Here is a 44563-nt window from a genome sequence, read left to right as displayed (position 1 = left end):
TCCACCAGCCCCTCGATCTGCAGCTGCTTGAGCGCCTCGCGGATGGGGGTGCGGCTGACGCCGAAGGTCTCGGACAGCGCCATCTCCGACAGGCCGGAGCGTGGCGGCAGCTCCCCACTGATGATCATCTGCCGCAGCTCGTCGGCGACCCGTGCCTGCATGCTCGTCCGCTGCAGCCGCTTCCCGCTCTTCCCCGTGGGCTCTTGCATGGCACCAGAGCCTAGCGGGCTCAGCCCGCGTCCGGGCCCGGCCGGTCGGCGCGGGGCCGGACCCGGATGCCGTACTGGGCGATCTTCCGGTAGACCGTCGCCCGGCCCACGCCCAGCCGGGCCGCTGCTCCCGCCACGGTGGCGTCCGGCTCGGTCAGACAGCGCACGATCTCGTCCCGCTCCAGCACCTGGAGCCGGGTCAGCCGGTGGCCGCCGTCGGCCAGCACCTCACCGGGCAGATGCCGCAGGTCGACGGTGTCCGCGCGGGCGGCCGCCGCACGCACCACCCGGCGCAGCTGGCTGACGTTGTCCGGCCAGGGGAACGCGGTGAGCGCGTCCGCGGCGGCGCGCGTGAAACACACCGGACGGCCGCGCCGCTGCCGGGCGAAGTGGTGGGCCAGCGGCAGCACGTCGTCCGGGCGCAGCCGCAGCGGCGGCACCTCCACCACCGTGTCGACCAGCGAGCGGACCGGCTCGGGGATCGCGTCGTACTCCTCGGCGGTGAGGACGAACGGCTGTGCGCCCGTGGTCCCCGCCGCGGCCGCCGTACCGTGGGGCGGGCGGCGCAGCCCGGTGAAGATGTCGGCCAGCTCGGCCGCCGTCCAGGCCGGCAGCGCGTCCACCCGCGAGACGATCACGCAGGTGTGTGCCTTGCCCAGCTCGGCCGTCCACAGCGTCAGCCAGGACTCGACGTCCTGCGCAGCGGGCGGCCGGGCCCGCAGCAGCCGTTCGCGGCTGACCAGGCCCTGCCGGGCGGCCGCCGCCAGCGCCCCCTTGCCGGCGCCCCGCTCGCCGACCACCGCGACCACCCGCCCGGCGGCCAGCGCGGTGCGCGCCTCGGCCACCGCGTCCTGCCAGCCGCGGGAGAGCGGCGGCCCGTCGTCGCCGTCCTCGGCACGGCCCGCCTGGTACACCCGGAAGACCTCACCGCGCGGCTGCGCCGGCACCGTACGGCCCGACGAGCGCGCCAGCATCAGCGCTGCCGTGTTCCCGGCCGCCGCCTGGGCGAGCGCCAGCAGCAGCGCGGGGGAGGACCGGGACCAGGTGGTGAGGTTGACACTGCCCGCCAGCCGCCCGGTCGACGGATCCAGCACGGGGACGGCGGCACAGGTGTAGCACCGCAGCCGGGTGCAGTAGTGCTCCTCGGCCCTGACCAGGGACGGAGCGCGGTCGGCGAGCGCGAGGCCGAGCCCATTGGTGCCCGCGTTGCGTTCGGCGAAGTAGAAGCCCGGGGCGAGGTGCACGCGGTCCAGCGAGCGGGCCATCGCCGTGTCGTCGCAGAGCCGGCTGAGGACCAGGCCCTCGCTGTCGGTGAGCATGAAGCTGACCGGCTCGCCCGCCAAGGTGGTGCTCAGCTGCTGGAGGACCTCCTGCCCGCAGGCGTAGAGCAGCGAGTCGGTCTCCAGCGAGCCCATGTACACCGGCTGCACCTCGTCGGCCGGTACGCCGTACCGCTCGCTGCGCTGCCACGACGCGCGCAACCGAGGGGCGATGGCGGCCGGCGCGCTCCCGGCGGCCGGCGGTGCGGGGCGGAATTCCTCCGGCGGACGCTGCGAGTTTGCCATCTCGACCTCCACACGACGCGGCGCTGCGCCTGACCCGGTTCAGGTTACTGAGCGCGGCGGCCGGAACCGGACCCCGCGGTGTCTCAAAGTGAGACATGCACGGGGTCCTCGGGCCGCACCCCGGTGCCTAGCGTCATTGCCCGAGAGCCGCAGCACCCCATGTGAGGTGGAGGGACCATGTACAGCAAGGACGGCGAGAGCTACTTCATCGTCGACGCGCACGTCGCGCTGTGGGACGCCCGACCGGAGAACCAGCGGAACATCCACGGCAAGCAGTTCATCGACTGCTTCTACGACTACCACCGCAACCTCGGGCCCGAGTCCGAGCACTGGCCGTACGAGGAATTCCTGTACCAGGGCGGCGAGCGCCTGATGAAGGACCTCTTCACCGACGGCTGTGTCGACCACGCCATCTTCCAGCCGGCCCTGCTCAGCGCCTTCTACCGCAACGGTTTCGGACAGACGGAAGAGGCGTTCGCGCTGACGCGGAAGCACCCGGACAAGCTGACGTACAACCACTGCTTCGACCCGCGGTTCGAGCAGCAGGGGCTCGACCAGCTGCGGCGCGACGCCGAACGCTTCCAGCTCAAGGGCGTCAAGCTCTACACCGCCGAGTGGAAGGGCGACTCGCGCGGCTACAAGCTCAGCGACCCGTGGACCTACCGCTACCTGGAAGCCTGCCAGGAGCTGGGCATCAAGAACATCCACATCCACAAGGGCCCGACGATCCGGCCGCTGGACCGGGACGCCTTCGACGTCGCCGACGTCGACGCGGCCGCCAGCGACTTCACCGGCCTCAACTTCGTCGTCGAGCACTGCGGCCTGCCCCGCCTGGAGGACTTCTGCTGGATCGCCACGCAGGAGCCCAACGTGCACGCGGGCCTCGCGGTCGCCATCCCGTTCATCCACACCCGGCCCCGCTACTTCGCGCAGATCATCGGCGAGCTGCTGTACTGGCTGGACGAGGACCGGATCCAGTTCTCCAGCGACTACGCGCTCTGGACGCCGCGCTGGCTCATCGAGCGGTTCGTCGACTTCCAGATCCCCGCCGACATGGACGAGTACCCGCCGCTGACCGTGGCCCAGAAGAAGAAGATCCTCGGTCTCAACGCGGCGGCCATGTACGGCATCGACGTACCGGAAGCGCTGCGCCTGCCCGAGCCCGTGGCGGCCTGACATGACGACCACGGCACTCACCCTGGAGCAGGCGGCGCGCACCGCACTGGACGAGGTGTACGACCCCGAGCTGGACGAACCCATCACCGGCCTCGGCTTCGTCCGCTCCCTGGAAGCGGGCCCCGACGGCCGGCTGACCGTACACCTCCGCCTGCCGACCTCCTTCTGCTCGCCCAACTTCGCCTACCTGATGGCCTCCGACGCCAAGGACGTCCTCGGCCGGCTGCCCGGCGTACGCGAGGTGCACGTCCTGCTCGACGACCACCACGACTCCGACATGATCAACCGCGGACTGGCGGCCGACGCGGGCTACGTCGGCACCTTCGGGCCCGAGGCGCAGGACAGCCTGGACGAACTCCGGCTCACCTTCCGCCGCAAGGCACACACCGCCGCGATGGAACGCGCACTGACCCGGCTGCTGCGCGACCGGCCGGACCTGGCCGAGACCGACCTGTGCCACGTCGTCCTCGCCGACCTGCCCGACGCGCCCGCCACCCACGCCCTCGTACGGCGCCGCGCCGCCCTCGGCCTGAGCACCGCGCCGACGGCACCCGCCCTCGTCGACGACCACGGTGCGCCGTACCCGGCCGAACAGATCCCGGTACGGCTGCGGTTCGCCCGCTCCGTCCGCATCTCGATCGACGGCAACGCGCACTTCTGCCGCGGCCTCCTCCGCACCCGCTACCCCGACGCGGCCGCCGGCCAGGCCCCGCGCACCCCCGACACGACCCGCCCCCGCACCCCGAAGGGACCTACCTCATGAAGGCCGTACAGGTCGTCGGATACGGCGAGAAACTGCAGCTCACCGACGTGCCCGTGCCGGAGGTCACCGGCCCGTACGACGTCGTCGTCAAGATCGGCGGGGCCGGTGTGTGCCGTACCGACCTGCACATCCTCGAAGGACAGTGGGCGCAGAAGTCGGGCGTCACCCTGCCGTACACCATCGGGCACGAGAACGCCGGCTGGGTGCACGCGGTCGGCAGCGCCGTCACCAACGTCTCCGAGGGCGACGCCGTCATCGTCCATCCGCTGATCACCTGCGGGCTGTGCCGCGCCTGCCGGTCCGGCGACGACGTGCACTGTGAGCAGAGCCGCTTCCCCGGCATCGACACCGCCGGCGGCTACGCCGAGTACCTGAAGACCTCGGCCCGCAGCGTCGTCCGCATCGACGACTCGCTGCGCCCCGCTGACGTCGCGGCCCTGGCCGACGCCGGACTGACCGCCTACCACGCCGCGGCCAAGGCGGCCCGCCGGCTGCGCCCCGGCGACCGGTGCGTGGTGATCGGCGCCGGCGGTCTCGGCCACATCGGCGTCCAGGTGCTCAAGGCCCTCACCGCCGCCGAGCTGATCGTCGTCGACCGCAACCCCGAAGCGGTGAAGCTGGCCGAGTCGATCGGCGCCGACCACGGCGTCGTCACCGGCGGCGAGCACGTCACGGAAGTCCTCGACCTGACCGGCGGGCACGGCGCGGAGACCGTCATCGACTTCGTCGGCGAGGGCGGCGCCACCAAGGACGGCGTGGCGATGCTGCGCCGCGCGGGGGACTACCACGTGGTGGGCTACGGCGAGAACATCGACGTCCCCACCATCGACATCATCTCCGCCGAGATCAACCTCATCGGCAACCTCGTCGGTTCCTACACCGACCTGTGCGAACTGATGACCCTCGCGGCACATGGCCGGGTGCGCCTGCACACCACGGCCTATCCGCTCGACCGGTTCCAGGACGCCCTCGACGACCTGGACGCCGGCCGGATCCGCGGCCGGGCGATCCTCGTGCCGTGACCACGGTGCACCGCGTCCGCCGGGCTCCGGCGGACGCGGGCCGCTGAGCGGCGCGCCGGGAACAGCGCAAATGACGCCTGCCCGGCCGGGCGGCCGCGTGCCATGCTGGCAACCATCGTGCGCCTGTACGCGGTACACGGTGCGCGTTCCTGTCCCGTGTGCGTTCCGGGAGGCACGGTCATGTCGTTGCAGCTCCTCTCGGGCCCCCGGCCCGCGCGCCGCCGTCGACGGTTACGCGCCGCCGCGGTGGCCGTCGCCGTGGCACTGGCACTCCCGGCGGCCGGCTGCTCCGGCGGGCACGAGAGAAGGAGCGACGACGACACCTTCGTGTACCTGTCCAGCAGGGGACTGGTCACCGAGTGGGACCCGGCGCGCTCCTACTCCGACGAAGTCGTCGCGCTGTCCAACATGTACGAGACCCTCACCCGGTACAACGCCGTCACCCGCAGGACCGAGGGCGTGCTCGCGACCCGGTGGAAGGCGTCGGCGGACCGCCGGACCTGGACGTTCACCCTGCGGGACCACGTGCGGTTCCACTCCGGGCGGCCGCTCACGGCCCAGTCGGTGAAGGCGGCCGTCGAGCGCACCATGAAGCTCAAGGCCAGCGCCTCCTACGTGTGGGACCCGGTCGAGAAGATCACCCCGGTCGGCACCCGGCAGGTCCGCTTCCAGCTGTCCCGCCCCGCGCCGCTGGACATCATCGCCTCCGCCACCTACGCGGCGTGGATCTACGAGGTCTCCGACGACACCAAGGCCTACCGGGCCACGGCGCGCGGCACGGGCCCGTACACCGTCGCCTCGTGGAACCCGGGCAGCGAGAACGAAGTGGAGCTGACCGCCTTCAAGGACTACTGGGGCGGATGGCGCGGCAACCGCTACACGAAGGTGGTCTACCGGTCGGTGCCGCAGTCGTCCACGGAAGCCCAGCTCATGACCGCGGGCGAGGGCACCTACGTCGGCGGGCTGCCGCCGCAGCTCGTGGACACACTGCGCGGCCGGCCGAACCTCACCGTGTACGAACGGCCCTCGTGGCAGACGCTGATCGGCCTGATGAACACCCAGAAGAAGCCACTGGACGACATCCGGGTGCGCCGGGCCGTCGCGGACGCGCTCGACCACCGGGAACTCATCAAGGCCAGCCGGGGAGCCCTCGTGCCCTCCGACGGGCTCATCCCCAAGGGTATGTTCGGCCACGCCACCACCCTGGACCTGCCGGGCGACCGCACCCGCGCCCGGAAGCTGCTGAAGGAAGCCGGGTACGGGCCGGGCAGCGGCCGGACCATCACACTGGAGATGACGTATCCGGCGGGCGAGGACACCATCCGCACCCTCGGCGACCTGATGAAGTCGCAGCTGCGCCCGTTCGGCATCGACCTCCGGGTCGAGGGGCTCGCCTGGTCGTCGGCGCAGTGGCCGCGCGCCAAGAACAAGAACCCGGCCAAGCGCCAGGACATCTTCGTCATGTGGTGGTGGCCGGACGACCCCGAACCGCTGTCGTACTTCCGCAACGTGTTCCGCACCGAGAAGGAGATCTCCTACAACCTCGCCTACTACTCCAATCCCCGGCTCGACCGGCTCATCGACCGGGTCGGCGCGCTCACGGCAACGGACCCGCGCGAAGCGGTGCGGACCTACCGCAGGATGCAGGAGATCCTCATCAGGGACGCGCCGGTGCTCTTCCTCGGCACCAACACCTACCAGCGGGTGCTGAACAGCAGCGTCAGGGGGTTCGTCGACAACCCGGCCTACGCCAATGTCGTGTTCGTCCACGACCTCACCCACCACTGACCGCCGTCACCCGCCGGGGAGGTGGACATGAAGCGCACCCGGGACGGCCGCGGCCTGCCGGTGCTCCGTTACGCGGCCCGCCGTGCGGCGCTCTCCGCCCTGGTCGCCGTCGGAGTGGTGGTACTGACGTACCTCATCGCACGCGTGGTGCCCAGCGACCCGGCCGGGGTGTGGGCGGGGCCGCGGGCCTCGGCGGCGGAACGGGCACGGGTCCGCGCCCAACTGGGGCTGGACCGCCCGGTCGCCGAGCAGATCCTCACGTACGTGACCGGGATCTGGCGCGGCGACTGGGGCCTGTCCGTCGGCACCCACCGGCCCGTCCTCACCGACCTCCTCACCCTGCTGCCCAACACCCTGCAGATGGTGCTCGCCGGGCTGGTCATCGGGCTGGCGGTGGGCATCCCCGCGGGAGTGGCCGCAGTGCGGTGGTACGGCAAGGCCCCCGACCGGCTGGTGCGGTACGGCGCGCTGCTCAGCGCCTCGATCCCGACCTTCTGGCTGGCACTGCTCCTGCAACTGCTCTTCGCCGGCCGGCTCGGGCTGCTGCCGATCGCCGGCAGCCACGATCGCGGGGTGCTCGCCGCGCACCCGGTGACCACCGTCACCGGTCTGCCGCTGGTCGACGCCGTCCTCACCGGCAACGGCGCGGCGGCCGCCGACCTCTTCGACCACCTGCTCCTGCCGGCCCTCGTCGTGGCCTCCTACCCGGCGGCCGTCGTGGCCCGCATGGTGCGGGCGAGTCTGCTGGACGCGGCCGGCGAGCCGCACATTCAGATGGTGCGTTCCCTGGGCTTCCCGGAGCGTGCGGTCCTCGGCCGGTTCGCACTGCGGCTCGCCTGGAACCCGGTCCTGCAGCTCCTCGCGCTCATCTTCGGATACTCCCTGGTCAACACCTTCCTCGTGGAGGCGGTGTTCGACTATCCGGGGCTCGGCCGGTACGCGGCCGACGCGGTGCAGTCCCTCGACACACCGGCCGTCGTCGGCGTGACGCTCCTGGTCGCACTGCTGTACCTCGCCGCGAACCTGGCCGTCGACCTGGCCCAGGCGGCCCTCGACCCGCGCATCACCCTGCGGTGAGGAGACGGCGATGACACACGGCAACCGGGGCGGCCGCACGCCGCTGGTCCTCGTCACCGTCGGCGTGGCGCTCGTCGTGGCCGTCGTGGTGTTCGCACCGGTGCTGGCCCCGTACCCGGCGGACGCGACCGGCGGCACCGAGACCGGACGGATCCTGCGCCCGCCCTCGGCGGCCCACTGGTTCGGCACCGACGAACTGGGCCGCGACGTGTTCTCCCGGGTGCTCTACGGTGCCCGCGTCGGCCCGTTGGTCGCCGTGGTCGTGGTGGCGGTCTCACTGGTCGTGGGGACCGCGACGGGGCTGGTGGCGGGCTACTTCGGCGGCTGGATCGACGAGGCACTGATGCGTCTCACCGACGTGTTCCTGGCGGTGCCCGCGCTGCTGCTGGCGCTGGCCCTGGCCACGGTGCTGACGCCCGGCCCGGTGGGGCTGACCGTGGCACTCACCGTGACCTGGTGGCCGTGGTACGCGCGGCTGGTGCGCGGCGAGACGGCCTCGGTCGCCGGCCGCCCGTACACCGAGGCCTGCCGCACCCTCGGCCTGGGCCACCGGCGCATCCTGCTCCGCCACGTCCTGCCCAACGCCTCGACGCCCCTGCTGGTCCAGGCGTCGACCGACGTCGGCGGGGTGCTGCTCGTCACCTCCGCGCTGTCCTTCCTCGGCCTGGGACCGCAACCGCCCACCCCCGACTGGGGGCTGATGGTGGAGCAGTCGCAGAACTACTTCACCACCCAGTGGTGGCTCGGCACCTTCCCCGGCCTGGCCATCATGGTCGTCGCGGCCCTCTTCTTCCTGCTCGGTGACGTGCTGCGGGACCGCCTCGACCCGCGGCACACCCCACGGATGCGGCCATGACCCCCGCACGCCTCCTCGAACTGCGCGACGTGCGCGTCTCGTTCGGCCACGAGACGGCCGAACCGGTGCTGCACATCGACGAACTGGCGCTGCACCACGGCGAGTTCCTGGGCCTCGTGGGGGAGAGCGGCGCGGGCAAGACGACGACGGGGCTGACGGTGCTCGGACTGACCCGCCACGCGGGCGCCCGGGTGACCGGCAGCATCCGGCTGGCCGACGAGGAGCTGGTCGGGATGGCGGGACGCCGGCTGCGCCGGCTCCGCGGCTCCGTCATGGCGCTCATCCCGCAGAATCCGGCCGCCGCCTTCAGCCCCGTACTCCCGGTCGGCGTCACCGTGCTGCGCACCCTGCGGCTGCACGGCTGCGGCCGCGCGGAGGCGAGGCGCCGCGCCGTCGCCGGACTGGAACGCGTCGGCCTCCCCGCCGGGCACCTCTCCCGCTACCCCCACCAGCTCTCCGGCGGACAGCTCCAGCGCGTGGCCATCGCCCTGGCCTCGGCCCTCAGGACGCGGCTGCTCATCGCGGACGAGCCGACCAGCGCGCTGGACGTGACGACGCAGGCGCAGATCTGCGCACTGCTGGCCGAACTGCGCGCGGCGCACGGCACGGCCGTGCTGTTCATCAGCCACGACCTCGCGCTGCTCGCCGGACTGTGCGACCGGATCGCGGTGCTGCACCGCGGCCGGGTGATCGAGGACCGCCCCGCAGCCGACCTGGTCGCCACGCCCCACGACCCGCTCACCCGTCGCCTGCTGGCGGCGGCCCCGCGGCTGGGCGGGCTGCCGGTGCGCGGCGAGGAAGGACGTGACGGGAGCGGGGGAGGCGTGGTCGGTGGTGCTTGAAGCGCGCGAGCTGACCGTGGTGTACGACGGCACGGCGGTGGTGGACCGGGTGAGCCTCACGCTGCCCGAAGGGCCGTACGGCCTGGGGCTGATCGGCGAGAGCGGGTCGGGCAAGACGACGGTGGCCCGCTGTCTGCTGGGGCTGGTGACGCCGACGAGCGGCACGGTGTGTTTCCGCGGCGCCGACATCAGGGGGATGCGACGGCCGCACCCGTACCGGCGTGCGGTGCAGATCGTCGTGCAGGACACCGAGGGCGCCCTCGATCCGCGGATGCGGGTGGGCCGGGCGATCGGTGAAGTGCTGCGGGCGCACCGGATGGTGCCGCGCGGCGCCGAGAAGAGCCGGGTCACCGAACTGCTGGCGGACGTGGGTCTGGCCGCCGAGCACGCCGCGCGCTTCCCGCACCAGCTCTCGGGCGGCCAGCGGCAGCGTGCGGCGATCGCCCGCGCGCTCGCCGTACGGCCGCGTTTCCTGGTCCTGGACGAACCCACCAGCGCACTGGACACGACCGTGCAGGCCCGCATCCTCGGCCTCCTCCGCAGGCTCCGTACCGAGCACCGGCTCTCCTGCCTGCTGATCTCGCACGACCTCGCGGTGGTGGAGCAGCTCTGCCCGCACGTGCTCGTCCTGCACCGCGGCCGGGTGGTGGAGGAGGGCGCCCTCACCGACGTACTGCACCGTCCCCAGCACCCGGCCACCCGTACCCTGCGCGATGTCGTACCGCGTCTGGCGCCCGTGTCCCCGCCGTGACTTGACGTGCCACGCCATCGCTGGGAACGTTCTCAATCAACGGTTGAGAACGTTCCCAACCCAAGCCGCACGGGGCGCTCTCCAGCCGGGTCCGGGCCGCAGCAACAAGAAGGAAGGTGGCACATGTCCGCAGGGACCGGGAGGCCGGCCGCACGCGTCGTCGTCGTGGGCGGCGGCATCATCGGCGTCTCCACCGCCGCGCACCTGCAGCGCGACGGCGCGTCCGTGGTGCTGGTGACCGAGGCCGAGCTCGCGAGTGGCGCGTCCGGCCGCTCGCTGTCCTGGCTGAACTCGGCGGGCACCCGCTCGGCCGCGTATCATGCGCTGCGCATGGTCGGCATCGACCGGTACCGCACGCTGTTCGCGGCCGATCCCGGCCGGGAGTGGCTGCGGTTCGACGGCGCGGTGTACTGGGCGCCCGCCGGGCAGCGGGAGAAGGCCGAGCGGCGCCACCGGCACGAGGCGGCACACGGCTACGACTCACGCCTCGTCGAGCCGTCCGCCGTGCCCGAGTACGCCCCCGGAGTGGATCCGGCCGCGGTGCCCGAGGCCGCGGTCGCCAACCGGGGCGAGGGCTGGGTGTCGCTGCCGGAGCTGATCGCGTACCTGGCCGGCGAGTTCACCCGGCACGGCGGCGAGCTGGTCACCCACGCGGGCAAGGCCGACGTCGTGCTGGACGGCGGCGCGGCGCGGGGCGTCACCACGGCCGGGGGACACCGCTTCGACGCCGACGCGGTGGTCCTCGCGTGCGGCGCGGCCACGCCCGCGATGGTCTCGGACCTCGGCGTGCCCCTCCCGGACGGCTCGCCGCTGTCGATGCTGGTCGTCACCGAACCCGTGACGTCCGAGGTCACCGCGGTGCTGAACACCCCGCGCGTCGCGGTGCGGCCGCACCCCGGCAACAGGTACGCGCTCGACCACTCCTGGTACGAACCGCACATCGCCGAGGCCCCGGACGGTACCTGCACGATCGACGAGGCGGTGGTGAAGGAGCTGGTCGCCGAGGCGTCCGCGCTCTTCGCCGGGGACGTCACGCTGACCGCGGCCTCCTGGCGGCTGGGCCGCAAGCCCATCCCGGCCGACGGCGAGCCGGTCTTCGGCGAACTGGCCGAGGTGCCCGGGTGCTTCGTCGGCTTCACCCACTCCGGAGCCACCCTCGGACTCATCGCCGGCGAACTGCTGTCGTACGAGGTCCGCACCGGCACCCGGCACCCGATGCTGGAACCGTTCCGCCCGGAGCGCTTCGGACGCTGACGATCGCCTGGCCTACAGTGGTCCGATGCCGCTCGTCGAAGTCACCCACGCGCCGCACGTCCCGGAAGCGACCCTCCGCGAACTCGGTGCGGTACTGCCGCACTTGGTGTCCCTGGCGGTGGAGTGCCCGGAGGAGCCGTACGACGGTGATCTGCAGCCGGGTGATGTGGAGATCCGGTTCCGGCGGCTGGGACCGCTCGACCGCTGCGGGCTGGACGTGGTGATCGAAGTGCGGTCCAAGTGGTTCGAGAGCCGGGCCGGCAACCGCCAGGAACGCACCGACCGGCTGCACACGGACATCGCCGCCGCGACCGGCCTCCGGGACTTCGGGGTCTATCTGTCCCTGCCGGTGGCCGCGTGGTCGCAGGGGGACTGAAGAGCAGCCGTACGCGAGGACGTGCGGCGCGGGCTGCGGTGCGGGAAGTGCACCGCAGCCCGCGCGTGCGCGGTGCGGGGGCCTTCTCAGGCCGGGCTGTTGCGCAGTTCGGTGAGGGTGTCCGTGGTCAGGGGGAGGGGCGTGCTGTCCGGGTCGACGAGCACCACGGTGCAGGTGGCGGCGCGAGTGAGCGCGCTCGTCAGGCTGCCGTCGGCGAACTGGGTGAGGGGGCCGCGCGGCGAGCGGCCGATGGCGATCGTGCGGGCGTGTACCTCGGCGGCGTGCCGGGCGAGTGCGCGGCCGGCGGCGGCGTGGTCGCCGACGCTGGTCAGGATCTGGCCGGTGGCGGGGACGCCGCTGGCCGCCAGACGGTCGAGGTGGGCGGTGACGGCGGCCCTGGCCTGTTCGGTGGTCTCGATGTCGACGGCCTGCTCCTCGACCACGGCGGTCTGCTGGACGTGCACGACCTCCAGCGGGCTGCCGGTGTCGCGGGCGAGCCGGGCGGCCGCGTCGACGATGGCGGCGGCCCGGTGGTGGGCGCCGACGGCGACGATGACGCGGGGCGCGTCGGTGGCGGCCCGGGCGCCCACCGGGGTGAGCGCGGGGGCCACGGGCTCGTTGTCGCCGGTGTCGGTCTCGGCCTGCCGCAGCAGGCGATGGCCGCTGGCGAGCACGGGGATGGCGAGCAGGAAGGTGGCGGCGCCGAGGTAGAAGGGCACGCCGAGATCGGTGGCGTCGGCGAGCTTCCCTGCGACGTAGGGCGCCAGGCCGCCGCCGATGAAGCGCAGGAAGCCGTACGCCGAGGAGGCCACCGGCCGCTCGACGGGGGAGACGAGCATGACGGCCTGGGTGGTGAGGGTGTTGTTGATGCCGATGAAGGCGCCGCTGACGATGACGGCGACGATCACGACGGTGGGGGTGGTCACGCCAGCGGCGATGACGGCCATCACGATGCCGAGGCCGAGCAGGTTGGCGTACAGCACGGGCGCTGTGCCGTACCGGGCCTGGAGGCGCGGCGCGAAGAACACACTGAACGCCGCCACCAGCAGCCCCCAGCCGGTGAACACCAGCCCCAGCTCGTGGGCTTCCAGCTTCATCGGGTACGGCGCGTAGCCGAGCATCGTGAAGAAGCCCCAGTTGTACAGCAGGGCCATGATGCCCATGGTCAGCAGCCCGCGGTGGCGGAGCGCCCTGAGCGGTGCGACGGGCGAGGTGCGCTGCTTCGGCCTGGGCAGGCTGGGCACGAAGGCGAGGGTCGCGGCGAGGGCGATGGCCATGAGGACGGCGACCCCGAAGAACGGGCCGCGCCAGCTGAGGGCGCCCAGCTCCCCGCCGAGCAGCGGCCCGACGGCGATGCCGAGGCCGAGCGCCGTCTCGTACAGGATGATCGCGCCGGCGAAGCCGCCGCTGGCCGAGGCGACGATGACGGCGAGGGAGGTGGCGATGAACAGCGCGTTGCCCAGCCCCCAGCCGGCCCGGAAGCCCACGATGCCGTTGATGGAGCCGGTGGCGCCGGCCAGCGCCGAGAAGACCACGATGATGGTCAGGCCGATGACCAGGGTGCGCTTGGCGCCGATGCGGCTGGAGACCCAGCCGACGATCAGCATGGCGACCGCGGTGACGATCAGGTAGCTGCTGAACAGCAGCGATACCTGGCTGGGCGTGGCGTGCAGGCTCTCGGCCAGTGCGGGCAGGATCGGGTCGACCAGCCCGATGCCCATGAACGAGATCACGCAGGCGAACGCCACGGCCCAGACGGCCTTGGGCTGCCGGAAGGGACTGGCGGCCTTTCCTTGCGGTGCACTCATGTGCGGTTCACTCCAGCCGATGAGAACAGGTGACGAGGGGACGGTCACTGCACGGGGCGGTTGTCCGGTGGAACCGTCAGCGGCCCTGGCGGTCCTGGATCGCGCGGGCCAGCGCGGGCAGGGCGATCCGTACCGCCTGCTGTTCCGGCTCGCTCAGCTCCTCGATGAGCAGCTGAAGGGCGTGTGTGCGCTCGGCACGCCGCTGCCGGAAGACCTCCAGGCCGGTGTCGGTGACCTCGACCAGGACGCCGCGCGCGTCGCTCGCGTCGGCGGTCCGGCGGACCAGGCCGGCGCGCTCCATGCGGGTCACGAGCTGGGTCATGTTGGGCTGGGAGACGCCCTCGGCCCGGGCCAGTTCGCTGAGCCGGTACGGGCCCTCGCGGCCCAGGCGGCCGAGCGCGGAGGAGGCCGCCGTGCTCAGCCCGCCCGCGTTGGCGCTGTGCCGCACGTGCCGGACCAGCTGCTCGACGGCGATCATCAGGGCCTCGGCCGACACGTCCATGTCCATAACCCGCTTATGCATAGGGTCATGATGCATCTACTTGTACTATGAAACAAGAGTGTGGCGGGAGGTCGCACCGCACGCCGCGGCCGGGACGGTCATGACCGGGTCCGTGGGCCGCCGGCCCGAACGAGCGGTCGTGAAACGGGCACCGCGAGAGCCGAAACGGGCGGACCCGGTCACCGGTACGGCGGCCCGACGTCCTGGCCCCATGGTCCGGCGCGAGGCGAAACGGGCACCGTATCCGCCGCGAAGAGGCTAGTCAGCGCACCAGACGCTTGTTTGAATCACTCCCGATTGCCCGAACGGGCAGGGTGCCGACCTGGACGCAGGAGGAGTGCGATGGACGCCGCGGGACGCCGCAGGGGCATGCTGGAACTGGTCCGGCGTACGGGCTCCGTCGACGTCGTCCGGCTCGCCGAGGACTTCGGGGTCTCGAAGGAAACGGTCCGCCGGGATCTGAACGTACTGGAGGACCAGGGGCTCGTACGCCGTACGCACGGCGGTGTGTACCCCGTGGAGAGCCCGGGCTTCGAGACCACACTGGCCTTCCGTGCGACGCAGCAGGTCCCGGAGAAGTCACGCATCGCGGCCGCCGCCGCCGACCTCCTCGGGGACGCCGAGACCGTCTTCGTCGACGAGGGCTTCACCCCGCAGCTCATCGCCGAGGCGCTGCCGCACGACCGGCAGCTGACGGTGGTGACGGCCTCGCTGGCGGTGGTGAGCGCCCTCGCGCCGCGGCCGAAGACCGCCGTGCTGCTGCTGGGCGGCCGGGTCCGCCACGGCACCATGGCCACCGTCGACCACTGGGCCGTCCGCATGCTCGCCGACTTCGTCATCGACCTGGCGTACATCGGTGCCAACGGCATCTCGCGCGCCCACGGCCTCACCACGCCCGATCCCGTGGTCGGCGCGGTCAAGGAGCAGGCGATGCGGTCGGCCCGGCGGCACGTCTTCGCCGGTGTGCACACCAAGTTCGGCACCGCGAGTTTCTGCCGGTTCGCGAACGTGGCCGACCTGGAAGCGATCGTCACCGGCAGCGGCCTGTCGGCGGCGGAGGCACACCGCTACCAGCTCATGGGGCCCAAGGTCATCCGTGTGTGAGCCGCACCTGCACGCCCCCGGCACCGTCCACCGTCCCCGAGTTCCTGGAGCCCCCATGCGCAGTCAGAACCGCCGGAGGATCTGCGCGACCATAGCGGCCGCCACCGCGAGCGCCCTGCTCGCCGGATGCGCGGGAGCCGGCGGAGCCGGCACCGACAGCGACGCCGTGAACGTCCTCATGGTGAACAACCCGCAGATGATGGACCTGCAGAAGCTCACCGCCAAGTACTTCACCAAGAAGACCGGCATCAAGGTGAACTTCACCGTGCTGCCCGAGAACGACGTCCGCGACAAGCTGAGCCAGGACTTCGCCAACCAGGCGGGCCAGTACGACGTCGCCACCCTCAGCAACTACGAAACACCGATCTACGCCCGCAACGGCTGGCTGCGGAACCTCGACGCCTACGCCCGGCACGACAAGTCGTTCGACCGCGCCGACATCCTCCCCTCGGTGCGCGAGGCCCTCAGCGACGCCAACGGCACGATGTACGCCGAGCCCTTCTACGGCGAGTCCTCGTTCCTGATGTACCGCAAGGACGTCTTCGCCGAGAAGGGCCTGAAGATGCCCGCGCACCCCACCTGGCACCAAGTGGCCGAACTGGCCGCCAAGGTGGACGGCGCCCACAAGGGCATGCGCGGCATCTGCCTGCGCGGGCTGCCCGGCTGGGGCGAGCTGATCGCCCCGCTCACCACCGTGGTGAACACCTACGGCGGCACGTGGTTCGACAGCAAGTGGCGCGCCCGGCTCACCGACCCGGGCTTCACCGAGGCGGTGAAGACCTACGTCGACCTGGTGCGCAAGCACGGCACGGCGGGCGCGGCGCAGTCCGGCTACGCCGAGTGCCTGAACAACATGACCCAGGGCAAGAGCGCCATGTGGTACGACGCCACCGCCGGAGCCGGCTCGCTGGAGGCCGCCGACTCCCCGGTCAAGGGCAAGATCGGCTACGTCGCCGCGCCCACGGAGAAGACCAGGTCGGCCGGCTGGCTGTACTCCTGGGCCTGGGGCCTGCAGTCGGCGTCCAAGAAGCCCGGCAAGGCGTGGAAGTTCATCTCCTGGGCGTCCAGCAAGGAGTACGAGCGGCTGGCCGGCAAGGAGTTCGGCTGGGCCGACGTACCGGCCGGCAAGCGCGCCTCCACCTACCGCAACGCCGAGTACCAGAAGGCCGCCGGGGCGTTCAGCGAGGTCGCCCGCAAGGCGATCGTCGAGGCCGACCCGCGTGACCCCGGCGTCCAGAAGCGCCCGGCGCCCGGCATCCAGTTCGTCGGCATCCCCGAATTCCCCGATCTGGGCACCAAGGTCTCGCAGGAGATCAGCGCGGCCATCGCGGGACGCCAGTCGACCGACGAGGCACTGCACCGCTCGCAGGAGCTGGCCGCCGTCGTCGCCAAGGACTACGAGGGGCGGGACACCCAGTGAGCACCATCGCGACCACCACCACGGCGGCCCGGGGCCGCCCGGCACCGGCGTCCGGCGGCCCGTCCGGCCGGCTGCGCGCCTGGGCGACCCGCGCACCGCTGCTGCCGGCCCTGGTCTTCCTGATCCTGGTCACCCAACTGCCCTTCGTGGCCACGCTGGTGATCTCCTTCTTCAAGTGGAACGCCTACTATCCGAAGGAGCGCAGCTTCGCCGGGTTCGGCAACTACCAGGAAGTGCTGAGCGAACCGGCGCTGCGTGACTCGGTGCTCACCACGATCCTGCTGACCGTGGTCGTCGTCCTGGTCAGCCTCGTGCTCGGGCTCGGCCTCGCACTGCTGCTGGACCGCACGTTCAAGGGCCGTGGCATCGTCCGTACGATGCTGATCGCCCCGTTCCTGGTGGTGCCGATCGCCGCGGCCCTGCTGTGGAAGCACGTGCTGTACAACCCCGAGTACGGCCTCTTCAACGGCCTGCTGCACTGGGTCTTCGGGGACGGCGCTGCGCAGCCCGACTGGATCGCGGAGATGCCGCTCGGCGCGGTCGAGGCGGCGCTGGTGTGGCAGTGGACCCCGTTCATGATGCTGATCCTGCTGGCCGGGCTGCAGAGCCGGCCGGCCGACGCCATCGAGGCGGCTCGCATCGACGGCGCGGGCGCCTGGCAGATCTTCCGCTACCTCACCCTGCCGCACCTGCGCCGCTACCTCGAACTGGGCGCGCTGCTGGGCTCGGTGTACGTCGTGCAGAACTTCGACGCGGTGTACACCATCACCTCGGGCGGCCTGGGCACCGCCAACCTGCCGTACACGATCTACCAGACCTTCTACCAGGGGCACGAGTACGGGCGGGCCTCGGCGTCCGGCGTGCTGGTGGTCATCGGCTCGCTGATCATCGCCACCTTCGCGCTGCGGGTGGTCTCGTCCCTGTTCCGTGAGGAGTCCGCCGCATGAGCGCCACCACCACCGGCGTACGCCGCACCGAGGCCGCGACGCCCCGCGTCCGCCGCCCCCGTACCGCCAACACCCTGCTCGGCCTGCTCGCCTGGCTCCTCGCGATCGCCTTCTTCCTGCCGATCGCCTGGATGGCGCTGACCTCGCTGCACTCCGAGCCGGACGCCGCCACCAACCCGCCCTCGATCGGCGCCCCGCTCACCCTGGACGGCTACCGGGAGTTCTTCGGCGTGGGCGGCGGGGCGAGCCCCTGGCCCGCGCTCGCCAACTCCGTGACGGCCAGTGTGGTCTCCACCCTGCTGGTGCTGGTCCTGGCGCTCCCGGCGGCGTACGCGCTGTCCATCCGGCCGGTGCGCAAGTGGACGGACGTGCTGTTCTTCTTCCTGTCCACGAAGATGCTGCCGGTCGTCGCCGGGCTGCTGCCGATCTACCTCTTCGCCAAGCAGACCGGCTTCCTGGACAACGTGTGGCTGCTGGTCGTCCTGTACGCCTCGATGAACCTGCCGATCGCCGTGTGGATGATGCAGTCCTTCCTGCGGGAGGTGCCGGTCGCGCTGATCGAGGCAGCCCGGGTGGACGGGGCGCGGCTGCCGACGATCCTCGCCCGTGTGGTCGCGCCGATCGCCGCGCCCGGCATCGCCGCGACCGCGCTGATCTGCTTCATCTTCAGCTGGAACGAGCTGCTGTTCGCGCGGGTGCTGACGGGCGTGGTGGCCGAGACCGCGCCGGTGTTCCTGACCGGCTTCATCACCAGTCAGGGCCTGTTCCTCGCCAAGGTGTGCGCCGCCTCGCTGGTCATCTCCCTGCCGGTGCTCGCCGCGGGCTTCGCGGCCCAGGACAAGCTCGTCCAGGGCCTCTCGCTCGGCGCGGTCAAGTAGGGGCCGCGCGCTCAAGTACGGCCGCGCGTCAGGGAGTACCGTGCGAAGGCCGCCCGGCGGACGAGTGCCGGGCGGCCCGTGGCGCTGGTGAAGCGGACTAGCGGATGTTCACGTCGATGCACGCGTAGAAGGCGTTCGAGGTGTCGGCGATGTTCCACACCGCGAGCACCTTGTGCCGGCCGGTGAAGCTGCCGAGGTTGACCTGGTGCGAGACGGTCTGCGGCGGCTGCTGGTTGTGGCCGTCGATGGTGGCGACCTTGGTGCCGTCGACGAAGTACTCGTAGTTCGAGGTGCGGTGCCGGGCGGTGAACGTCCAGGTGAAGGTCTGGGTGCGGCTGACGTCGCTGACCTTCCAGCCCTTGCTGTCGTCGTCCAGCTCGGCGAATCTGGCGTTGCCGCCGCTGCAGCTCTTGAGGCCCTTGGGCCCCTCGACGCTCTGCGGTTCGTACTTGATCGCGCCGCACGGGACGGTGCCCTGGGCGCACTGGGCCTGGCGGCTGGCCGGCCCGTTGACGTACCCGTGGGCGGACGCCGACGCGGCCGGCAGCGTCACGGCGAGGACGGGCGCCAGGGCCGCACCGATCACTGCGGCCAACTTCCGCTTGCTGTCCATGCGTTCTCCTTCATGAGGTGGTGCATGGGATGGGGGGTTTGCGCGAAGTCGTCCGGCGTCCGACGGGTGCGGCAGCCGGATTAGTCTAGACCATAGCGCTTGACCGGCCTCCGTCAAGCGTCCCGTCGCCCCGTCGTCCCGGGCGCCTCCGGCCGGACCCCCGGCCCGGCGTACGTCGTCTGCGCGGCCCGGCTCGCGGGCCCTCGCGGCGGGACGGAGACTGGCCCCGCGCGGTACCGGCGGACGCCTCCGGTGGCTTGCGCGAAGACCACTCGAAGGCGAGCGAGGAGCGGACATGGGGCACGGCGGAGACGTCATCCAGGAGCTGACCACCGATCACCGGGAAGTCGAGGAGATGTTCGCCCGGATCGAGGCGCTGCCGGCCGGCGACCCGCAGCGCAAGGAACTCGCCGACCAGGTGACCATCGAATTGGTACGCCACTCCATCGCCGAGGAGATGCACCTCTACCCGGCGGTGCGCCGCTGCGTGCCGGACGGCGACAGCATCGCCGACAAGGAGATCGAGGACCACACCGCGGCCGAGCGCACCATGAAGGAACTGGAGAGCTGCCGGGCCGACGAGCCGGCGTTCGACCGGCTCACGAGGACGCTCATGAACGAGATCCGCAGCCACGTCGAGGACGAGGAGAACAACCTCTTCCCCGCGCTGCGCCGCGGCGCGAGCGCCGAGGAACTCGCCGAGCTGGGCGAGAAGGTCCGGCAGGCGAAGAAGACGGCGCCCACCCGTTCGCACCCCGCCGCCCCCTCGGGCCCGCCGGCGAACAAGATCCTGGCCCCCGGCGCCGGCCTCGTCGACCGGGCCCGCGACGCCCTCTCGGGCCGCGGGAAGGACCACTGACGCACGACCGGGCCGCGGGCCGGACCACTGGCGCACCGCGGTACGGCACCGCGGGCGATGGCTTTCCCCGTGGCGAAAGCCACCCGTCCGTCGTGATGTGCGCCATTTCCGGGCCGGAAGGGGCGGGGATACCGTTTCCGGGTTCTTCGCCCCCTTCCGTACCCGGACGGCCCAGCAATGCCCGCAGACCTCTCTCCGCTGATCGCGGCGACGGCCCAGTGGCTGACCCGTGCGTACCCGTCGGGCGGTGGCCCCATGAGCGCCGCGCTCGCGGAGGCACAGGCGCGCCAGGCCGTGACGGTCGCGGCGTGGCTGCGGTACCCCACCCCGATGGACGTCGAGCTGGTCATGATGGCCGGGCCGGGCGGATCGGGCCGGCTGGACTGGCTGACGGGCGCGGACGCGTCCGGCCAGGACGGTGCGGACGGCGCGGACGGTGCGGAGGAGGCATGGCGCACCTGGGTGGACGAGGTCGTCGCGAGCTGGGCGGCCGCGCTGCTCGGCGATCCGGAGCTGGCGGCCGCAGCGGTGGACGCCCTCGCCGGCTCCTCGCACCTGCGGCAGGCGCCGGTCGAGTTCCGGCGCCTGACCGCCCCCGACACGGGCGACCACGCGGCCGCGGCGCTGCTGCGCCACCCCGATCTGCTCGCCCCCGTGGCGGAGCTGCACCGTCTCCAGCTCCTCGACCACCTGGGGACGGAACCGGTACCCAACGGCTGACCGCCGCGCGTGCCCCGCGCCCGCGCCGGCGGCAACGGCGCGCAGGCAGGAGGTCTGGTGGAGCTGGACGCGGTGGCCGACGAGCTGTACGGGCTGTCGCCGGGCGAGTTCACCGCCGCCCGCGACGCACGCGCCAAGAAGGCCCGGGAGGCAGGTGACCGTGGGCTGGCGGCCGACATCCGCCGGCTGCGGCGCCCGACGGTGGCGGCGTGGGCCGGGAACCTCCTGGTACGGGAGCGGCCCGACGAGGTCGGCCCGCTGCTGGAGCTGGGGGAGGAGATGCGGCGCGCCCACCGGAACCTGGACGGCGCGCGGCTGCGGGAGCTGTCCGCACGGCAGCGGCAGCTGGTCTCCGCGCTCACCCGGCAGGCGCAGCAGGTGGCAGCGGCGGCCGGGCAGCGCCTCGGCGAGGCGGCGCAGCGCGAGGTGGCCGGCACCCTGCACGCGGTACTCGCCGACCCCGAGGCCGCCCGGCAGTGGGCCGAGGGCCGGCTCACCCGTGCCCTGCCGGCCCCGACCGGCTTCCCCCTGGCCGGCGGAACGGTACCGCCCCCGCCGCCCGCCGACCGCACCGAGGAACCAACGCAGAAGCCAACGCGGAAACCCACGCAGAAGCCGACGAAGAAACCCACGCAGGAAACCACGCAGAAGCCGGGCAAGCAGCCGAAGGAGAAGGCCTCCGGGAAGGCCACGAAGGAACAGGCCGCTGAGGAACCGACCGCTGAGGAACCGGCCGGGAAGGAACCGGCCGGGAGGGCGACGGGGAAGGCGGCCAGGAAGTCGGCCAAGGCGCCCGGCAAGTCCCCAGGCAAGACCCCCGCCAAGTCCCGCGACAGCGCGTCCACCCCCAGCCGCGTGGCCGACCTGGCCGCCGCGCGGGAACGCCGTGCGCGGCGGGAGGAGGCGCGGCGCGCGCGGCAGGAAGCGGAGGAGGCCGAGAGCGCACTCCACTCCCAGGAGGACGCGCTCGGCGCGGCGCGGCGGGAGCGGGCGGAGGCCGAGGACCGGCGGCAGCGGGCCGAGCGGCGGATCGCCGAGCTCAAGGACCTGCTCAAGGACGCCGAGCGCGAGGAGAAGGACGCACGGGCGGCCCGCCGTACGGCCGACGACCGGCTGCGGAAGGCCGAACGGGCGACGCGCGAGGCACGCCGCGCCGCGGACCGCGCGGCCGATCGGGCGGAACGGCTGGCCGACCGTACCGGCCGCTGAACCTCAGCCCGGTGCGACGCCGAGGTGCCGCAGTGCCGACCGCGCCGCGCCCGCACCGCACATGCCGTGCGCGCCGGGTCCCGGGGGAGTGGCGGCCGAGCACAGGAACACCCCGGGCAGCCCCGTGGAGTACGGGTCGGACGTGGGCCGCGCCCCGAAGACGAGGCGGGGGACCGTCTCCGCGCCGGTGAGGATGTCACCGCCGGCGAAGTTGGGGTTGGCGGCGGCGAAGTCGGCGGGCCGGGTGACCCGCATGCCGACGACGCGTTCCCGGGTGCCCGGCGCGAAGCGTTCCAGCTGGCGCAGGACGGCCTCGGTGGCGACACCGTCGTAACCGTGCGGGACGTGCGCGTACGTCCACACGGGGTGCACGTTCCCCGCGGAGCGGGACGGGTCGGCGAGGTACTGCTGGCAGACGAGGACGAAGGGCCGCTCCGGCATCCGCCCGGCCGCCACCTCCCGCTCGGCGCGCGCGATCTCCGGCAGTGTGCCGCCGAGGTGCACCGTACCGGCGCGCCGCGCGTGCGCGTTGGTCCACGGCACGCCGCCCTCGACGGCCAGGTCGACCTTGTACGCGCCGGGGCCGCGGCGGAACCGCCCGTACGCGGCCCGGGTGCGGCCGGGCAGCCGGTCACCGTAGATGCGGGCCACCTGGCCGGGGTCCAGGTCGAGGAGGGTGACGTCGGCGGGCGGCAGCTGCGCCGCGTCGGTGACGCGCACACCGGTGTGCACCTCGCCGCCGTGCGCGCGCAGCACCTTCTCCAGGCTGCGGGCGATGGCCTGCGACCCGCCCTCGGCGACGGCCCAGCCCGCGCGGTGCCCGGCGGTGAGCAGCCCGAGGCCGATGGCCGAGCTGAACGGCTGGGAGAGCGGGCGCAGCGCGTGTGCCGCGACTCCGGCCCACAGGGCCCTGGCCTGCGGGGTGCGGAAGAAGCGGCCGAGGAGGCCGGCGGGCAGCGTGGTGGGCGCGCCGAACCGCGCGAGCAGCAGCGGATGCGAGGGAACCGCCAGCAGCGGGCCCATGACGTCCTCGGCGAGCGCTTCCCACCGCCGGGCCGGGGCCATCAGCGCCCGGTACCGGGCCGCGTCGGCGCCGAGCAGGCGGGCGGTCTCCTCGACGGAACGCAGCAGCACGCCTGCCGAGCCGTCGTCCAGCGGATGGACGCAGTCGACCTCGGGCAGGCGCCAGCGCAGCCCGTGCCGTTCCAGTCCGAGGGAGCGCAGCGCGGGGGACGTGACCGCCATCGGGTGGATCGCCGAGCAGTGGTCGTGCAGCAGTCCCGGCAGCAGGGCCTCGTCGCTGCGGGTGCCGCCGCCGACCTCGTCGGCGGCCTCCAGCAGGGTGACCCGCACCCCGCTCTTCGCCAGCAGCGCGGCGGCGGTGAGGCCGTTGGGCCCGCCGCCGACGACGAGCGCCGACGTCATGAGGCGGCGCCCGAGGCGGCGGCCGGGGTGTCCTGCACCTTCACATGCCCCTTATTGATCATGGACGAAGTGGTGTCTGCATCATAGGGGCACCGCATTCGGCGGGTCAGTCCGGCAGGTCGCCGTCGCTCCGGCCCGTCAGCCGTCCGCCGGTGGCATCGTGGGTGACGGAGCGGGCCACCGGGAAGCTGGTCGCTATCCGGTAGGCCAGCCCGGCCGGTACCCCGAGGAGCCTGGCGGCTTCCTCGTATCCGATGCCGGCTATCAGTAGACGGAGTATCTGTTCCTGTGTCGGCATGCCCGGCACCTCCTCCGTTCCGCACTTCCGCGGGTTGCCGGGCGGGGCGGCGCCAAACCGGGGCTCATCCGAAGGGAGTACGTACGAACATGGCGGGAGACGACGCGGCAGGGGACGGGCCGGTGGACGTGTCCGTGCTGGTCGGGCTGCAGGCGGCGGGGAAGTCGACCTTCTACGCGCAGTGTCTGGCCGGCCGGTACGCGCTGGTCAGCAAGGACCTCTTCCCGCGCTCCGCCCGGAACAAGCAGCGGCGGCAGCTGCGCCAGGTGGCGGAGGCACTGGAGGAGGGCAGGCCGGTGGCGGTCGACAACACCAACCCCGCTCCGGAGGAGTGGGAGCCGCTGGTGGCCGTCGGCCGCGCCCATGGTGCGACGGTGACCGCGTACTGGTTCCCGCCCGACCTCGCGGGCTCCCTGCGGCGCAACGCCGCACGGCAGGGCCGGGACCGGGTCCCGGAGGTCGGCGTCCGTGCCACCGCCGAGCGGCTCCGCGAACCGACCCGCGCCGACGGGTTCGACGCGGTGTACGAGGTGCGCTTCGACGGGCACGGCGGGTTTACGGTACGGCCGGCCGGCCCTGAAGGTGACGATGCGTCGGGGGTGCGGCGGAAGCCGTAGCTGACAAGGCGTCAGCGCTGGTAACTGCCGTCGTCACAGGGGCCGGTGGCGGCGGGACACCGCCTTGCGCAGGCCGTACACCGCGGCGCCGAGCGCCATGACAGCGGCACCCCACAGCACCGAGGTCAACGGCAGGGCGAAGGCCAGGGCCAGGCACCCCGCGGCGCCGACGGCCGGCACGATCCGGGCCGGCCGCCCCTCGTCGGGGCCGAGCGTCCAGGCGGAGGCGTTGGCGACGGCGTAGTACGCCAGCACCCCGAAGGAAGAGAAGCCGATGGCGCCGCGCACGTCCATGGTGGCCGCCAGCACCGCGACCACCGCACCGATCACCAGCTCGGCCCGGTGCGGTACCCGGTAGCGCGGATGGACGGCGGCCAGCACGTGCGGCAGATGCCGGTCGCGGGCCATCGCCAGCGTCGTGCGCGAGACGCCGAGCAACAGCGCCAGCAGCGAGCCCAGCGCCGCGACGGCTGCGCCCGCCCGCACCACCGGGGCCAGGCCCGGCACGCCGGCCGCGCGCACGGCCTCGGAGAGCGGTGCGGCGGCGCCGGCGAGCCGGTCCGGGCCGAGCACCGCGAGGACCGCCACCGCGACGGCCGCGTAGGCCACCAGCGCGATGCCCAGGGCCAGCGGGATCGCGCGCGGGATGGTGCGCCGGGGATCGCGGACCTCCTCGCCGAGGGTGGCGATGCGGGCGTACCCGGCGAACGCGAAGAACAGCAGCCCGGCCGCCTGGAGCACACCGCCCGCCGTGGTGTCGGCGCCGATGGCCAGCCGCGCGGCACCGGCCGTGCCACTGCCCAGGCAGGCGACCACCACCGCCGCGAGCACCGCCAGCACGGCCGCGACGATTCCCCTGGTCAGCCAGGCGGACTTCTGTACGCCGAGGTAGTTCACCGCGGTCAGCGCCACCACCGCGGCGACCGCCACCGCGTGCGCCTGGCCCGGCCACACGTACGAGCCGACCGTCAGGGCCATCGCCGCGCAGGAGGCGGTCTTGCCGACCACGAAGCCCCATCCGGCCAGGTAGCCCCAGAAGTCACCGAGCCGTTCGCGGCCGTAGACGTAGGTACCGCCGGACTGCGGGTAGCGCGCGGCCAGCCGGGCGGAGGAGGTGGCGTTGCAGTACGCCACCACCGCGGCCACCGCCATGGCCGGCAGCAGCCCGGAACCGGCGGCGGCAGCGGCCGGTGCGAGCGCGGCGAAGATGCCGGCGCCGAGCATCGACCCCAGCCCGATCAGCACGGCATCGCGCACGCCCAGCCGGCGCCGCAGCTCCGCCGCTCCCGCGGCCCCCGTCGACGTACCCATCGCTCGCTCCTCCACCACGGACGTACGGCATCACACAACCACCGGGGGCGCAGGATAGGAGGTCAGGACAGGGCGCGGCGAACCAGCGCGTCGAAGGCGCCCGGATCGTCGTGCTCGACCACCGGGTACCCGGACCCCGGGTCGCCCTCCCAGCGCAGGGAGATGCCCGGACTGTGGACGTCGGAGCCGTCGGGCAGGAAGTAGTGCGGGCTGCCCTGCACCTGCTCGCGGTGGGCGCGGTAGTCGCGCATCATCGGGCCGCGGGCGCTGCCCGTGTCGAGGGCCTCGGCGAGCGCGTCGGTGTCGACGGCGGCGCACCCGGCGGCGACGTCCAGGATCTCGTGATGCAGCGCGATGCACCGGCTGTCGCGGAAGAACGCCAGCCGCAGCGCCATGTCCAGCTGCTCGGCCGCCTCGTACGACTGGGCCTTCGCGGCGTGCACGGCCTCGTTCGCGGGGGCGACGGTCACCGGCCAGGCCGACGGGTCCCGCTGCCACATCCGGAACTCCAGCTCCGGGGCGAGCGGCCCGACCACCGGGATCTCCGCGTCCAGGAAGCGCTTGGGGATCGGGAAGCGGTTGACGTCCTCCAGCAGGAAGAGGCGGTGGTCGACGCGGAGCCGGCCCTCGGCACCGGCTCGCTTGCGTGCCGCGTACAGGCGGGCGAGACCCACCGTCGACCACGCGCATGCCACGTCCGTGTAGACGACCACCGTGCCCGGTGCCACCTGGACAGTCACGATCAACTCCTTGCCTCGGCCCGCGCGCCGGCTGCGACGCCACGCGGGGCTCACGGGTGTCCGCCCGTACCAGTGCCCGTGCGGCGGCAGGTCATGACCCGCGCCGGGCCGGACGGGTGACGACCGCCATGTCCCGCACCGCCCTGCTGCCCGTGGACGTCCGGAGGCGGGGAAGGGCTACTTCGCTGCCGGGGCGTCCGCCGTGGCCGTGCGGCCGAGTGTGCGGTCGAACACGGTGAGCAGGAGGTAGAGCACGCCGGCGCCGAGCATCACCCACGCGAGCTGGTGCACACCGCCGGTGTCGGCGCGCTGTCCGAACGACGCGGCGGTCGCCGAGGAGGCCACCATCGAGCCGATGTAGGCGAAGGTGCGCAGCAGCCCGGCGGAGGAGGCGGTGCGCTCCGGATCGGCCTGGAAGTAGACGGAGTTCTGCAGGGCCAGGTTGTTCAGGCCCTGCGGGACGCCGAAGACCAGGGCGACGAGCAGCAGCATCCACAGCGGGCTGCCGCCGGTGAGCGTGAGGATCAGCAGGCAGGCGACGATCTGCCCGGCGGCGCCGAGGAGCAGTTTCCCGCGTACGCTCCTGCGGCGCCCGGAGACGAGGGACACACCGATCGCCACCAGGAACATCGGGATCTGCACCAGCCCGGCGTGGAACGGCGTCAGCCCGTAACCCTCCTCGGTCCACTGACTGAACCCGTACAGGAAGGCGTAGGCCACGACGTAGGCGACCAGCGCGCGGCCGTACGTGGCCAGCAGCGGTGTGTTGCCGCCGAGCACCCGCAGGTCGATGAAGGGGGTGGCGGCCCGCAACTCCCGTACCGTGAAGGCGGCCGCCGCCACCGCGGCGATCACCAGCAGGTACCCGTCGCGCAGATGAAGGTTCATCAGGAACAGCAGCAGCGAGACGAGCATCGCGGCGAACAGGCCCATGCCGGGCAGGTCGAGCCGGGCGGCCGACTGCCCACGCCGCGGGGCCCCGCCGGTGCCGGCCGGCCTGGGCAGCCGCCACAGGCCCAGCAGTACGGCGGCGACGGCCAGCGGCACGTTCAGCGCGAAGGTGGCGCGCCAGCCGCCCGCGGCGATCAGCAGGCCGCCCAGCAGCGGACCGATCACGGCGATGGTCTGGTTGGCGACCGCCAGCGCCGTCAGCACCCCGCCGGGACTGTCCCGGCCGGTGCGCTCGGCCTCGCTGCGCAGCAGTGCCATCGCGGCGGGGTAGCCCGCGCAGGTGCCGAAGCCGAGCAGGACGCGCGCGGCGATCAGTACGCCCAGGTTCGGTGCCAGGGTGCCGACGACACCGGCGACGCCGACGAGGGCCGTGCTGATCAGGAAGAGCCTGCGCGGGCCGAAGATGTCGATCAGCCGGCCCACCACCGGCTGCCCGAGCGAGGTGGCCAGGTACAGCGCGGACACCAGCCACGCGGTCTGCGAGGCCGGGGCGCCCAGTGCCCTGCCGATGGGGACGAGCGCGACGGAGATGATGGTGGAGTTGACCGGGTTCAGGACCGAGCCGAGCAGCATCGGCGGCAGCAGCCGCCGGTCGAAGCCCGGCCGGTCCGTCTTCCGTATCCCCGTCGTCGCGTCAGTCACGGGTCAGCCGCTCCAGTACGGCCATGGCGGCGAGCACCGTCCGGCGTTCTTCCTCCGTGCACCGGTCCTGGAACTGCGCGGCGAGCCATTCCGCGCGGGACCGCCGACCCTCCGCCACCCGGCGGCGGCCCTCGTCGGTCAGCGTGATCAGCATGCGCCGCCTGTCGTGGGGGTCGGGGCTGCGTTCCACCAGCCCCAGCGAGGCGAGCGCGGAGACCGTGGCCGTCATCGACTGGTGCCGCATCCCCTCGGCGGCGGCGAGCTCGCTGGCGGAGACGCCCTCCATGCCGGACAGCCGGGTCAGGACGGTGGCCTGGCTCAGAGTGAGCTCGTGGACCTCGGAGGCGTTCAGGATGCGCCGCCGCAGCCGGCTGATGACCGCACGGACCTGGCGCGATGCCTCGACCGCCGAGGCGGACAGGTTCGGGTTCCCGCTCATACGGCCCACGGTAAAGCGTACAGGCTCAGCTGTACAGCTGAGCCTGTACAACTCGCGTACGAGGTGTCTACAGGAAGCTGACGTTCTGGGCCAGGGCGAGGTGGCTGGAGTAGTTGATGGTGTTGGTGGCCCGGCGCATGTAGGCGCGCCAGGCGTCGGAGCCGGACTCGCGGCCGCCGCCGGTCTCCTTCTCGCCGCCGAAGGCACCTCCGATCTCCGCGCCGGAGGTGCCGATGTTGACGTTGGCGATGCCGCAGTCGGAGCCCTCGGCGGAGAGGAAGCGCTCGGCCTCCTGCTGATCACGGGTGAAGATGCTGGACGAGAGGCCCTGCGGGACGTCGTTGTGCAGCGCGATGGCCTCGTCCAGGGTGTCGTACGTCAGGACGTACAGCACCGGCGCGAACGTCTCCGTGCGGACCACGTCCGACTGCTCGTCCACGCGCACGATGACCGGCTCGGCGTAGGCGGCACCGGGCGCCGCGTCGGCCAGGCGCCGGTTGCCGCCCGCGAGGACCTTGCCGCCCGCCGCCTGTGCCCGGGCAACGGCGTCCTGCATGGCGTCCAGGGCCGCGGGCGAGATGAGCGGCCCGACGAGCGTGGTCTCGTCGAACGGGTCGCCGATGGGCAGCTTCTGATACGCGGCGGTGAGCCGCGCGAGGAGTGTGTCGGCGATGTCGCGGTGGACGATGAGCCGGCGCAGGGTGGTGCAGCGCTGGCCCGCGGTGCCGGCGGCGGCGAAGACGATGCCCTGGACGGCGAGGTCGAGGTCGGCGGAGGGGGCGACGACGGCGGCGTTGTTGCCGCCGAGTTCCAGCAGGCTGCGGCCGAAGCGGGCCGCGACGCGCGGGCCGACCTCGCGGCCCATCCGGGTGGAGCCGGTGGCGCTGACGAGCGCGACGCGCGGGTCGTCCACCAGCCGCTCGCCCACGGCACGGTCGCCGAGGAGCAGCCGGTGCACGTCGCGCGGGGCTCCCACGTCCTCGGCCGCCCGGGCCAGCAGCCGGTCGCAGGCGAGCGAGACCAGCGGGGTGAGCTCGGACGGCTTCCACACCACGGTGTCGCCGCAGACCAGGGCCACGGCGGTGTTCCACGACCAGACGGCGGCGGGGAAGTTGAACGCGGAGATGACACCCACCACGCCGAGCGGGTGCCAGGTCTCCGCGAGGCGGTGCCCGGGGCGCTCGGAGGCGATGGTGCGCCCGTACAGCTGCCGCGACAGACCCACGGCGAAGTCACAGATGTCGATCATCTCCTGGACCTCGCCCAGCGCCTCCGAGCGGATCTTGCCCGCCTCGATGGTGACGAGGTCGGCCAGGTCACCCTTGTGCGTACGCAGCAACTCGCCCAGCCGACGCACGAGTTCGCCGCGCCGGGGCGCAGGCGTGGTGCGCCAGCCGAGGAAGGCCGCGTGGGAGGCGGCGATGGCCTCGTCGGCCTCGTCGGCGGTGGTGGCCCGCAGCCCGAACAGGTCCTCGCCGGTGAGGGGCGTCCGGGCCGCGAAGTCGTCCCCGCCGGGCAGGGCGACGCCGATCCGGTCGATGCTCGTACGGGCGCGTGCGCGCAGGTCGTCGGTGCTGGGCAGGGCGGAGGCGCCGGCAGTGGTCATGATGCTCCTTGGTCGTCGCGTGGTACGGGTACAGGTGCCGGGAGGATCAGCCGGGCGTGCCGTCGAGCCCCAGCTCTCGGGCGACGCGGACGAGGGAGTGCTGCTGCTGCCGCTCGTACAGCGCGAACGGGTCCAGGACCTCCCGGCCGATGGCGCCGGAGAGCCAGTCGCTGTCGTACGCGGCGCCCGCTTGGTCGTTGTCCCGGGAGCCCTCGTCGCTGAGGTTGGACTGGAAGATGCCGGCCGCCGAGCGCGGCAGGAAGTCCTCGTAGACGATCGGTTCGGCCTCGATCCAGCCCTGGTCGAGCAGGCCGGCGAGGGCGGCGGGCGGGCGACCGCCGGTCCGCGGGCGGTCCGCTGGCACCCGGTAGGTGAAGTACCCCAGCCCCTCCGCGGCGAGCGCCCGCTCGGTGTCCGGGAAGTGCTCGGCCCACAGCGCGCGGGCGATCTCGCTCCGGTCGGCGTCCGCCCGGCGTGCGGCCTCCTCGTCGACCAGGCCGAGCAGCCGGTCGTAGCGGGCCCGGCCCTCGCGGGTGAGGGCGATGCCGCGCGCCTCGACCTCGCCGAACCGCACCCGCAGCGCGCCGCTGATCACACTGCCGGCCGGGGTGCGCATGGCCCGGGGTTCGGCCAGCGCCCGGAAGGACGTCTGGCGCAGCAGGACGTCGGGCCCCTTCCAGGCGGGCGGGCCCTGGATGGTGTCGATCATCTCGATGCCGCGCTCGGTCATCCGCCGGTACAGCGCGTCGATGTCGAGGACGCGCGGGGTGAGGTGGTTGATGTGGGTGCTGCGTACGCCGCCGATGTCGGCGGCGACGGCGGAGACCTTCTCCAGCGTCTCGTACCACGTCTTGTCGACCGGCTCGGGGGACAGCTCGAAGGCGCCGACGGCGAGTTCGAGGAACCGCTCGGCGTCCTCGTCGGGTAGCTCCTTCGCGGCCTCGGCCCGGTCGGCCAGCGCGAGCAGTTCGGGCGGGAACAGCTCACGCCCCGCGAGGAAGGTCTCCAGGCGGGAGCGCAGCCCGGCGTCGAAGAACCGCGGGTCGGCGGGGGTGAGCATGGAGGTGAAGACGCGGAACGGGTTGCGGGCCAGCTCCTCGCCGTCCACCGGGCGGAACGCGGTCGACACGACGGGTACCGCGCTGGCGGCCGCCTCCCGCAGGTCGTAGAAGCCGACCGGATGCATGCCGAGCGCGCCGAAGACGCGGGCGACCTGCTGCATCTCCTGCGGTGTGCCGACGCGGACGGCGCCGTGCCGCTCCGCCGTCACCCGGCCGATGGAGCCGAGCCGTTCGGCGTCGGCGCCCCGGTCGCGCAGCACGTCCTCGTTCACCTCGCGCGAGACGTCCACGAGCGTGGTGTACGCGGGGACTTCCCGGCCGTACATGTCCGAGAGGCGGGCGGCGAAGGCGGCGCGCAGCTGCCACTGGCTGATCATCGGTGGGTCTGCCTTTCCATCGGGGACTGCCTCGGGCGGTCGGTCACGGATCACACCACGTGGGCCTCGGGGCGGATGCCGGCCCCGGCCCGGAAGCGGTCGGCGCTGAGGGGAGAGACGTCGACGAACGGCGTGCGGTCCAGGTACAGGTCGCGCACGATCTCGCCGACGGCGGGTGCCTGCAGGAAGCCGTGCCCGGAAAACCCGGTGGCGTACAGGAAGTTGGACAGCTCGCCGGAGCGCCCGATCAATGCGTTGTGGTCCGGGGTGACCTCGTACAGCCCGGCCCAGCCGTCGGCGATCTCCATGTCGGCCAGCGCGGGGGCGCGGCGCCGCGCCGCGCCCCGGAAGAGCGGGAGCCAGTCCGGGGTCCAGGTGGTGTCGAAGCCGTCCCGTTCGCGCGGGTCGGCCAGGCCGAACAGCAGCCCGTCGTCACTGTTGTGGAAGTAGGCGGAGGAGGTGAAGTCGATGGTGAACGGTATGCGGGGCGCCGGGGGAGCGAGCGGCCGGGTGACGGCGAGCTGGCGCCGGACGGGGCGTACCGGCAGGTCGATGCCCGCCATGTCACCGACCTGCCGCGACCAGGCGCCCGCCGTGCAGACGACGGTGGCGCAGGCGATCGAGCCGCGGTCGGTGTGCACGGCCGTGACCCGGTCGCCGGACGTGCCGAGACCGGTCACCGCGGTGTGCGTGGCGAAGACGACGCCGGAGCGGGCCGCGGCGTCGGCGTAGCCGCGTACCACCAGTCCGGGGCGGGCGTGGCCGTCGGTGGGGGAGAAGACGGCGGCCACCAGCCCTTCGGTGGTGACGTACGGGCAGAGCCGGCGGGCCTCTTCGGGCGTGACCATACGGCTGGGCACGCCGAGCCCGTTCTGCGTCCGCACGCTCTCCTCGAAGCCGGCGGCCTGTTCGTCGGTGGTGAGCAGGAAGAGGTAGCCGACCGTGTCGAGGCGGATGTCCGCACCGGGGCGGTGCGGAAAGTCCTGATAGGCGCGCAGGCTCCGGCTGCCGAGCGCGATGTTCAGCGGGTCGGAGAAATGGGCGCGCACCCCGCCGATCGGCTTGCCCGAGCTGCCGCAGCCGAGATCGCCGCGCTCGACCACGACGATGTTGCGGACCCCGGCTTCGGCCAGGTGGAAGGCGGTGCTGGTACCCATGACGCCACCGCCGACGATCACGACGTCGGCGGCCGGCGGAACGGTGGGGCGGGCGGCGCAGACCGAGGAGGAGGACAAGGGCCGATCCCTTCCGTGCATGGCTCGGTGTGGGGCGCAGTGCAGGGCGGAGAGTGCTGATCAGCTGTCTGCCCGACATCGTGGCGCAACCCGACCGTTGACGTCCATGAACAGTTGCTGCACCTGATTCATCAGGATCTCTATATGGTGAGGTGCTCCCCATGGACTGGACGAGTTCCCAACTGCGGTCCCTGGTCGAGCTGACCAGGCGCGGCACCATCACCGCCGTGGCCGAGGCGCTGGGGTACACCCCGGGCGGCGTCTCCCAGCAGATCGCCGCGCTGGAGAAGGCCACGGGCATGGCGCTGCTGCAGCGGGTGGGGCGGCGGGTGGAACTGACCGACGCGGGACGGACCCTGGCCCGCCACGCCGAGCGGATGCTGCTGACCGAGGCGGAGGCGGTCGAGGCGCTGGAGCGCAGCCGCAACGAGATCTCCGGGGTGCTGCGCGTCGGCCTGTTCGCCACCGCGGCCGCCGAGATCCTGCCGCCGGCCCTGCGGCGGGTCCGTACGGCCCACCCGGAACTGGCCGTGCACAGCCGCGACATGGACGTGGACGAGGTGTACGACGCCGTCGCCTCCGGCGGCGTCGACCTGGCGCTCGGCCTGGACTACCCGGACGTGCCCATTCCGCGGGACCCGTCGCTGCGGGTGGTGCCGCTGCACCGGGAGCGGTTCTCGCTCGCGGTCCCGGAGGGGTGGCTGCCCGGCCGTACGCAGGTGTCCCTCACCGAGACCCAGCACCTGGGGTGGATCCTGCCCTCGGCCACCAGCTACTACGGCCGTGCCGTACGCACCGCCTGCCGCCGGGCCGGCGTCGAGCCGGACGTCCAGCACGAGGTGACGGACACCGCGGCCACGCTCGCGCTGGTGGAGGCCGGCATCGGCGTGAGCACGGTGACGGAGTTGATGCTCAGCCTGCGGGCCTCGCGCTTCGCCGTACTGCGCCTGAAAGAGCGGCTCGAACGGCACATCGTCGTGGTGTTCCGCTCCACGGCCGGGCAGCGCCCCGCGGTGCGGGCGCTCGTCGACGTCCTGCGCGCGGTCTCGCCCTAAGCCGGCTCCGCAGAGACCGGCTCCGCCGGCCCTCAGGGCGGCAAGGTGCCGGCCTGGGACGCCTTCTGCCGGTGCGGGGCGTGCGTGAGGGTGTCTCGCCAGTGGTGGCCCACGCCACGACGGTGGCCCGTCGCGCCGGAGACCGCCGGCATCCTCAGCCTGGTCGCCGCCGTCGCCCGGGACCTCGCGGTGCCCGCCGTACTGCTCTCCTTCCTGGTGGCCGGGGCCGCCTCGCTGGTCGTCACCGTGCTTCCAGCAGTTCGGGCGAGGGCCGGAAGCCGGCCCGGCGGTAGAGCGGGGCGCTGCGCTCGGACGGCCAGACGATGAGGACGTCCGTCCCCGCGCGCCGGGCGTGGAGCCGCAGGGCGTCGAGGAGGGCGGTCCCGAGCCCTCGATCGCGCCGGGACGGTACGACGTAGAAGTTCGTCACGTAGCCGACCGGCGTGTTGTCCTCGTACGGCTCGGGCACCCGCTCGACCAGGTGCAGGAAGACGTGGCCGCAGACCTCGCCCCCGCACTCGGCCACCCAGGCCGGCCAGCGGCCGCCGGCGAGCCGTTCCCGTATCCACTCCTCGGCCTCCCGCACCGGCCGGGCAGTGGCCGGCGGCGCGCCGTCGTGGTCCTCCTCCTTGAACGCCCAACGCAGCCGGGCGAGTTCGGGGACATCGGCAGTGCGGGCCCGTCGTACGCGGACGTCTGTGGTCAGCGGCATGTCCGTGGTCATCCGGACAGTCTCACGCACGCCGCCGCAGCGCCGCCCGTGATTTCCGCGGCGCTCCGTGAGGAGGACGCCGCGGTACGGGAGGGCGCACGGCCGAGGGCCGCCGCCCGGCCGGTACGCGGGGGCGGCCCTCGGTGTGCGTCGGGCGGGGTCAGGCCGCTGCGGCTGCCAGGGGCGGCCGGTCGGCGTCGTGCAGCGCCGCCACCAGCGAGGTGCGGGCGCGGGCCACCCGGGAACGCACCGTCCCCACCGGGCAGTTGCTGAGCGCCGCCGCTTCCGCGTACGGCAGCCCCACCAGCTGCGTGAGGACGAACGCCTCGCGGCGCTCGTCGGGCAGTGCGGCCAGCAGGTCGGCGAGCGCGACGCCGTCCTCGAAGCCCGGCAGGCCACGGGCCTGCGCGCGCTCGGCGGCGGACTGCCAGTCGTCGGTGTCCGCGAGACGCGGGCGCGTCGCGGCGTGCCGGAGGCTGTCGACCACCGCGCGCCGCGCGATGGCCAGCAGCCAGGCCCGCGCCGAGGAGCGGCCCTCGAAGCGGTGCAGGCTCTTCAGCGCCCGCAGGAACGTGTCCTGAGTGAGGTCGTCGGCGGCCTGCGGATCGCCGCCGAGGTACGTGACGTACCGGCGCACGTCCCGTTGCAGGGCTCGTACGAACTGTTCGATGGCCTCGGGGTCGCCGGCGCGCGCGTCCAGCGCCCAGGCCGTGATCGCCTCGTCGCGCGCGGCGCGCAGGGCAGGGGTCATCACCTGGTGTCCTCGTGTCCTTCTCGAAAGAACCGGAATCCGGACCGGCACGGGCGGAGCTCCGCGCGGGTGCGAGCGCACCGGGCAGGGGGAACCACCGGCGGGTCCGGTGAAGGGAACGGCCGGGCGCGCGCGGACGCACGGAGGCGAGGGCGCGCGGGCGGCCGGTGCCCGGGCCGGCCGGGCGCTGGGCCCGGTACGGCGTCGGGGAGCCGGCTGTCAGACGACAGCGGTCCCGGCCGGCGGGCCCCGGGTGGTGAGGACGTGGACGAGGAGGAGCCGGCGCGGCGCACGGACCGTCCGGGCGCGGCGCGCGCGGATGCGCGGGCGCCGCGGCGGTACGGGCAGCACGAGCAGCAGCCGCAGCGGGGCGGCGAACCAGCCGGCGAGGGTGCGCAGGATGCGGAAGGCGGCGCGCTCGCCGTACGCGAGCCACAGGCCGCAGAGGACGGCGGCCAGCAGGTGGGCGGCGAACATGCCGGTGGACGACATGCCGGCCATGTCGTGTGCCATGCCATGAGGCATGCCATGACGCATGCTGTGGCTCATGTCGTGGTGCATGGCGTGCGTCGGCGCCGGCGGGCCGTCCGCCGTCTGGGCCAGGGAGAACGCCGTGTGCAGTACCCCTTGCGCGGCCACCGCCACGGAGACGACCAGGGGGAGGCCGCGCTCACGGCCGGCCAGGCACCAGGCCGTGCCGCCGGCCGCCGCGGCTCCGGCGGCAAGTGCCCACCACGGCAGCGGCAGGCCGGACATCAGTACGTGGCCGGCGGCGGCGAGCAGCACGCAGACGGCCGCGAAGACCGCAGCCCGCACCGCGCGACAACACCCACCGGCATCCATGGCGTCTCATCCTCGCATTCGCGTTTCCGGCGCCGCGGGGCGGGAAGCGAGGGAAGCCCACGCATGCGCCGTGACTCTTATTGCACATATATTGCAAGTGCAGCATTGAGGCAAAAGGGCAGAAGGAGTGAGGCATGGGTGCACCGGTGGTCCTGGGCATCGAGTCGTCGTGCGACGAGACCGGCGTGGGCATCGTGCGGGCCGGCAAGCTGCTCGCCCACGTGGTCGCGTCGAGCATGACCGAGCACGCACGGTTCGGCGGCGTCGTCCCGGAGATCGCCGCCCGCGCGCACCTGGAGTCCTTCGGCCCCGCCGTCAGGCGCGCCCTGGACCAGGCGGAACTGCGGCTGAGCCAGATCGACGCGGTCGCCGTCACCACGGGCCCTGGCCTCTCCGGCGCCCTCCAGGTCGGCCTCGCCGGTGCCAAGTCCCTCGCGTACGCCGCAGGGCTGCCCCTCCACGGCGTGCACCACCTGGCCGGCCACGTCGCCGCCGACACCCTGGAGCACGGCCCGCTGCCCGAGCCCTGCGTCGTACTCATCGTCTCCGGCGGCCACACCTCCCTGCTGCTCGTCCGGGACCTGGTGCGCGAGCCGATCCTGCACCTGGGCGACACGCTCGACGACGCGGCGGGCGAGTGCTTCGACAAGGTGGCCCGCATCCTGGGCCTGCCGTACCCGGGCGGCCCCGCCATCGACCGGGCGGCGCGGAACGGCGACCCGCGCGCCGTCGCCTTCCCGCGGCCGCTCACCCGGCCCGGCGACGACCCGTACGCCTTCTCCTTCTCCGGGCTGAAGACGGCCGCGGCGCGCTGGGCAGAGGGCTGTCGGCAGCGCGGCCAGGAGCCGCCGGTCGCCGACGGCGCCGCTGCCCTGCAGGAGGCGGTCGCGGACGTACTGACACGGAAGGCGCTCGCGGCCTGCCGCGCGTACGACGTGCGCACGCTGATCGTGGTGGGCGGCGTGGCCGCCAACTCCCGGGTCCGCGCCCTCGCGGAGGAGCGCTGCGCCGCGGCCGGCGTCGAACTGCGCGTCCCGGCCATGACCCTCTGCACCGACAACGGCGCGATGATCGCCGCCGTCGGCGACCTGCTGGTCCGCTCCGGCGCCGAGCCGGCCCCGCTGGAGCTGTCCGTCGACCCCTCCGCACCGCTGGAGTACGCCGCACTGACACCGCTCGCCCGCACGGCCGCCCCCGCGGCGGCGTGAGGCCGGACGACAGCCCCGCCCGCCCTTCGACCACCGACCGCTCCGGAGCCCGCCTTGCGCACCGCCGACATCCGCCGCCGCTTCCTCGACTTCTTCGCCGCCCGCGGCCACCCGGTCGTGCCCAGCGCGCCGCTGCCCACCCCCGACCCCACCCTGCTCTTCGTCAACGCCGGGATGGTGCCCTTCAAGCCGTACCTGACCGGCGAGCAGCCCGCGCCCTGGCCGCGCGCCACCAGCGTCCAGAAGTGCGTGCGCACCCTGGACATCGACGAGGTCGGCCGAACCACCCGGCACGGCTCGTTCTTCCAGATGTGCGGCAACTTCTCCTTCGGCGACTACTTCAAGGAGGAGGCCGTCGCCCTCGCCTGGGAACTGTCGACCACCCCACAGGACCGGGGCGGCTTCGGCCTGGACCCGGACCGGATCTGGGTCACCGTCCACCACACCGACGCCGAGGCACGCGACCTCTGGCGCCGCATCGCCGGACTGCCCGACGAGCGGATCGTGGGACGCGGCGATGAGGACAACTTCTGGTCCATGGGCGTGCCAGGGCCCTGCGGCCCGTCCTCCGAGCTGTACTACGACCGGGGCCCGGCGTTCGGCCGCGAGGGCGGTCCGGAGGCCGACGAGGACCGCTACATGGAGTTCTGGAACCTCGTCTTCATGCAGTACGAGCGCGGTGAGGGCCCCGGCAAGTCCGGCTACCCGATCCTCGGCGAACTGCCCCGCCGCAACATCGACACCGGTCTCGGCCTGGAGCGGATGGCCACCCTCCTCCAGGGCAGGGACAACCTGTACGAGACGGACGAGACCCGCCCGGTCCTCGACCGCGCCGCCGAACTCGCCGGCGTACGGTACGGCGCCTCGCCCGAGGACGACGTACGCCTGCGCGTCGTCGCCGACCACGTCCGCACCGCGCTGATGCTGCTCGCCGACGGCACCACACCCGGCAACGAAGGACGCGGCTACGTCCTCCGCCGCATCCTGCGCCGCTCCGTCCGCGCCATGCGGCAGCTCGGCTTCGCCGACCCGGCCCTCCCCGAGCTGCTGCCCGTCGCCCGCGACTGCATGGCGCCCGGTTACCCCGAGGTGGCCGAGGGTTTCGCGCGCATCGCCGACCGCGCGCAGGGCGAGGAGGACGCCTTCCGCACCACCCTCAAGCAGGGCACCACCGTCCTGGACACAGCGGTGGCCAAGGTGAAGGCCGAGGGCGGGCGCCTGCTGCCGGGGCAGCAGGCGTTCCTGCTGCACGACACCTACGGCTTCCCCATCGACCTCACCCTGGAGATGGCCGCCGAGCAGGGCGTGGAGGTGGACCGCGAGGGCTTCACCGCGCTGATGACCGAACAGCGCGAGCGTGCCCGCGCCGATGCCCGCGCCCGGAAGTCCGGCGCCGCCGCCGACACCTCCGCACTGCGCACCGTGCTCGACGCGCACGGCCCCACCGACTGGCGCGCCTGGCACACCCTGACCACCGAGTCCCGGGTACTGGCCCTGCTGGGCACCGCGGGCCCCGTACCGGCAGCCCGCGAGGGCGATATCGTCACGCTCGTCCTGGACCGCTCCCCGTTCTACGCCGAGTCCGGCGGCCAGGACAGCGACGCCGGTACGGTCTCCGGCGCCTCGGCCGAGGCCGAAGTCCTCGACGTACAGCGCCCGTTGACCGGACTGATCACCCATCAGGTCCGGATCACCGCGGGCGAGCTCGCCGTGGACGACGCGGTGGTGGCCGCCGTCGACCCCGAATGGCGGCTCGGCGCCCGCCAGGCCCACTCCGGCACCCACGTCCTGCACGCCGCGCTGCGCGAGGTCCTCGGCCCCACCGCGCTGCAGTCCGGCTCCTACAACCGGCCCGGCTACCTGCGTCTGGACTTCCCCTGGCGCGGCGCCCTCGCCCCGGCCGTCCGCGGCGAGATCGAGGAGTGCGCCAACCGCGCCCTCCGCCGCGACCTGCCCGTCGACGTCCGCTGGATGACCCTGCCGCAGGCCAAGGAGCTGGGCGCGCTGACCCTGTTCGACGAGACGTACGGCGAGCAGGTGCGGGTCGTGGAGATCGGCGGCGCCTGGTCGCGCGAGCTGTGCGGCGGCACACACGTGGAGCACGCCTCCCAGATCGGTACGGTCGCGCTGACGGCGGAGTCCTCGGTCGGCGCCGGGATGCGCAGGCTGGAGGCCGCCGTCGGCCTCGAGGGCTTCGGCTACCTGGCCCGCGAGCGCGACCTGGTCACGCGGATCGCCGAGCAGCTGAACGCGCCGCGCGCCGAACTGCCCGACCGCATCGCGGGGTTGCTGGACCGGCTCAAGGCCGCCGACCGCGAGAACGCCCGGCTCAAGGCACGCGCCACGGCGGCCCGCGCGGCCGAACTGGCCGCCGCCGCGACCGGCACCGGCCGCATCGCCCTCGTCACCACGACCGTCGACGGCACACCCGACGAGGCCCGCGCCCTGGCCCGCGCGGTCCGCGACCGCCTCCCCGCGGACCGGCCCGGCGCGGCGGCGGTGGCCACCGCGGACGGCGTCCTCGTCCTGACGCTCAATGAGCGGGCCCGCGAGACCGGCCTGAACGCCTCGGCCCTGGTCAAGCGGCTCCTCGGCGGCCGCGGCGGCGGCACACCGGACACCGCCCAGGGCGGCGGCATCCCGCCCGCCCGCGTCCCGGCCGTACTGGCCGACCTGCCGGGGCTGCTGCATGCCGAGGACGCCTGATCCTGGAGAGCGGGCCGTGCGGTGTGGGGTGTGCGGCGCGTGGCGTGGGGTGTGCGGCGGCGGGCCGGGACGCACCGTGGCCCGCCGCCCGTACCGCCCCGGCTCGGCCGGTCCCGCCTCGCGCCCGTCAGCCGGCCGCCGCGGAAGCGCCCCGGTCGCCCCGCGCGCTTCGGCGTGCGACCGCGCCCAGCGCGATGTCCGCCACCAGGAAGACCACCAGCGGAATGCCCAGCAGCGGCACGAACCAGCCCAGTACGGCGACGGCCGCCGCGAGCGGAAGCCCCAGGCGCAGCGGGACGTTGCGCCACGCGCCGCGGGGCACCGGACGTCCGAAGGCGGTGCCGCGGCCGCGCTGCCACCACATGCGGTACCCCAGGAGGATCAGCACGACCAGCGCGAGCGCCAGCGCCGCGAGCACCACCTGATTGACCAGGCCGAACAGCGTGCCGGTGTGTGCGTCGACGCCCCACCGGGTGAGCTTCGCGAGCACCGGGTAGTCGGCGAACCGCACCACGTCGGTGACCTCGCCGCTGCCCGGATCGACCGCGACCGCGTCCTGCTTCTCCGGCCAGCTGCGCCCGATCTGCTGCACGACGTACGCGGACGAGTCGCCGGCCGGCGGCACGATCTCCACCGGGTCCGACAGCCCCTCGCCGCGCGCGGCCTTCAGCACGGCGTCAAGACCGACGTCGCCACCCGTGCCACCACCATGCATCGGCATGTTCCGCATGTCGTGCCCACCGTGTCCACCGTGTCCGGCGGACATGTCGTGACCCGCGTGCTCCCCGCCCGGCGCCGCGGCCGCCGACACCGCGGGCGTCGCCTGGCCGAGCGCGTCCCGCAGGTCGCTGATGTGCGCGCCCGCATACGCCGACCAGGTCAGACCGGTCGCCGAGAGGAAGAACAGGCCGGCCGCCGCCCAGACGCCCACCGCACCGTGCAGCGACAGGGCCCGGCGACGGCCGGACACACCACGGACCCGGCGCTGTGACCGGCGCCGCCCGCACCACAGCAGCAGTCCGCCGCCCGTGATCACCCACAGCCAGCTCGCCGCGAACTCGCTGTAGAGACGACCCACTCCACCGAGGTGCAGATCGCGGTGGAACTCGTCGATCCAGGTGCGCAGCGGCAGCGCGCCGGTGGATCCGTACTGCTCCAGCGCCCCGCGCACCTCGGCGGTGTACGGGTTCACGAAGACGGCGAGCGTATGGCCGGACGCCACGCCCGGCACTCCGGACAGCAGTACGCGCGTCGTCGCGCCGGGCTCCGGCGACGGCCGGACCGCGCTGACCTTCCCCTCCGGATGGGCCGTGCGGGCAGCGGCCACCTGCCGCGCGACGGGCAGCTCGCTCGTGCCGACGGGAACGCGCAGCTCATGGGCGTACACGACCTTCTCGGCCTGGAAGGAGCAGGCGTACAGCAGGCCGGTCACGGCCGCGACGAGCAGGAACGGCGCGACGCACACCCCCGCGTAGAAATGCAGCCGCAGGACGAGCGGCCGCAGGGCGGAGCGGACGGACCGGCCGGCGGGCGGCCTTCCCGCCGGGTCCTCCTGGTCCTCTCCCGGAGTGCGGGACGCGGTGGTGAGGGGCATGTGCGGATCTCCTGGTCGCGGTGACGGTACGGCCGCCCGGAGGCGAGCCGGTCCAGGAGTCGGCCCGCCCGGCGCAGGAGTTCCGCACCTCCGACGTGACGCGCAGCACACTGCCGACGCTCAGCGCACTGCCGATGCGCAGCGCACTGCCCGGGCCGGTCAGAGCCGCAGCACGCGCCGTACCAGGTCCAGGGCCTGGTCGGCCCAGCCCAGGACGGCCAGGCCCTGGGTCAGGTTGCCCGGTGGGTGGTTGATGAGTGTGTCGTGGCGGATGAGGCGGTCGAAGTCGACGAGCACGGGGTCGGGGCGCGGCGTCTTCTCGTCCGGACGGCGGAACTCGACGTTCGCCAGCCGCATCACGTTGATCGTCTCCTGGGCGAGGATGCCGTAGGCGACGGTGGTCGGATGGATGCCGTCCAGCGAGAACAGGCCCCCGTCGACGCGCCGTTCGCCGTCGCCGGCGAGGAAGTGCGTGTTGGGCGGCGGGGTGAGGGCCTGCAACCGCGGCGGCAGCACGTACGGCTGCCACCACTCGGGGCGGGCGAGCGGATCGTCGGCGTACCGGCGGGCGGCGAGACGGTCCAGGAGGCCGGCCGTGTCGAGGAGGTACCAGTCCTTGCCGTCCTGCCGGGCCTGCCGGACCTCCGCGGTGATCGCGTCGTTGTACCGGTCGATGGCCCGGTCGACGTCCTGGGCCTGCTGCCCCGTGATGTGCGGGTCCTGGCGCGGGTCGAAGTCCCGGTCGCCGATCCAGGGCCGGGTGTAGTACGGGAAGTACGCGGAGCCCGGGCGGGTCTTGCCGCCGACGCCGCGCGCGAGCGGCGCGATCGTCACGTGCGGCACGGTGCACCAGATCACGTGCCGCACCTTGACGGCACGCACCTCCTGGGCAAGCAGCCGCAGTTCGGCCGTGAAGTGCTCGGGCCGCCACACGGTGAACGCTTCCTTGCGCGCCGGGTCGTCGTAGCCGTCACCGCTCCAGACGACGCGCAGCCGGGTGACCACAGGAAGGGCGTTGTTGGCGCCGAGGAATACGATCAGCGTCTCGATGCCGTGCTCCGGGTCGGTCGCACCCACCTCGTCACCGAGCTTCCGCACCGCGCCCAGTTGCGTCAGCGCGCCGGCCTCCGGCGGGAAGGCCGGCAGCACGCGCAACGCGGCACGCTCGGCCGCGTGCTCCACCACCTGGTCGAGCAGGTTGTCGGTGGGGGCGCTGATCGTCCGGCGGCACACGTCGGCGGACTTGGCCAGCGCGTCCCGCAGGTCCCAGCCGAAGGCCGCCAGGTTGTGGTGCACGGCGGTGGTCCGGGGCACCACCGTGCCGGGCCCGCGCTCCCAGTAGTCCTCCACCCGGTCCATGAACCGGTGCGCCCGGAAGAGCGCCGGGGCCGCCTCCCACCAGTCCACCTCCCGCCCGTAGTGCGCCTCGAGGTCGCGCAGGAGCAGCTCGATGTTGAGCGGGAGCCCGCCCAGACCGTGGAAGGACGCCTGCCGGAAGTGCCGGGCCCAGCCCATCTCGTACGCGATGAGCGCGGGGAAGGAGAGCTCCGTGCGGAAGACGGCCCCGCTCTGGAACCCCTGCGCGAGCGAGTCCCCGACGGCGACGAGCCGGTGCCGCGGCTCACCCCGCCACCTGTGCGGCACCTCGATCCCCAGCGTGGCGTCCACGACCGGCGCCCGGCTCTCCTGCTGCTGCGGTTCGACGGCCATGGTTCCCCCGGTGGCGCGATCGCTGTCGCGGCCCGCGCGGCACGGCCCGCGCGCGCCCGATAGAGGTCCTGCACCGAGCGTGCAGCAGCAGGACGGCGGCGTCCAGCGGTCGGACACGCCGTACCGGTGTGCCTGCGCACAATGCGGCGCCCGCCCCCGCTCGGCGGCGGGGGCGGGCGTTCCCGGCTGTCGGGGGGCGCGGTCAGCCGAGGTCGAGCCTGCCGTCGATGCGGCGGGGGATGCGGTACGGGTTGGCGTCCTGGAGGGGCGGGGGGAGGAGGGCGTCGGGGACGTTCTGGTAGGCGACGGGGCGCAGGAAGCGTTCGATGGCCAGGGAGCCCACCGAGGTGGTGCGGGCGTCGGAGGTGGCCGGGTACGGGCCGCCGTGGACCATGGCGTGGCCGACTTCCACGCCGGTGGGCCAGCCGTTGAACAGCACGCGCCCGGCCCGGCGTTCGAGCACCGGCAGCAGTGCGCGCGCGGCGTCGAGATCGGTGTCCGCGGTGTGCACGGTGGCCGTGAGCTGTCCCTCCAGCGCTTCGAGTACCTCGGTGACGTGCTTCAGGTCGCGGCAGCGGATCAGCAGCGAGGCCGCGCCGAACATCTCGCGCTGCAGCTCCGGGTCGGCACGGAAATCGTCACCGTCCACGGCCATGAGCAGGGACCGGCCGGCGCTCGCGGTGTCCGGCTGCGCACCGCGCGCCAGGACCCGGACGCCGGGCCGTGCGCCCACCGCTTCCGTCTCCCGCCGGTAGGACTCCGCGATGCCGGTCGTGAGCATGGTGCCGCCGGCGTTGCCGTCGATGGCGCCGGCAGCACGTGCCGCGAAGGCGTCGAACCCATCGCCCTCGACGGCGAGCACGAGCCCGGGGTTGGTGCAGAACTGGCCCGCGCCCAGCACGAGCGACTCGGCGAACGCGTCGGCCAGTTCCTCCGGGCGTTCGGCGAGCGCGCCGGGCAGGAGCACGACCGGATTGACGCTGCTCATCTCCGCGTACACCGGGATGGGCACGGGACGCTCGGCGGCGGCCCGTACCAGCGCCCGGCCCGCCCTGCGGGAACCGGTGAAGCCGACGGCCTGGATGCGCGGATCGGTCACCAGCCGGGTCCCGGTGTCGTGCCCCGCGCCGACGAGCAGCGAGAAGACGCCCTCGGGCAGGCCGGTGTCGGCGATGGCGGCACGGATGGCGCGGGCGGCCAGCTCGGAGGTGCCGAGGTGTGCCTCGTGCGCCTTGACGACGACGGGGCAGCCGGCGGCCAGGGCCGACGCGGTGTCGCCGCCGAGGACGGAGAAGGCGAGCGGGAAGTTGCTCGCGCCGAACACGGCGACCGGGCCCAGCGGGATGCGGCGCTGCCGGATGTCGACGCGCGGCTGCGGGGCGCGGTCGGGCTGCGCGGGGTCGATACGGGCGCCGTGCCAGCTGCCCTCGCCCAGCACCTCGGCGAACATCCGCAGCTGACCGGTGGTGCGGGCCACCTCTCCGGTCAGCCGGGCGGCGGACAGCCCGGTTTCGAGCCGGGCGCGCTGGACGAGCGCCTCACC

At 73.4% G+C, this 44563-nt stretch carries 41 protein-coding genes; 21 read left to right on the top strand and 20 right to left on the bottom strand.

The window, feature by feature from the left end:
• Both C3486_RS25180 and C3486_RS25175 read right to left on the bottom strand, forming a co-directional pair.
• Window positions 1-209: GntR family transcriptional regulator (locus C3486_RS25180; protein WP_146075055.1), on the bottom strand; the 209-nt coding region annotated here is incomplete at its 3' end.
• A 20-nt stretch (window positions 210-229) separates the two neighbouring features.
• Window positions 230-1774 carry a GAF domain-containing protein gene (locus tag C3486_RS25175; protein ID WP_107501223.1) on the bottom strand — a complete coding sequence of 515 codons (1545 nt, stop codon included), beginning with the start codon at window positions 1772-1774 and terminating at the stop codon, window positions 230-232.
• Window positions 1775-1951: 177 nt separating this feature from the next.
• Here C3486_RS25175 and C3486_RS25170 point away from each other — a divergent pair, with 177 nt between their 5' ends.
• The 10 genes from C3486_RS25170 to C3486_RS25125 all read left to right on the top strand — a co-directional run bounded on the left by C3486_RS25170 (window position 1952) and on the right by C3486_RS25125 (window position 11679).
• A complete protein-coding gene (locus C3486_RS25170) occupies window positions 1952-2950 on the top strand; it encodes an amidohydrolase family protein (RefSeq protein WP_103835047.1) in 999 nt (332 codons plus the stop codon).
• Window position 2951: 1 nt separating this feature from the next.
• Entirely contained in the window at window positions 2952-3713 is a 762-nt protein-coding gene (locus C3486_RS25165) for a metal-sulfur cluster assembly factor (protein WP_103835046.1), read from the top strand.
• Entirely contained in the window at window positions 3710-4735 is a 1026-nt protein-coding gene (locus C3486_RS25160; RefSeq protein ID WP_103835045.1) for an NAD(P)-dependent alcohol dehydrogenase, read from the top strand. Before C3486_RS25165 ends, C3486_RS25160 begins: the two co-directional genes overlap by 4 nt.
• Before the next feature lie 180 nt (window positions 4736-4915).
• Window positions 4916-6523, top strand: coding sequence for an ABC transporter substrate-binding protein (locus C3486_RS25155; protein ID WP_181138683.1), 1608 nt, complete (start codon window positions 4916-4918; stop codon window positions 6521-6523).
• Between the two features lie 27 nt (window positions 6524-6550).
• Window positions 6551-7600 carry an ABC transporter permease gene (locus C3486_RS25150; protein WP_219822245.1) on the top strand — a complete coding sequence of 350 codons (1050 nt, stop codon included), beginning with the start codon at window positions 6551-6553 and terminating at the stop codon, window positions 7598-7600.
• A gap of 10 nt (window positions 7601-7610) precedes the next feature.
• Window positions 7611-8456 (top strand): ABC transporter permease, encoded by an 846-nt coding sequence (locus C3486_RS25145; protein WP_103835043.1) that lies wholly within the window; start codon window positions 7611-7613, stop codon window positions 8454-8456.
• Complete coding sequence (locus tag C3486_RS25140) at window positions 8453-9298, top strand: ABC transporter ATP-binding protein (protein WP_103835042.1); 846 nt, start codon at window positions 8453-8455, stop codon at window positions 9296-9298. Before C3486_RS25145 ends, C3486_RS25140 begins: the two co-directional genes overlap by 4 nt.
• On the top strand, window positions 9288-10049 hold the full coding sequence (locus tag C3486_RS25135) for an ABC transporter ATP-binding protein (protein ID WP_103835041.1): 762 nt from the start codon (window positions 9288-9290) through the stop codon (window positions 10047-10049). The genes C3486_RS25140 and C3486_RS25135 overlap by 11 nt, the downstream gene beginning before the upstream one ends.
• Before the next feature lie 123 nt (window positions 10050-10172).
• A complete protein-coding gene (locus C3486_RS25130) occupies window positions 10173-11303 on the top strand; it encodes an FAD-binding oxidoreductase (protein WP_103835040.1) in 1131 nt (376 codons plus the stop codon).
• 25 nt (window positions 11304-11328) lie between these two features.
• On the top strand, window positions 11329-11679 hold the full coding sequence (locus tag C3486_RS25125; RefSeq protein ID WP_103835039.1) for a hypothetical protein: 351 nt from the start codon (window positions 11329-11331) through the stop codon (window positions 11677-11679).
• Between the two features lie 86 nt (window positions 11680-11765).
• On the opposite strand, the gene C3486_RS25120 is transcribed toward C3486_RS25125, so the two are convergent.
• A complete protein-coding gene (locus C3486_RS25120) occupies window positions 11766-13487 on the bottom strand; it encodes an MFS transporter (protein WP_103835038.1) in 1722 nt (573 codons plus the stop codon).
• A gap of 76 nt (window positions 13488-13563) precedes the next feature.
• Window positions 13564-14010, bottom strand: a complete 447-nt coding sequence (locus C3486_RS25115) for a MarR family winged helix-turn-helix transcriptional regulator (RefSeq protein WP_103835037.1) — start codon at window positions 14008-14010, stop codon at window positions 13564-13566.
• A 321-nt stretch (window positions 14011-14331) separates the two neighbouring features.
• Here C3486_RS25115 and C3486_RS25110 point away from each other — a divergent pair, with 321 nt between their 5' ends.
• The 4 genes from C3486_RS25110 to C3486_RS25095 are packed head-to-tail and all read left to right on the top strand — an operon-like array spanning window position 14332 to window position 18338.
• Window positions 14332-15093: a DeoR/GlpR family DNA-binding transcription regulator gene (locus C3486_RS25110; RefSeq protein ID WP_103835036.1), complete on the top strand. Its 762-nt coding sequence runs from the start codon at window positions 14332-14334 to the stop codon at window positions 15091-15093.
• 55 nt (window positions 15094-15148) lie between these two features.
• Complete coding sequence (locus C3486_RS25105) at window positions 15149-16513, top strand: sugar ABC transporter substrate-binding protein (RefSeq protein ID WP_103835035.1); 1365 nt, start codon at window positions 15149-15151, stop codon at window positions 16511-16513.
• Complete coding sequence (locus tag C3486_RS25100) at window positions 16510-17460, top strand: carbohydrate ABC transporter permease (protein ID WP_374936914.1); 951 nt, start codon at window positions 16510-16512, stop codon at window positions 17458-17460. Before C3486_RS25105 ends, C3486_RS25100 begins: the two co-directional genes overlap by 4 nt.
• On the top strand, window positions 17457-18338 hold the full coding sequence (locus tag C3486_RS25095; protein WP_103835034.1) for a carbohydrate ABC transporter permease: 882 nt from the start codon (window positions 17457-17459) through the stop codon (window positions 18336-18338). Before C3486_RS25100 ends, C3486_RS25095 begins: the two co-directional genes overlap by 4 nt.
• 97 nt (window positions 18339-18435) lie before the next feature.
• Here C3486_RS25095 and C3486_RS25090 read toward each other — a convergent pair whose 3' ends face one another.
• A complete protein-coding gene (locus C3486_RS25090) occupies window positions 18436-18951 on the bottom strand; it encodes a lytic polysaccharide monooxygenase auxiliary activity family 9 protein (protein ID WP_103835033.1) in 516 nt (171 codons plus the stop codon).
• A gap of 295 nt (window positions 18952-19246) precedes the next feature.
• On the opposite strand from C3486_RS25090, the gene C3486_RS25085 reads away from it, so the two are divergent.
• The 3 genes from C3486_RS25085 (at window position 19247) to C3486_RS25075 (ending at window position 21739) form a co-directional block, all read left to right on the top strand.
• Window positions 19247-19810, top strand: coding sequence for a hemerythrin domain-containing protein (locus tag C3486_RS25085; protein ID WP_103835032.1), 564 nt, complete (start codon window positions 19247-19249; stop codon window positions 19808-19810).
• A 177-nt stretch (window positions 19811-19987) separates the two neighbouring features.
• Entirely contained in the window at window positions 19988-20530 is a 543-nt protein-coding gene (locus tag C3486_RS25080) for a hypothetical protein (RefSeq protein ID WP_103835031.1), read from the top strand.
• Window positions 20531-20539: 9 nt separating this feature from the next.
• Window positions 20540-21739 carry a hypothetical protein gene (locus C3486_RS25075; protein WP_146075054.1) on the top strand — a complete coding sequence of 400 codons (1200 nt, stop codon included), beginning with the start codon at window positions 20540-20542 and terminating at the stop codon, window positions 21737-21739.
• A 3-nt stretch (window positions 21740-21742) separates the two neighbouring features.
• On the opposite strand, the gene C3486_RS25070 is transcribed toward C3486_RS25075, so the two are convergent.
• Window positions 21743-23164: an NAD(P)/FAD-dependent oxidoreductase gene (locus C3486_RS25070; RefSeq protein ID WP_103835029.1), complete on the bottom strand. Its 1422-nt coding sequence runs from the start codon at window positions 23162-23164 to the stop codon at window positions 21743-21745.
• A gap of 106 nt (window positions 23165-23270) precedes the next feature.
• Complete coding sequence (locus C3486_RS25065; RefSeq protein WP_103835028.1) at window positions 23271-23462, bottom strand: hypothetical protein; 192 nt, start codon at window positions 23460-23462, stop codon at window positions 23271-23273.
• 89 nt (window positions 23463-23551) lie between these two features.
• Here C3486_RS25065 and C3486_RS25060 point away from each other — a divergent pair, with 89 nt between their 5' ends.
• Window positions 23552-24079 (top strand): ATP-binding protein, encoded by a 528-nt coding sequence (locus tag C3486_RS25060; RefSeq protein WP_103835027.1) that lies wholly within the window; start codon window positions 23552-23554, stop codon window positions 24077-24079.
• Window positions 24080-24112: 33 nt separating this feature from the next.
• Here C3486_RS25060 and C3486_RS25055 read toward each other — a convergent pair whose 3' ends face one another.
• From C3486_RS25055 to C3486_RS25025, 7 genes are all read right to left on the bottom strand, one after another.
• Window positions 24113-25390: an APC family permease gene (locus C3486_RS25055; protein WP_103835026.1), complete on the bottom strand. Its 1278-nt coding sequence runs from the start codon at window positions 25388-25390 to the stop codon at window positions 24113-24115.
• 62 nt (window positions 25391-25452) lie between these two features.
• Window positions 25453-26130, bottom strand: a complete 678-nt coding sequence (locus C3486_RS25050; RefSeq protein ID WP_103835025.1) for a DsbA family protein — start codon at window positions 26128-26130, stop codon at window positions 25453-25455.
• Between the two features lie 177 nt (window positions 26131-26307).
• The gene (locus tag C3486_RS25045; RefSeq protein WP_181138684.1) at window positions 26308-27654 is read right to left on the bottom strand and encodes an MFS transporter; all 1347 of its coding nucleotides are present in this window, start codon (window positions 27652-27654) and stop codon (window positions 26308-26310) included.
• 61 nt (window positions 27655-27715) lie between these two features.
• Entirely contained in the window at window positions 27716-28162 is a 447-nt protein-coding gene (locus C3486_RS25040) for a MarR family winged helix-turn-helix transcriptional regulator (RefSeq protein ID WP_103835023.1), read from the bottom strand.
• 67 nt (window positions 28163-28229) lie between these two features.
• A complete protein-coding gene (locus C3486_RS25035) occupies window positions 28230-29768 on the bottom strand; it encodes an aldehyde dehydrogenase family protein (protein WP_103835022.1) in 1539 nt (512 codons plus the stop codon).
• A gap of 46 nt (window positions 29769-29814) precedes the next feature.
• On the bottom strand, window positions 29815-31206 hold the full coding sequence (locus tag C3486_RS25030; RefSeq protein WP_103835021.1) for a 2-oxoadipate dioxygenase/decarboxylase family protein: 1392 nt from the start codon (window positions 31204-31206) through the stop codon (window positions 29815-29817).
• Between the two features lie 50 nt (window positions 31207-31256).
• Window positions 31257-32462, bottom strand: a complete 1206-nt coding sequence (locus C3486_RS25025; RefSeq protein ID WP_103835020.1) for an FAD-binding oxidoreductase — start codon at window positions 32460-32462, stop codon at window positions 31257-31259.
• A gap of 140 nt (window positions 32463-32602) precedes the next feature.
• Here C3486_RS25025 and C3486_RS25020 point away from each other — a divergent pair, with 140 nt between their 5' ends.
• Window positions 32603-33496: a LysR family transcriptional regulator gene (locus C3486_RS25020; RefSeq protein ID WP_103835019.1), complete on the top strand. Its 894-nt coding sequence runs from the start codon at window positions 32603-32605 to the stop codon at window positions 33494-33496.
• A 241-nt stretch (window positions 33497-33737) separates the two neighbouring features.
• Here the strand turns inward: C3486_RS25020 and C3486_RS25010 are convergent, their stop codons facing one another.
• From C3486_RS25010 to C3486_RS25000, 3 genes are all read right to left on the bottom strand, one after another.
• A complete protein-coding gene (locus C3486_RS25010; RefSeq protein WP_258052981.1) occupies window positions 33738-34220 on the bottom strand; it encodes a GNAT family N-acetyltransferase in 483 nt (160 codons plus the stop codon).
• A 148-nt stretch (window positions 34221-34368) separates the two neighbouring features.
• Window positions 34369-34959, bottom strand: a complete 591-nt coding sequence (locus tag C3486_RS25005) for a sigma-70 family RNA polymerase sigma factor (RefSeq protein WP_103835017.1) — start codon at window positions 34957-34959, stop codon at window positions 34369-34371.
• A gap of 219 nt (window positions 34960-35178) precedes the next feature.
• Complete coding sequence (locus C3486_RS25000) at window positions 35179-35802, bottom strand: hypothetical protein (RefSeq protein ID WP_103835016.1); 624 nt, start codon at window positions 35800-35802, stop codon at window positions 35179-35181.
• Window positions 35803-35936: 134 nt separating this feature from the next.
• On the opposite strand from C3486_RS25000, the gene tsaD reads away from it, so the two are divergent.
• Both tsaD and alaS read left to right on the top strand, forming a co-directional pair.
• On the top strand, window positions 35937-37010 hold the full coding sequence (gene tsaD, locus C3486_RS24995; RefSeq protein ID WP_103835015.1) for a tRNA (adenosine(37)-N6)-threonylcarbamoyltransferase complex transferase subunit TsaD: 1074 nt from the start codon (window positions 35937-35939) through the stop codon (window positions 37008-37010).
• Window positions 37011-37064: 54 nt separating this feature from the next.
• A complete protein-coding gene (gene alaS, locus C3486_RS24990; protein ID WP_103835014.1) occupies window positions 37065-39716 on the top strand; it encodes an alanine--tRNA ligase in 2652 nt (883 codons plus the stop codon).
• A 127-nt stretch (window positions 39717-39843) separates the two neighbouring features.
• Here alaS and C3486_RS24985 read toward each other — a convergent pair whose 3' ends face one another.
• From C3486_RS24985 to C3486_RS24975, 3 genes are all read right to left on the bottom strand, one after another.
• Window positions 39844-41310 carry a PepSY domain-containing protein gene (locus C3486_RS24985; RefSeq protein WP_103835013.1) on the bottom strand — a complete coding sequence of 489 codons (1467 nt, stop codon included), beginning with the start codon at window positions 41308-41310 and terminating at the stop codon, window positions 39844-39846.
• 159 nt (window positions 41311-41469) lie between these two features.
• Complete coding sequence (locus tag C3486_RS24980; RefSeq protein WP_103835012.1) at window positions 41470-43020, bottom strand: hypothetical protein; 1551 nt, start codon at window positions 43018-43020, stop codon at window positions 41470-41472.
• Window positions 43021-43222: 202 nt separating this feature from the next.
• On the bottom strand, window positions 43223-44563 hold a 1341-nt coding region (locus tag C3486_RS24975), incomplete at its 5' end, for an aldehyde dehydrogenase (NADP(+)) (protein WP_103835011.1).

Source organism: Streptomyces sp. Ru73 (assembly GCF_002920575.1).
GTDB lineage: Bacteria > Actinomycetota > Actinomycetes > Streptomycetales > Streptomycetaceae > Streptomyces.
The sequence above is the reverse complement of the archived record's forward strand: the minus strand, read 5'-3'. Positions and strand labels throughout refer to the sequence as shown.

Excerpts from the sequence above, each read along its gene's own strand:
- C3486_RS25175 (WP_107501223.1), bottom strand. The coding sequence starts at position 1,774 with ATGGCAAACTCGCAGCGTCCGCCGGAGGAATTCCGCCCCGCACCGCCG.
- C3486_RS25170 (WP_103835047.1), top strand. The coding sequence starts at position 1,952 with ATGTACAGCAAGGACGGCGAGAGCTACTTCATCGTCGACGCGCACGTC.
- C3486_RS25165 (WP_103835046.1), top strand. The coding sequence starts at position 2,952 with ATGACGACCACGGCACTCACCCTGGAGCAGGCGGCGCGCACCGCACTG.
- C3486_RS25160 (WP_103835045.1), top strand. The coding sequence starts at position 3,710 with ATGAAGGCCGTACAGGTCGTCGGATACGGCGAGAAACTGCAGCTCACC.
- C3486_RS25155 (WP_181138683.1), top strand. The coding sequence starts at position 4,916 with ATGTCGTTGCAGCTCCTCTCGGGCCCCCGGCCCGCGCGCCGCCGTCGA.
- C3486_RS25150 (WP_219822245.1), top strand. The coding sequence starts at position 6,551 with ATGAAGCGCACCCGGGACGGCCGCGGCCTGCCGGTGCTCCGTTACGCG.
- C3486_RS25145 (WP_103835043.1), top strand. The coding sequence starts at position 7,611 with ATGACACACGGCAACCGGGGCGGCCGCACGCCGCTGGTCCTCGTCACC.
- C3486_RS25140 (WP_103835042.1), top strand. The coding sequence starts at position 8,453 with ATGACCCCCGCACGCCTCCTCGAACTGCGCGACGTGCGCGTCTCGTTC.
- C3486_RS25130 (WP_103835040.1), top strand. The coding sequence starts at position 10,173 with ATGTCCGCAGGGACCGGGAGGCCGGCCGCACGCGTCGTCGTCGTGGGC.
- C3486_RS25125 (WP_103835039.1), top strand. The coding sequence starts at position 11,329 with ATGCCGCTCGTCGAAGTCACCCACGCGCCGCACGTCCCGGAAGCGACC.
- C3486_RS25120 (WP_103835038.1), bottom strand. The coding sequence starts at position 13,487 with ATGAGTGCACCGCAAGGAAAGGCCGCCAGTCCCTTCCGGCAGCCCAAG.
- C3486_RS25115 (WP_103835037.1), bottom strand. The coding sequence starts at position 14,010 with ATGCATAAGCGGGTTATGGACATGGACGTGTCGGCCGAGGCCCTGATG.
- C3486_RS25110 (WP_103835036.1), top strand. The coding sequence starts at position 14,332 with ATGGACGCCGCGGGACGCCGCAGGGGCATGCTGGAACTGGTCCGGCGT.
- C3486_RS25105 (WP_103835035.1), top strand. The coding sequence starts at position 15,149 with ATGCGCAGTCAGAACCGCCGGAGGATCTGCGCGACCATAGCGGCCGCC.
- C3486_RS25095 (WP_103835034.1), top strand. The coding sequence starts at position 17,457 with ATGAGCGCCACCACCACCGGCGTACGCCGCACCGAGGCCGCGACGCCC.
- C3486_RS25090 (WP_103835033.1), bottom strand. The coding sequence starts at position 18,951 with ATGGACAGCAAGCGGAAGTTGGCCGCAGTGATCGGTGCGGCCCTGGCG.
- C3486_RS25085 (WP_103835032.1), top strand. The coding sequence starts at position 19,247 with ATGGGGCACGGCGGAGACGTCATCCAGGAGCTGACCACCGATCACCGG.
- C3486_RS25080 (WP_103835031.1), top strand. The coding sequence starts at position 19,988 with ATGCCCGCAGACCTCTCTCCGCTGATCGCGGCGACGGCCCAGTGGCTG.
- C3486_RS25070 (WP_103835029.1), bottom strand. The coding sequence starts at position 23,164 with ATGACGTCGGCGCTCGTCGTCGGCGGCGGGCCCAACGGCCTCACCGCC.
- C3486_RS25065 (WP_103835028.1), bottom strand. The coding sequence starts at position 23,462 with ATGCCGACACAGGAACAGATACTCCGTCTACTGATAGCCGGCATCGGA.
- C3486_RS25060 (WP_103835027.1), top strand. The coding sequence starts at position 23,552 with ATGGCGGGAGACGACGCGGCAGGGGACGGGCCGGTGGACGTGTCCGTG.
- C3486_RS25055 (WP_103835026.1), bottom strand. The coding sequence starts at position 25,390 with ATGGGTACGTCGACGGGGGCCGCGGGAGCGGCGGAGCTGCGGCGCCGG.
- C3486_RS25045 (WP_181138684.1), bottom strand. The coding sequence starts at position 27,654 with ATGCTGCTCGGCTCGGTCCTGAACCCGGTCAACTCCACCATCATCTCC.
- C3486_RS25040 (WP_103835023.1), bottom strand. The coding sequence starts at position 28,162 with ATGAGCGGGAACCCGAACCTGTCCGCCTCGGCGGTCGAGGCATCGCGC.
- C3486_RS25035 (WP_103835022.1), bottom strand. The coding sequence starts at position 29,768 with ATGACCACTGCCGGCGCCTCCGCCCTGCCCAGCACCGACGACCTGCGC.
- C3486_RS25030 (WP_103835021.1), bottom strand. The coding sequence starts at position 31,206 with ATGATCAGCCAGTGGCAGCTGCGCGCCGCCTTCGCCGCCCGCCTCTCG.
- C3486_RS25025 (WP_103835020.1), bottom strand. The coding sequence starts at position 32,462 with ATGCACGGAAGGGATCGGCCCTTGTCCTCCTCCTCGGTCTGCGCCGCC.
- C3486_RS25020 (WP_103835019.1), top strand. The coding sequence starts at position 32,603 with ATGGACTGGACGAGTTCCCAACTGCGGTCCCTGGTCGAGCTGACCAGG.
- C3486_RS25010 (WP_258052981.1), bottom strand. The coding sequence starts at position 34,220 with ATGACCACGGACATGCCGCTGACCACAGACGTCCGCGTACGACGGGCC.
- C3486_RS25005 (WP_103835017.1), bottom strand. The coding sequence starts at position 34,959 with ATGACCCCTGCCCTGCGCGCCGCGCGCGACGAGGCGATCACGGCCTGG.
- C3486_RS25000 (WP_103835016.1), bottom strand. The coding sequence starts at position 35,802 with ATGGATGCCGGTGGGTGTTGTCGCGCGGTGCGGGCTGCGGTCTTCGCG.
- tsaD (WP_103835015.1), top strand. The coding sequence starts at position 35,937 with ATGGGTGCACCGGTGGTCCTGGGCATCGAGTCGTCGTGCGACGAGACC.
- C3486_RS24985 (WP_103835013.1), bottom strand. The coding sequence starts at position 41,310 with ATGCCCCTCACCACCGCGTCCCGCACTCCGGGAGAGGACCAGGAGGAC.
- C3486_RS24980 (WP_103835012.1), bottom strand. The coding sequence starts at position 43,020 with ATGGCCGTCGAACCGCAGCAGCAGGAGAGCCGGGCGCCGGTCGTGGAC.